This window comes from Roseivirga sp. E12 (genome assembly GCF_017592825.1).
Taxonomy (GTDB): Bacteria; Bacteroidota; Bacteroidia; order Cytophagales; family Cyclobacteriaceae; genus Roseivirga.
The window spans coordinates 346,030-403,700 of record NZ_JAGFMD010000001.1 but is presented as its reverse complement, the minus strand read 5'-3'; the positions used below and the strand labels follow the sequence as shown (position 1 = coordinate 403,700).

Sequence of the window (57,671 nt, the reverse complement as noted above, 5' to 3'; positions counted from 1 at the left end):
CGTGCTGACTGATTAAATCATTCATTTTCGGTTCTAAAGAAACCAAGTCCGAATTGTCTACCAGCTTGGCATAGGTATAGAAGTTACCCCAACCAAATGACGTATCTAGCTCCCACTCTTCTGGAAGTGAACTGAATGAGCACAGGACATTGAATTTAAAGTGACTGTTTTCGGGAACATTCTCAAATACACCTGTCACCAGGTAATCGACTTCCATGTTCTTGAACCTTAATACCTGACCTACTGCTTCTGCATCCCCAAAGAATCGCTTTGCGAAAGACTGTGAAATGACCAGCTCGTTAGGATTTTGTAAGGAACGCGAATTCTGTCCTTCAAGCCAGTTGAGTTTGAAAATGTCAAGTGCATCATGATCGGCAAAAAATGCCTTTGGCATGTTGAAGGTATTGGCTTTCCCCTCACTCGAAAAATGTGTAAAAGCGAAGGATTGAAACATTTTATCGGAACCAATAACCCTAGTTACATACTCAAATTCGGGGATTTCTCTCTTAAGCAATGGTGTTATACCAGGAAAGATTGAAGCCACACCATCGTCTGGATCTTCACCATCGGCTATTCGGTATATCCTATAGATATCTTCAGCTTCTTCATGATAGGCATCATAGCTTTTTTCAAAACTGACATACTTAAAGATCAAGAGGCAAGCAACCATTGAAAGCGCCAGCCCCACCACATTGACGATGGTAAACACTTTGTTTTTATTGAGTTGCCTAAAAGCGAAACGAATGTTCGAGATGACCATGATTTTGAGTTTTAAGTTTAATCTTGTCTGAGTGATTTTACTGGGTTGGACTGCGCGGTTTTCATACTCTGCCCAAAAATGATCGTTGCTGCCACAAACAGTACAACCATTACTGGCAACAAGAAGAACGCTGTACCAATGTCCGTTTGATACTCATAACCTGCCAACCAAAGTCGAGCACCTAAGAATATCAATGGTAAGCCAATGACACTTGCCAGAAGGATAAGTAGGAAGAACTCTTTTGACAGCATATGCAAAATATTGGTTATCGATGCACCTAACACCTTCCTAATACCTATTTCCTTGGTCTTCTGGATTGCCGTATAACCCGCTAGACCGAATAGGCCCAAACAAGCAATTGCAATGGCCAGCAAAGAGAAAATGTTGAAGATTTTACCAAACTGCTGATCTGCCTTGTACTGATTATCGAACCGAGCATCCATGAAGTTATATTCAAAGATGTCATTAGGGAAAAACTCATCAAATGTTTGTGAGATGTATTCGATAGTCTCTGGAAGGTTCGAATCATCAATACGGATGTGGTAGGTGTCATCACCCCCATTATAAAATGGAGAAACCATTAATGGTTCAATAGAAGACTTTAACGAGCGATGATGGAAATCAGCAGTTACTCCTATTATTTCCCAGTCGCGACCAAAGAAGGTCAGTTTCTTATTAACAGCGTCCTGAGCACTCTCAAAGCCTAACAGTTGAGATGCCTTTTCATTCAAAATCACTCCTTTGATAAGGCTGAATTCTCTGTGATGATCACTTGGTATAAAATTTCGACCAGCTATGATTTCAATCTTGTATACATCCAGAAAACCAAAGTTTGCATTGATTCTATTTAGCATAGTTCCCTCACCTTCAGGGCTAGTTCTCACATTAAAGGTCCGCGGCAAACGACTACCTAAAACAGACGCTGAAGTACCTACTTTTTCAATTCGTGAATTTTGTTCAAGCTTGTTCGAGAACTGTTGAATTCTTTCGACAAACGTGGTATCCATATTAGTTAACGCAGGGCCCTCTACTGTCAAGACGCGTTCCATGTTCACACCTAAGTCTTGATTTCGCATGAAAGTCGTTTGTTGATACACCAGAACTGTCCCGGCTATTAATGCAATTGAAAGGGCAAACTGAAATACTACGAGTGTCTTTCTTAAAAGCTGGCCTTTGGAGCTTTTAGCAAACTGACCCTTGAGAGATTGTGAAGGATTAAAAGCAGCAAGAATAAAAGCTGGATAAACACCTGAAAGAAAAGATCCTAGAAGCAGCGTACCAAACAACCAAAGGAATACCGGAGTACCATAAAGCTGTGAAGACAAAAAATCAATAAGGCCTAATTCTCTCTCTACAAGCAAATTGAAGGAATTTTGAAAAACTTGAACCAGAGTTATTGCCAAAATGAAAGCAAGAAAATTCAGCGTGAGGGACTCCATTAAGAACTGGATAACCAACTGTTTTTTGGTTGCCCCCACTACCTTTCTTACCCCTACCTCTTTGGCACGTTGCAATGACTTAGAAGTGGTAAGATTGATATAGTTAATCCAGGCCATTATCAAGATAAAAGCGGCAATCAGAATTAGAATCCAAACCATGCTACCATCTGAAGTCTGATGGTTCTCATACTCATAGTCTGAATATAGATATACATCCTCCAAGGGCTGCAGGTGAAACTTCTCGTAAGTCCCCGTAACCTGATTCCCTTTGAAATACTTGTTACTGAAGTCTTCAAACTTTTGAACCAAAGACGCTGGGTCAGCACGCTCATCTAGTTGCACATAATGGAAGTAATCTGATCCAAGCCAGCCAAACTCAGCCTGTGGAGAAAAATCGAAAGTAGTAGCTCTCGATAAGATGACTTCATATTGAAGGCTGGAGTTAGGAGGTGCATCTTCCAGAATACCCACTAATTCGTATTCCATCCTGCTGGAACCCATTCTAATGATCTCTCCTATATACTTATCCCAATTGCCTTCATCTGATTGAAATAGACGTTTTGCTACGTCTTCAGAGACTACCATTTTACGCTTCTGATCGAACACTTCTTTGGGATTGCCTGCAATCACATTAAATGAAAACATCTCGAAGAAGCTAGGCTCTACCAAGATGCTAAAAGGTATTTTTACTGGATTCTGATTATGCTCAATTACATTTTGACCGAAAGTGCTGAGCGTGAAATAGTCGACTACTTCAGGGTAATCTTCAAACATTTGCTTGCCTACCGCTGAGTAAGTAATCTGACCCCTCTGAATCAAACGCTCGCCTTCAAATCGTTCGTTCATTACGCGATAGACGTTAGAAGAATTCTTATGAAACCGGTCGAAGTTAAGTTCGAAAAATGCGTACTGAAGTATGAATACCGAGGCTGCAATACCAGCAGCAAGGCCGAAAATATTAATCAGAGAAAACAGTCTGTTTTTCTTGAGCGATCTGAGAGTAGTTTTTATATAGTTTTTATACATGTTTAGTTGTTTTTAGAGTTTTTGATGACCTTTTAATTTTCTATTCTTAATACATCTGAAGGATTCTTGATGATGATTGACCGTAGTGTTGTTTTAAAATAGTTCTTGAGCATTGTTCCTAATTTCTTCTGTCCTTTTTAATGTTCCGTTGATTATTATTCATATCTAAGGTGATCTACAGGGTTAGATTTAGCTGTTTGGTAAATCTTCAATCCTATGGTGCAGAAGCAGATAAAAGCTATGGCCAATAATGACAACCCGATCATCCACCAGCTTATCTGAACTTTAAAGGCAAAATCCGTCAACCACTCGCTCATAAAAAAGTAGACCAATGGCGCACTGAGTAAAAAGGCCAATCCCATTAAACTCACATACTCATTTGAAAGTAAGCTGACTAACCTCCATAATTCGGCACCAAGTACTTTCCTGATGCTTAATTCGCGTCTTCTATATTCTGTTATGAGTTGAACCAAACCATAAACTCCCAATGCTCCGATGAATAGTCCTAAGAAGGTGAAAAGGAGAAACAGGTTACCAAACCTTTGGTCTGAGCTGTACTGATTATCAAACTCTACATCTACAAAGCTGTAATCAAATGGCCATTGAGGATAAACCTGGTTCCAGGAAGCTCTAATGTTTTCTATCGTTCTGGAGAAGTCTGTCGAATTGAACTTGATGGCAATTTTCTGATAGAAATTTGGAGCAATGACCATGGCAATTGGTCGAATAGATTGTTTTAAGGAATTAAAATGAAAGTCGTCAACCACTCCTATTACGAAACCAGGAGTTGTCCCATCTCCCCCAAAGTCAAAGGTTTTGCCGATAGCCTCTGTAGCCGACCAACCCAGCTCTTCACATAGGGTTTTATTAATGATTACTCGTTCTTCAGTATCAGTAACAATTTCTCTCGAGAAATCTCTGCCTGCAATCAACTCAATATCATAGGTTTTTAGATAGTCATAGTCTACACCAATGGTCGCGAAAGACTTACTACCCTCCATTCCCTCAAACTTTGAGATTATCCCAAAAATGCTTTCCCCCGGGGACAGTTCGGCAAGGGTTGAAGATTGGACATCTGAAAACTCCTCTAAACTCTGCCTAAACACATCATATGAATCATGAATATTATCATTGCCATATGTAGGTAATAGTAGTATTTGCTCGGTATCAAGCCCCAACTCCTGTTGCTGCATGAACTGAACCTGAGAAAAAACGATGATCGTACTGGATATCAGCGCTATTGAAATTGAGAATTGAAGAAAAATGACAACTTTCCTAAATACAAACTTTTGTTTGCCAGAGGATTGCTCTCTAAACAAGTGTGCTGGCTGTGAAGATGAAAGTCGAATCGCAGGATAAATCCCTGAGAGTAATCCTATAGACAAGACCAACAGTATGCTTTCCAACAAGTAGTTCTGATAAAAGAGAGAGAAAGCTTCCTCAGGCAAACCTAGCAACTGAACCAATGATCCTTGTAGAGTTTGCAAGAGCGTAATAGCAAGAACAAAAGACAGAAGACTAAGCAATACGGAATGGATTAAGAACTGCATGATTAGCTGATTTCTAGAGGCACCTAATGTCTTTCTTAAAGCCATCTCTTTACCTCTCTTCATAGACTGTGCTGTCGATAAATTGATGTAATTGATCATGGCTAGGAGCAAAATTATGATTCCGGCACTTGCCAGAATATAGAGGTTGTCTATATCACCTGAAACTCCTAGTTCTCCGAACATTGGGTTCAGGTGAATGTCCGACAAGCTTTGTAAGTAAAGCCCCATATTGGTGCCATATAGTTCATAGTACTCAGGGTTTGAATGCTTTTTGGATGCATCAGTGATCAATTCTCCCAGAGCCTCAACATCTACATTCTCCTCTAATTGAAAATAGGTATGCACATAATGAGCATACCATTCATTGAATTGGTAGGTACGTAGGGGTGTATTGTAGTGATTAGCAACGGAGGCAATGGATGCTAAATGAGAAAAGCTAAAATGAGAGTTCTTAGGAGGATCTTCCACTACTCCATCGATCTTATATGACATTCTGTTATCAACCTCGATCAACTCACCAATCAATTCACTTGTCTTGCCAAAAAGTCTAAGCGCAGAAGACTCCGTTAAGACGATGGTATTAGGTTCTTGTAGCACATTCTGCTTATCACCTTCTAAAAGCCTGAAAGAGAAAACCTCAAAGAATGATGAGTCCGTAAAATAGAAGTGTTCCTCATAAATGCTTTTATCTTCATGAGCGACCAAGGAAGGAAATTGTCTTAACCGGACAAAAGATTTAATCCCAGCATAATTATCCTTCAAAATAGGCCCCATTACTCCAGCACTTGTAGCACTAGATGGCACACCAGTATCAAGTCGACCTAGGTTCAAACGATATATTTGATCCTTATTCTCGTGAAATCTATCAAAACTATACTCGAATGTCACGTATTGGAAAATTACCAATACAGCGGCCATCCCAATGGCCAAGCCTATTGTGTTGATGAAAGAAAAATGCTTATTCTTTCCTATCGATCTGACTGTGGTATTGAAATAGTTTTTGAGCATGGCTATGATTATTCGCTGCGTAAAATTTCTGCTGGATTTGTTTTAACCGATTTAATGGAATGAAATAAAACCGTGAGTAATGAGATTCCGAATAAGACTAATACCGAGAAAATGAATATCTCTATTGACACGTTCACATGGTAAGCAAATGCCTCGAGCCACTGAGTAGTCAATTGATAAGAGATGGGTACCGAAATCAAAGCGGCCACAAGAATTAGCAACAGTGTCTGTCGGTTTAGTAACAAAGCAATTTGATTGAAATCTGCACCTAGGACCTTCCTGATACTGATTTCTTTCATACGATTAGCAAGGTTTATTCCCGTCATACCAAATAAACCTATGCTGGCAATTAGAATTCCAAGGGTTGTAGAAGCGTCAATAATCCGTTGCCAACGTTGGCTATCCTTGTATCGTGAAGCCAAATAGGCATCCATAAACCTTACTTCCTTTAATGGTTCACCTGTGATATTTTCGTATGCTTCTTTGATGCTTTCGACTCCTTCTGATGTCATTCCAGCTTCTAGTTTCACAAAAAGAGTGGAAAGCACTTCAGGCTTAGCCAATCGGAAAGAGATTGGGTATATAGCTGTCTGTAGCGATTCAAAATGAAAGTCCTTAACAACTCCCGCTATTCGATCTTTATAGAGTCTAAACCTAGCAGAGTCACTTACAATTAGATTGAAATAAGTTTCATTAACGTAGTCCTTACCCTCTTCCAACTCATGGCGTTCAGGCGCAGGAAATCCTTCTTTGTCAATAAAGGTAATATCAAGCGTCCTCATAAACTCCTCACCTACGCGAACACGTCTAATTCTATGTTCAATCCCATCTACTACCATAGTGCCAAAACTGCCACCCCCAGTGAAAATGCCACTACTGGTTCCTGCTTCTTTGACTGAAGCATATTTAGAGAGTTCCTGCTTCACCAGTTCTGCCTGCCCCCAAAGACCTCCAACTATAGCCATTTGTTCCTTGTCAAAGCCTAAGTCCTTATCATTGATATACTTGAATTGCTTCTGCATGACAATACTGAAGGAAATAAATACCAGACAGAGTGTAAACTGAAAGATCATCATGCCCTTAATAAGTCCCGGACTCACGCGACTTGTAGATTGACCTTTTAAGCCTGACAAAACCTTAAACCTGGCAAGAATTTGAGCTGGATATCCTCCTGCCACAAAGGATATAAACAGGCCAAAGAAGAGTCCATAAGTCAGAAGTAAAATGTTTTCTTCGATCGTAGGCAGTAATGACTTGCCAGCCATTTCGTTGAAGGTTGGAAGAAAAGTCTGCATCAGGGTAAAACCACCTATCACCGCCAGTAGTGTGAGTGTGAGTGCTTCCAAATAAAACTGAATTTTCAGCTGTGGAATATTAGCCCCCACTACCTTTCTGATAGCAATTTCTACTCTTCTACCTGCTGAAGAAGCTATACTTATGGACAAGTAATTAATACTAGCAATGATCAAGATGACCAAAGAGATTGCAATGAGTATGTAAGAGTATAGCGGAGATGAGCTCTTATTATAACTTAAGGTCGGATCTAAATAAACCTCGGAAACGTTCTTTAAGTCGAACTCAATGATCGGATTATCTTCTGCAAGTTTGAGGTTTTGGCGTGACAGGGATAAATACCGCTCATCTTTTTGGTCTAAGAATATATTTCTAATTTTTGAGTTTATGTCATCTACATGTGCATTGTCCTTCAGCTTGAAGAATGCCGAGATGGCATAGTAATTCCAATCGTCTTGATGATTTTTATAATAATAAGAATTTTCAACTGGGGCTATAATATTCAAATCCAGCATTGTGTTATGCGGCAATTCTATAACCCCCTTCACTTTGTAAATCTTGTTTGGATCACCAAGCACTATCAGGTCTTGACCTAACACTTCAATGGAACCAAAATGCTTAATGGCAAACTCCTTAGTGATAACAACATCGCTGATCGTTTCTAAAGCGACTTCCGAATCGCCTTTCAAAAACGGGTATGAAAAATTATCAAAGAAATTGCGATCAACATAGTGCACCATTTCTCCTGACTCTTCCCCATCTCTTATGGTCGTAAGGCTTTGATATTCAATCCGAGTGATGCTCTCAATTTCTGGTATACTACTCTCTATGAGCTTAAGGAATGGCAAGTTGGTGGTAGACTCCCTTTGAATTCCGGCCAAAGGTTCAGTGTCCCAAAAACCTGCTTCTAGCTTCGGATTATCAACTTTGTATGATACAGAGTGAAACAAAAAGAGGTTATCCCCATTTTTATGAAAGTTATCATAGCTGAATTCGTCTTGAACAAATAAATAGACCAGAAAGCATAACATTAATGCAATAGACAGTCCAATGAAGTTGATAAATGAGTAAAGTTTGTTCTTTACGTGAATTCGAAAAGCAGTCCTGAAATAGTTTCTAAACATAATCTTTATTCTTCTTTTAGGTGGTCAACAGGATTTTCAATCAATGATTTATATGATACTACCCACAATACAGCTATCAGTACAGCGACAGTAATGACTATAGGAATGGAAAGCTTGAAAAGAGACAAATCTATTCTATTGGCAAATTTTGAAAGCCACTTACCAAGGAAGACATAACTCAGAGGGAAGGCTATAATTGCCGCAAGGAGAAACCTCTTGATGTTCCCTTTTGCAACTTCTATGTACAGCGACTTAAGATTGGCTCCCAATACTTTTCTTATACTCAAAGCCTTCATTTGTTTAATAAGGTCGAGGACGGTTAACGCACATATTCCCATTAGACTAAGAACAATGGCAATTACAGAAAAGCCACCCAAGAGCTGTGTTGCTTGCTTTTCTTTTACAAACTGTTGATTATAGAAGTCATCCAAAAAGAAAGAATGGAAGATATTTCCTGGAAAGACTTCCTGAAACTGACTTTTAACAGAAGACATGAGCTGAGTTATGTTTTGCCCCTCAAAGGCAATGGAATAATAACCCCGACTCTCACTATCAAGAACAAAGCTGATAGGGATTTGAGATTCGGCTGGTGAGAGCTGATAGTAGTCTTCAACCACACCTACCACAGTACGGATATACTCATTCTCTGGACTGGTGATTCTTTTGCCCAATACTTCATTGGTATCTACACTACCAAATAAGGCCTTAACGGCTGACAGGTTAAGAACAGCAGCGTGATCATCAGAACTAATCTGCTCTGAAAAATTGCGCCCCGCTACAAGTTTATTACCATACAAAGGCAAAAAGGCATCATCGACCTGATGTTCGTAAACAGGAATGTTAGCCGATAAAGGTGCGTCAAATTCCCTAATCTCATAGGCCGATGGCCTGCTACCCGGTATAGCATATGAAGAGGCCACAGCTTTGACCCCGGGAATTGCCAGCCATTTGCTCTTAATTAGGCTTGGGTTAGAAGCAAATAAATCGTAGTCAAAATCCCTTGGTTCTTGTACCACATATATTCCAGAAGTTTTAATGCCTCTATCTATTCCATGAATGTAATTTGATTGTGACCAGATTGTATAAACCGCCAAGATCAGGCAGATTGATACTACCCATTGAAAAGTGACCATCCCCTTCCTCAGTGAACCGATTCCAGTGAGACTAACAGAGGTTGACCCTTTCAAAGCTTCAACTACTTTGGTTCTTTTTAGAATGCCTAATGGACCCAAAACACTGATGCCTGAGCCTATTGCGACTATAAGGATAATCGTGAGGTAAAAGTGACTGTCTGGTTGATGGCTTGAAGGAATACCGGAAATGGTGTTTATAGCGGGCTGAACCAACTGCCAAACACATAAGGCACAAAGCAGCGCTAGTCCATTTACAATTAAAGCATCAAAAAACTGTCTGTAAAACAGGTATTTATTATTCGCTCCAAAAGTCTTCTGAATACCGACAGTTTTAACTCTTTCTAGAGTTCCGGCAACGGAAAAGTTTACGAAATTGATCCAGGCAAGCATCACTATGATGAAACCTACCATTAAGAGCCCATAGACTTGAGTTGTATATCTGCCTAAGAAATTACCTTCTTCGAAATCAGACTTTAAATGTATATCCTCTATCGACTGAAGGAACAGTTCTTCTCTCAAGTGTAATCCTGCTCGTTTGGGTTTAAATCCATCAATGATTCCTTTTATTTGATCATCAATGAGAGTCTTAGCTACTCCTTCCTCCAATAGCACATATGTTTTCATTCTCCCCCAATCCCATGAATCATGATGATCCGTTGACCGATGTCTGGCACCTATGCTTTCAAATGATTTGATCAGATCAAAGTCTAAGTGAGAATTGTGGTCCCATTTTCTATAGACACCAAGAATAAGGTACTCATGTCCATCATCTTCAATCCACGACTTGCCTACTGGGTTTACATCTCCAAATATGGACGCTGCCAGTTCATCCGAAATCAAACCAGTGAACGGTTCATCGAGCCTGAGATAATCTCCCTCAATTAACTCCAAATCAAACAGGTTAAAGAAACCGGCAGATGCGTTCAGAACTTTTAAGTCATCTCTTAGCAGCTCATTGTCGTTATTGAACTTTATGAGCGTGCCCCCTCTAGAACTATACATAAGAGGTTCAACCGACTCAATACCAGCAATATTGTTTTCCAATACAGACGTTAACGCTGGATAGTTATCAGGTCGAATGCTCACCAAATCGTCATTGATATAACGCGACATAACGACCCTATATAGTCGATCGCTCTTTGTATGAAACTTGTCGAAGCTGTTCTCATATTCGACATAGTAAAAGATGCTCACAAAGGCCGCCAGGCCTAGACCAAGTCCAAGTAAGTTGACGAAAGAAAGCCACTTGTGCTTGAAAGCGGTACGGATACTTAAAGTGAACAAATGTCTAAGCATATCGCATGGACTAAGTCCAATACTATACCAATTATGCTACAGCCCTATATATCAACCACTTATAGATTATTTTAAAGCATTTATCAAGAATTTCGTATCAAATTGACACGAGCACTTGTATCAGTTTGACACAATAAATACCTTAAGGGATAATTTGGCAATTGAATTACTGAAATGTCTAAAGCTGATGCTAAAATTCTCGTTCTCGATGATGATCAGGGTGTACTCTATACAGCTAAAATGATCCTCAAACAGCATTTTGAAACTGTAATTACCGAGAAGGACCCACTAAAGCTTGACTTTCTACTAAATCAGCACAAGTACGATGTGATTGTACTTGACATGAACTTCTCCTACGGACTAACCAGCGGAAAAGAAGGAATCAAGCTACTTAAGAGAATTCTACAAAAAGATCCTGATGCCCACGTTTTGATGAACACAGCTTATGGCGAGGTAGACATTGCTGTGGAGGCCATGAAAGAAGGCGCTGTTGACTTTTTGGTTAAGCCATGGCAGAAAGAAAAATTACTCGCGACTGTTCAATCCATTTTTACGCTTAGCCAGACAAAGAAAGAGGTTAAGGAATTAAAGACGAGTCAAAAGATTGTCGTAAGAGATCAGCAACGCGAGTTTGACGATATCATCAGCATCAGTCCTACTATGAAACCCGTCTTTGATGCCATCGATAAGGTAGCCGTTACAGATGCCAACGTTTTGATACTAGGTGAAAATGGTACAGGCAAAGAACTCATTGCCAGAGCTATTCACAATAGATCACCACGCGTTGACGAGAATTTTATTAAAGTAGACTTAGGAGCCATTTCCGAATCACTTTTCGAATCGGAGTTATTCGGTCATGCTAAAGGTGCCTTTACCGATGCCAAAGAAGATAGACCAGGAAGGTTTGAAATGGCAAATGATGGTACTCTTTTCTTGGATGAAATAGGCAACTTATCCTTGTCTATGCAGGCCAAACTATTAACGGCAATTCAATTCAAGCAGGTTTCTCGTGTTGGGTCGAATAAGATAACACCTCTGGATACCCGTCTTATCTGTGCTACCAATATGCCGCTGTATGATATGATCGTAGAGAATGAGTTTAGGCAAGATCTTTTGTATCGAATCAATACTGTAGAAATTAAGCTTCCTCCATTAAGAGAGCGAACAGAAGATATTGAACCTATTGCTCAGCACTTTTTGAAAATGTATGGCAAGAAGTATCGCAAAGACAAGATGCGCCTCAACGAGACCACATTGAATAAACTAAGGCGCTATTCTTGGCCGGGCAATGTTCGTGAACTACAACATGCCATAGAACGTGCAGTGATTATGGCCAATTCGCACCTTTTGGCACCAGAAGATTTTCTACTCATCGAGAGACCAACTCAGAATGTGATTGCCAGTGATAATTACAATATTGAAGAGATGGAAAAACAAGCCATTCAAAATGCTGTAAGAAACGCTGAAGGTAACCTCACTAAAGCCGCTCAGGCTCTGGGACTTGGCAGAAGCACCCTTTATCGCAAGATGTCTAAATACGGATTGTAGTCTAAGATTTTATGAAACTATTTGCTAGATTAGTCTTAACTAACTCAATCTCTCAACCTGGATGAAAAGCCTCACTGCCTTCCTTATCCTCATGCTGTGGATTCAACCCCTCTTGGGTCAAGAATCCATCGATGACGTAGCCAACTTAATTCGTGAAAGCCAAATGAAAGATGAAACCACTGACTGGGTTCATTTTGGTACGTTTGACTATACCTTGAAAGGGGTCAATAATAAAACGACCAGTTATCTACGCGTGGAAGGAAATACTACTGTGCGAATGTACTTATTGGCTAAGACTGACTGCTATATGTTCTTTGATGTGAGAGATCAAAAAGAAGCATATGTTTTTGGCTCAAATGATGATATTAGCTTAGAAACTGAGTTGATGGGCTATAAAGCAGCCACATCTATTTATACCACCCCAGATCAATTCATGATGAATATTAATTATGGGCTGCGATGGGGTTGTCAAAAAATGATAGACACCCAGTTTCGCCTTCTTGTCTTTTATGTCAATAAAAATGCTGATGATTAATGGAGTATAAATACTTCCGCTGGAATGTAATCATTAGAATCTCCCTTATCATTCTGTTCGGCTATGGGGCCGTCTACGTTATTACGCAAACACACTTTTGGCTTGTCTCTTTTTGGTTAATCCTCGGACTCATCATCACGTTAGTCAACCTAATTCGGTATGTAGAGCGGTCCAGGCGTGAATTAGCGAACTTTTTGCTCGCCATTAAACAACAGGACTTCAGTAATACCTATCACCACAAAAATGAGCAAGACCTTAATTATGCTTTTCATGAGATCAACCAAGTGCTAAAGACCCTCCGAAATGAAAAGGCCTCTAACCTACTCTATCTCCAAACCATTGTTGAGCACGTTCGCGTGGCTTTAGTCTGCTTTGATGATCAAATGCGTGTTCAGCTCGTCAATCATGCGGCTCAAGATTTATTTAACAAAAGTTTAATCACTACCATTCGATCTTTGGAACACATCTCCGGAGAGCTCTTAGACACTATTAAGAATATTACTAACGGGGAGCGGGAATTGGTAAAACTAAGTCTGAACGGCAAATTGATGAACCTCTCCATTCAAGCCACAGAATTTAAACTTCAAGGTGAAGCCTTTAAGCTAATTTCCTTTCAAGACATTAAGAGTGAATTAGAGGCCAATGAAATCGAATCATGGCAGAAGCTTATCAGAGTACTGACTCACGAAATTAAGAATTCGGTTATCCCCATTTCCACGCTCTCAGATGTGATTCTGCAAATGATCAAAGATGAATCTGGTAACCCTGACTTGTCGAAATTAGACGATGAAGGCATAGAAGATTTAGTCGGTGGACTCGAAACCATTGAGTCGAGAAGCAAAGGCTTAGCAAACTTTGTGAAGACTTATGATCAACTAACCAAAGTTCCGAAGCCAGATATTCAATCTGTGAAGGTTGAGAGCTTGATAGGGCGACTTACCAATCTATTCAAAGCGGATATCGATCAGCATGCCATACGCTTGGAGGTAAACCTTCAAGAAGGATTAGAAATCAATATTGATTCTGATCTGATAGATCAAGTTTTGATCAACTTGTTCAAAAATGCGATAGAAGCTCTTCAGCAAGTCAAAAACCCTGTCATTAGAATAGAGGCCCAAAGTGATTCTGAAGAAACGACCATCATGATTTCTGATAATGGTCCCGGTATACCAGATGAAATTGCAGAAAACATATTCGTACCCTTCTATACCACAAAAGTCTCGGGTTCGGGTATTGGCCTTTCCCTCTCCCGTCAAATCATGCGCTTACACAAAGGAAGCCTAGAAGTTAGATCTTCAAACAATCGGGGAACTACATTCTTTCTTAAATTTTAGGGCCTAGTTCGGATCTATGTTCGGACCGTAGATAACACCGTTCGGATTATTGAGCACATCGAATTGCATTATTCGTCTTGATGCTCCAGATGTCAAATCGTACTCATTCACAGAATTATTTTGCCAATCGCAGAGATAAAGTGCATTGTCTCTACCGAAAAGAAAGCCTTCCACTCTTTGCATTCCTGTAACAAGGTTACTTTTAAAATTGCCAGTTGCTAAATCAAACTCTTTGACCTGCCCCACTGACCAGTCAACCACAAAAAGCCCATTGCGACTTTCATCCACCCAGACGTTAACGGGACCCTGTAAAAGGCCTTCTCCAATTTTTGCCAGTTCATTTCCCTGGCTATCATATTTAACAATAGATGGAGTGCCAAATAGCGCTAGGTAATAATTTCCATTACTGTCCCAAGCATGGCCCATTGCCCTGTCTACTCCCGTCACAAACTCATCAACAAAAGCACCGGTCTCATAATTGAAGCGGGCGACATTGTTAATATCATTAGTCCATTGGCTCACATATATGAGATTATCAGGACCTATGGAGGTTTTTGTTGGCGCCCCAAGAACATAGCCATTGGTAAAATCTCTGATAAAGGCTCCTGTTGCACCATCGTATAATTTCAAAGCTGTATTATTAAGGCCAGTGACTAAGAAATCACCAGCATCATTAATGATCATCTCCTGTGTATTTCCCAATCCACCAATTGCGGGTGATACAAAATCCCCGATGAGCTCACCCGTCACTTCATCAATGACCACAACTGAATTTCCTCTGCTATTGCTTATGTAGAGGTCTCTAAGCTCTGTTGTTGTCAAAGTCAGTGACTGATTGGCAATGGAAAACTTGCTGTCTTCCTCACTGGATTTGTGTATAGCTGCCACAGCAATACTGTAGCTTATTGCGTTTCTGATATTATCACCATTTATATCCTTCAATAAAGGATCAAGTGTCAATTTTACGTCACCCTGCTTAGCGGTAACTATTTGAACTCTGTCATCTGCAATGAAAAAGCTAGTGACTCCTACATTAGATTGTTCCACCTCTGGTACCAACAACACCCTAAATTCTTTTACATGCTGAATAGACTGAGAAAAATTAAAGAACAGTCGAATGTCAGAGGCATTGTCTCTGTTGTTTATATCGAAATGCTCAATAGCATTAGGAGCGAATATCACAGGTACTTCATCATTACCATCAGAGGATTCGCATGAGGTAAAAACAAAGACTACAACGAGTGAAAGGTAAACTAACTTGGTATTCATGATAATCTTTTTCCTAAGAACGCAGATACTGAATTAGGAAACCACTTACATAAATTGCTAGTGTGTTTAATAAGCCTGTGGGTAGAATTAAAGGATAAAATCACATGTTTATGTGACACTTCTGCTGTCACTCATCAGTAGGTTGACTCATAAAACATTGGGTAATGCAGGGAATTAAAAGGCGTGATTAGCAAAGAGTAACAGGTCTTTTCAGCTAATCCCATATGTCTGAATAGTAGAATATGTTAAGTTTGGCCTCAGAATTGAACAGGTTTAAATAAAAAGTGCTGAATGCCACTCAAAACAAGATTTAAGAATAATCTCATGAATAAATCAAAACTGATTACGCTCTTGGTCGCCATGTTCCTATCGGCTTCACTATGGGCGGCAAATCCATATAAATACACTGTTGACCTTACGAAGATCGTAGATGACAAGGTCTATGTAGAGCTGTCGACTCCTAAAATCAAGCAAAAGGAAATCACCTTCTATCTTCCCAAGATCATTCCTGGTACTTATGCCATTGCGGATTACGGAAGAATGATTTCGGAACTCAAGGCATATGATAAGAAAGGGCGTGAAATATCAGTCGAGCGCCTAGACGACAACTCATGGAAAATTAAGAATGCCAAGAAACTCAGAAAGATCACATACTGGGTTGAAGACACTTATGATACCCAAAAAGAAGGCCCAAGTATTTTTCAGCCTGCAGGTACTAATATTGAGGCAGATAAGAATATTATTGTCAACCCAAGTGGATTCTTTGGCTATTTCGAGGGTATGAAAAAAGAGCCTTTTGAGCTCAATTTCATCAGAGAAAAGGATTTCTATGGTGCAACTGGTCTCAAGGCAGATATTGTGGGCTCTATGGCTACAATTTCCCTTAGCAAAGAGAATAATAGTAGTGATGAAGACAAGTTCGTAGACAGATTCAATGTTGAGGACTACGATCGTTTGGTAGACTCACCTTTGATGTATAGCAAGGTTGATACGGCCATTGTGAGAGTGGCTAACACAGAAGTGCTAGTAGCCAGTTATTCACCCAACAATAAAGTAACGGCCAAGGAAATAGCGGAGAGCATTAGCGAGGTACTGGATGCGCAGAGCAAGTTTCTAGGCGGTGAACTACCCGTAGATAAATATGCATTCATCTTCTACTTTACCGATCAGCCAGTTCAATCATTTGGTGCACTAGAGCATTCTTATAGCTCATTTTACTTTATGCCTGAAAGCACTATCGGGCCGATGAACCAACAGTTAAGAGACTTTGCGGCACATGAGTTCTTTCACATTGTAACACCATTAAATATCCACTCGGAAGAAATTGGAAGCTTTGACTTCAATGATCCAAAAATGTCTAGGCATTTGTGGATGTATGAAGGAATGACCGAGTACTTTGCGGGTAGTGTTCAAGTGAAATATGGCCTTGTATCTCCTCAGGAATACTTAGGGATGCTAAGTCAAAAAATGGTGATTGCCGGACAGTTTAAAGACACTCTAGCTTTTACCGATTTGAGTCTTGGTGCCCTAGACCAATATGCCGATCAATACTATAATGTTTACCAAAAGGGAGCCCTTTTGGGTGCTGCTTTAGACATTAAGCTTAGGAAGCTTTCTGATGGTGCCTATGGTGTGCAGAACATGATGGCTGACCTTTCTAAGAAATATGGTAAAGATGTGTCGTTTAAGGATGAGCAACTTTTTGATGAAATTGTTGGCCTCACCTACCCTGAAATTGGAGAGTTTCTAAATACATATGTAGCAGGCAATACTCCTCTTGATTACAAAGAAGTATTTGATCAGGTAGGTGTGGATGTCGTGCTTGATGGTACTACTAAGCAGTACAGCATTGTTCTGAATCAGTCCAATATTAGGGTAATTCAGCATGATGGCAAGCCTTACCTTTCTATTGGGAACGATCAGGCTATGGACGACATGGGCCGGGCATTGAAATTGCAAAACGGAGATATCCTTATTAAAATGAATGGCGAAGAGTTTCCACCTTTGGGGCCAGAAATCAACACCTTCATTACCGATCAATTTTCAAAAATCCCTCAGCTAGAAACATTCACGTTCACAGTCATAAGAGACATTGATGGGGAGAAGAAGGAAATTGTTTTGAGTGCGCCTAACCAACAAGTAGATGTTCCTACTCCGCTTTCACTCGCTTTTAATCTAGGCGCTTCGCCTGAGCAGTTGAAGCTTAGAAGATATTGGTTAGAAATTGCAGCTAACTAAGCAATAGAGAATCATCAAAAAGGGTTGAATTAACGTTCAGCCCTTTTTTATTTCCTTGTATTCGCAAGCTTAGCATATCCTTTTCAGATAAAAAGAAGTTTAATAGTGCATGATTAAGCGGTTCGCTCTAACCCTGCTATTAAGTCTTGTCATTTCACCAATCCATTCCTTCGCTCAGAATGCGAACATGATAGATGACCTGCTTTCTGACTACAAAAGTGTTATCAGAAACCAGAGACAGGAAGGATTACAAATTGACTACAAAGCATACATCAATTCTCTTTTCAATATTTCAGACATTGAAGAGCAAAAGACTCGTTTTCAAAGTATTGACAAGGGATTAAAGTCAATTGACACTACCAGTTTATCGCAGACACAACTGTTTGATTATAGGTTTCTGAACTTTGAAGTATCCGTTCAGCTTGAAAAAATCAGGCTAATTGAACTGACTAAAGGGATTGAGCTTAGAAATCAGGATAAGGTATTTGACTACAGTCATGGTTATGAATGGTACGAATATCTGATTAAAAAATGGACAGGCACAACCCTAACTATAGAGCAAATCTATAATCTGGGTTTGACTGAAGTAGACCGAGTCAAGGCTGAAATCAGCGCCCTGAACCTGAAACAAGCTGCACCCAAATCAAATTTCACCAACAATGAATCAGCCATAGAAAAACTGATCGCAAGGAGACTCCAAAAGGTTGAAAATCAGTTTGACAAGCTACTTCCAAGATTCTCAAGGATGCCTTCGTTAAGTGTATCAAAAGGAAGGAACAGAGCTTTGGCGCAAACACCCGCTTACTATTCTAACAACACCTTCTACTACAACCTTTTTGACAAACCTTTCAACCTCTCAGATATCGACTTCCTGCTTATCCATGAAGGTATTCCAGGGCATCATTACCAAAGAAACTATCACCAGCAACTGGATATCCCCGAGCATGTAGCACTGTCCTCTTCTATGGGCTTTGTGGAAGGTTGGGCCGCTTATACTGAAAACTTAGGCTGGGAACTCGGACTATATGAAACACCCTATGAAGAGCTCAGTAAATGGAATTGGGACCTGATACGCTCAGCTCGAGTAGTAATGGATGTAGGCTTAAATTACCATGGCTGGTCCGATGACAAGGCGCTTTCCTTTTGGAAAGAACATATTAAAGATCAAGATGACATAGCGCTTAGAGAGATCAATAGAATGAAGAGATGGCCAGCTCAAGTGCTTACCTATAAGCTGGGAGATGTTGAAATAAGGAGGGCACTTGATTTAGTCAGAGCAAGCCAGCTCAGCAACTTCGATTATTTGAAGTTTCACACCCACCTTCTGTCCAAAGGACCAATTCCGGTTCATTTAATTTCTATCTTAATGAAGGATATCATATGAAAAAGTACTTCGTCATAACCTTAATATTTCTTTCACTGGCTCATATAGAAGCTCAAGAAGCGAAAGTGGTGAAAGACCTGTCCTATTACTCTGAAGAGTCATTAGATGCAGAAAAGCAAATGCTTGATTTGTATTTATCCGCTGAGAAGGACGCGCCTATCCTACTTTGGATTCATGGCGGTGCTTGGGCCTTTGGTGACAAGAAGGATGAGGCATCTTTGGCAAAGCTATTGTCCAATCAGGGTATTTCAGTTGCAGTAATCAACTACCGTTTAAGTCCGGCCATTTGGGCAGATCCAAAGTTCAATACAGGAATCAGGCACCCAGAACATATAAAGGATGTTGCAAGTGCATTCAAGTGGGTATATGACAATGCAGGAAAGTACAATTTTGATAAGAATCGAATCTTTGTTTCTGGTTACTCATCAGGAGGACATCTATCTGCCTTATTGGCCACCGATCCAAAATACTTAGAAGTTGAGGGACTAGGTCTTGATAATATCAAAGGAGTAATTCCCATTGCCGGAGCATATGACATACCGGCCTATTACGATACACATTTAAAGTTTAATGGTATCGACTTAGCCGAGAACCATGTCAAAGGTGTATTTGGTGATACACGAGAAGAACTTTACGAAGCTTCTCCCACCACACACCTCAAAAATCTCAAAACACCAATGCTATTGATTTCAGAAAGTCAAAGCTATCAGTATACCAGAATACTAGAGGAAGCGATGAAAAAGATGTCTGGAATTGACTTTGAAGTATTGCATGCGCATGAGTTCAATCACAAGGAATTCTATCAGCATTTGTCAAGTACCGTCCCAAACAAATACCAACGAGCCATTATCGAGTTCATTAATGGAAAATCGCTCTCAAAACTCAAGTAATCACATGGTGGTTATCAGGTGAATTGTTAAATTAAAGCTCAACCTTATTAAACATGAGTTCGACATCTAACAACGCCTCTCGAAGAAAATTCCTCAAAAACCTCGGCTTTGCCGGAGCTGCATTCTCAATAGTACCCCGTCATGTACTAGGCAAGGGTTTTACTGCTCCTTCCGACACCCTGTACCTAGGTGGGATCGGAGCTGGAGGTAAGGGCTATTCTGACTTGGCCGAATGTGCCAAGAGTGCAAGTGTGAAAATCGTCTCCATATGCGATGTTGATGACAGGCAGTCCGTCCGTGCCAGAAGGGATCACAAGGATGCCAAATATTACAAGGATTACCGTGAAATGCTGGATAAAGAAACTGGGCTCGATGCGGTTACCATATCTACACCAGACCACATGCACGCTATTCAAGCCATGAATGCGATGGAACGTGGAAAGCATGTTTATGTTCAAAAGCCTCTTACACACGATATTGCCGAGGCAAGACAGTTGACGGAGGCGGCTGAAAAATATAAAGTGGTCACCCAAATGGGTAATCAAGGAGCTTCAGGAGATGGAGTTCGGAAGATGAAAGAATATTATGATGCCGGATTGATTGGCGAAGTCCAAAGCGTACAGTGTTGGACAAACCGAGCCATTTGGCCAATGGCCCTTGAAACCCCTACCGTTAAAGACCCTACTCCAAAGGAATTGGATTGGGATTTATGGTTAGGAACTGCCGAAAAGCGAGATTATAACGATGCTTATTTACCCTTCGACTGGAGAGGTTGGTCAGACTTCGGGACAGGCGCATTAGGAGATATGGCTTGCCATATTATGGACCCAGTCTACAGAATTCTGCCAATACTATACCCTGATCGTGTAGAATGCAGCGTGGCAGACGCATTCAAAGCCAATTTTGAGACAAAAAGTTATCCTAAGAGTTTCCCTACTGCCAGTAAGATTCACCTAAGGTATCCAAGAACAGATGGCAATGGCACTATTAAAGTCTCGTGGATGGATGGTGGTCTCATGCCAGAAAGACCTGAAGAGTTAGGCGATGATGAAGCCTTTGGAAATTGGGATGGTGGTGTGCTCTTTATCGGTACTAAAGGAAAACTTCTGGCCGATTGTTATGGCGCAAACCCAAGGTTGCTGCCGTTGTCACTAAATGAGCAAGTCTCAGTCAAAGAGACTGTCGCGAGAGTTCCAGAAGGGCACTATCTGCAATGGGTGAATGCATGTATTGCAGGGTATGGAAATGCCTATACAAGTTCCTCCTTCGACTATGCAGGTCCATTTACGGAAAGTCTGCTTATCGGAAACCTTGCCTTGAAAGCCTATTTTGAAGTAGATCCAAAAGCGAAAAATCAAGGCTTCTGGGGGGGCACAAAATACCATGGTAGAAAGCGCTTGCACTGGGATGCCGCGAATATGAAGGTAACCAACTTTGATGAAGCCAATAAGTACGTTAAAAGAGAGTATCGTACTGGTTGGTAAATTTGAAATCATCCACTGTGATTAAGCGAATTTTTATTGAATAAAAAGACCTTCAAATGATCTTCTCATTTGTCAACAGTGATAGGACAATTAGCGGTTTAATAACTTTCTGTAATAATTTTTAATGTCATTATGGAACTGATCGTATCCCCCAGGATATTCTTTTTCTAAAACCCTTATTGAGTCTGCCTCCTTAGCAACCCAGTTGATAATTGAGACGAACATGTCAACATCTTTAAAATACAGGAAGTTGATAATTGACCATGCAATGTCGTATTCATTTCTCCTACTCTTTTCCCAATCCTCATAAGATTTATCGAAGAATTTCTTCAGGTTACTTTTGGACTTAATTACACCATATGCATCTCTCACTCTAAAAGGGCTAATCCTCCCTGAAGTACCATCACTCGTAAAAATGATTGCACCAAAAAATTCGGCCAACCCTTCATTCAACCATACTGGAGGCCTGGCTACTTTTTTACTCAATAGAGCATGACTCAATTCATGGGAATAGACACTCAAAAAGCGATCAGAACCATTTTCTTTAAAAACAACCAATTCATCGGTTCTAGGATTAAAATATCCAGCGAGACTATGAGCGTTGTTAATCCCGACATTGTCTTTTGAATAGCCAACAAAATCCGACTGCCGCCCAAAAAATCTAGCCTTTATATTACCTGATATTGAGTCACCGAATAGCTCGTTATAAAAATCAATTTGAAACCTCAAACTCTCACTTATATGAGTTCGTTCTTCATTATTCAGTTTCGTCTTGTAAAGTGCTATTTCCAGTTGTTGACCAAAAGTGAAATGGCCCAACGCAGATAATACAAAGACTAAAAGCACTTTCGATACAATATGGCCTTCGTTTAGAGTTTTACAGTCAATCATCAAGGTCCTAATCTAATAAGATTCAAAAATAAAAATTACTAATTCTGGCCAATCAAAAAATTATCTATTTAGGACCTACTACTTCCCGTTGGTGCAAAAACAGAAAGCACATTGGTGACTTTTTTCTATCTTCCACTTCATTCAACCTTAAACCATGAAAAAGCTTATCACTCTTTCATTGATGCTTTTTGTATCAGTGACTTTTGCGCAAGAAGTACGACAACTCAATCCACATAGTTGGCCAGAATCAGATAAAGACACTACCTACTACACTGTCGGTGGTGAACGCCATGGTGTTAGCTTTTTCAATCAATTTCAGCATGCTGAAGTGGAATACACTCCTGGTGCGACCCTTAATTTTGACAAGTATCACACGGTAGATGTCATGTACCATTGGTACAAAAAATGGGCAGAGCAATACCCAGATATTGTGGACTTGTATCAGGTAGCTACCAGTTACGAAGGTCGTCCCATCCTACAGATGACTCTCACAAATAAGAAAACCGGTAAAGACACTGACAAGCCTGCCGCTTACTTTGAAGGGGGGCGTCATAGTGGAGAAATTACTGCAAGTGAATCTATTCTTTGGTTAACGCAACATCTATTGACCAACTATGGAAAGGACAAGGCCATTACCGACCTGATCGATACCAAGGCTATTTATTTACGACCCCAGAATAACCCTGATGGTAGTAACCTCTATTTGCACACAGCCCAGCGTAACCGAAGCACAGTTAGACCTCATGACAATGACCGCGATGGCCTATTGGACGAAGATGATGAGGAAGATCTTGATGGAGATGGCATTATGTATCAGATCCGTAGAAAGGCTAAGGAAGGAGAAAAAGGAACACATATCATCGATCCTCGTGACCCAAAAGGACGTTTGATGAAACGTGTTCAAGAGGGTGGAAATTACTTTGTCTATTCTGAAGGAATAGACAATGATGGTGACGGTCGATTTAATGAAGATGGTATAGGCGGACTTGATTTACACCGAAACTATCCTGAAAACTGGAGACCTGATACAGGACTCGATGAAACCGGCAGAGGCTATACCCAATATGGTGCGGGCGCCTACCCTACCTCTGAGCCCGAGTCTCGATCTATTGTTCTATGGATGCTGACTCACCCTAATATCTCCGTAGCAAACTCGATGGACACAAGAGTTCCCATGCATTTGCGCCCACCATCAACTTCTAAGAGTACAGACAGAATGTACCCTGAAGATTTAGACTTGTATGAGAAATATGACAGTATCGGCTTAAGTATCACAGGCTATCCTTGGGCTGGTGATGTCTATGAAACTTATGCCACACGATACAAAGTAAATCGCACAACAGGCGATCCATTGAAGCCAAGCCCACTATTTGGACATGGTCCGGACTTCGGTTACTTCTACTACGGTGCTATTTGGTATGGTGATGAATTGTGGAATAATGGTGCCATGAAGGATTACGACAACGATGGCATTTATGACAACTATGATGGTCTACGGTGGGATGATGAGGAGAATGAAGGAAGAGGGTTTAGAGAATGGGAACCATTTACTCACCCTACATTAGGCGAGGTTGAAATAGGCGGATTTCACCCTAAGTTCTTCAGTCAGAACGGCCCTCCTTGGCAATTGGAGAATTGGGCTAAGAAACAAGCACTCTTCAACCTGGCCATGGCTTTAGAGCTTCCACAGATTACACTTGATGGTGTAGATGTTCAGAAGAAGAATCGAAACACATATACTGTTAAGGTGAGTTTTACGAATACAGGTCAGTTACCCACAGCCTTAAGACAAGCTCAGCTGGTGAAGATTGTGAGAGAGGACAGGGTACAACTACAGTTTGCTAGTGACCTGACCAAAGGCGGAAAAGATGCGCAAGTGCAAGTGCTAACACCTACCCTTTTCGATAAAACACAATACATGGACCGCACGCTACCTGGACAAACGCAAGTGGCTACATTCGAGATCAAATTGAACAAAATAGACGGGGCCAAAGCCAAGCTGAAGATTTTATCTACCCGAGGTGGATATATTGAGCAAGAAGTAGTCATTGGTAACCCAAAGGAAGACAAATAAGCATTTACAATAGATTGATAAGCCCGTACTCCATGAGTATGGGCTTTTTTATGTGCTTCTAACTAATCATCAGAGTAGTCATCACCGTAATACTTGCTTGTAATTCGGGTATGGAAAGTTTCGGCTTTTATAGGTTCATATTTGGGTGTTCCGCAGCAGGGAAGAACTTCCAGTACCTCTTCCTCCCACACGTAAACAGCCATAGGCACACTAATTCGTGGTTTTTGATATAATCCCTTGGAAGTTGGTTTAGATACACGATGCGTTGTCGAAGGCAATCTGTCATTCGTGATTCTTTGCATATAATCACCCGTATTAAGAATTATACTTCCTTTAGGCGGATTCAGACGGATCCACTTCATGTTCTTACGATTCAACACCTGTAGGCCTTCAACTGCTGAGGAAGGAAGGATCGTGAATAAATCGACATCTTCATGCCCCAACATTCTTCCCGCACCTGAAGCATCATCTTCATGAGTTACAGGCGGATAGTAGTTGAGTCTAAAGCCAAAATTGGTGTTTGTAAGTTTCTCGTCATAAGCGTGCGGATCGCAGCCCAAATAGCTCAAAATACTCTGCATGATCGGCAAAATCAGTCTTTCATGCTCCAAGCAAAGCGACCTAAAGAATGGTTCGTAACTCGGCTTAGGCCAAAAGTCAGACACTTTATAATTTGGATTCCTATTACCTGGAATATCAAAGGCACGCCTGCAAAAAACCCACCCTTCTACAAGGTCTGGATGGATAATCGTTGTTTCCTTAATTGGAAAGTAGCCTTGGTTTACCGAACCATGTCTCTGAGCCTCAAACGGCATGCGTTCTTCCAGGCTAAGGTCTTCAAATATTTCTCTGGTCTTTTCTTCAGCTTCATCATACAGACTTGTATCAACTCCGTGCCCAGTTAGAACCACAAAGCCTATCCCCTCCATTGCTCTACCTAGTTTTTCAGCAAAAGCCTTTTTTCCTGCTTCACCACCTTCAAAAAACTCAGTCAAGTCACAGGTTTCAATCACATAATCATTGTCAAACTGGTCCTCAGATTCATTTTCTGCCAAGTTATAGGTCTGATCTTTTTCTACTTGCTCGTACTTTTTGAACTCTTGATTGACGGCTTCAATTCCGTGCTCTTTTGAAGGTTTACTCATGAGAATATGGATGAATAGATGTAACTAACTAGTATAAATAACAATATGGCAGGAATTACCCATTTGATCAACAAGAAGTAGATGGAGGGTATTTTTCCCTCTGATTTCTCACCAAAGACCTGTAAAAGAGCCTTTCTTCTTTTCACAAACCAGGCTAGGCCAATAATAGAAATCACACTACCGAAAGTTTGCATTCCTGAACCAAAGATTAGGTCCAGATGCCCAATTAATGCGGGGTTGAGTGCGCTCGGTATGATTAGTACAGCTTCAATGATACCCAGTAACCAAATGATTTGGTTTTTGGACATTTTAACTTTACGTTGTTCCCGTAAGGCATTGGCGAATACTTCTAATGCAGCAATATTCGACAGGAAGGCGATGCCTGTCAATGCTAGCAAGAAGAGACTGCCTGACCATCTACCCATAGGCATTTGACTAAACAACTCGGGAAGGGTGTTGAAGAGTAGACTAGGCCCAGATGTCATATCTAGATTAAAAACCAGGATAGCCGGTATAATAAACAAAGAGGCAAGAATAGCCGCTCCCATGTCTCCTATTCCTGTAGAGATGGCTACGCTCACAATGTCTTGATCCTTTTTCATATAGCTACCATATAAGAGCAGAAAGGTTCCTCCCAAACCCAAGGAAAAAAAGGTTTGTCCCAGACCTGCAAAGACTACATCTATGGTAATAGCCGAAATATCAGGCATCATAAAAACGCGAAGTTTTTCTCCTACCCCATCTAAATTGAGTGTTTGAAAAGTCAGGTAAACAATTACAACCAGAAAGAAAGGTACCAGCACTTTACTGACACGTTCGATGCCCCGTTTCAAACCTAAACGGATGACGATCAAACTCAGGAGGAGAATTACGAAGGTAATTGCTAGCTGAAGGACTCCATTGCCAAGTTGCTCTTGATAAAAGACGTTAGTCTCTGGAGAGAAGCCTTCAGCAACGGAGAAGTAGGTGCTGAATGCGACATTACCAATGACCACTAGATAGTAAGAATCTGCGACAAGAACAGTCAGTAAGAGCAAGTAACCAATCCACTTCCCTATTCGGCCACCAAAGATGCCTGAGAATGTTCCTAACGGGCCTTTCCTTGTTTCTCTACCCAAAGCTAACTCACTGACCAAAGCCGGTACAGCAAACAGAAGCGTGAATATCAGATAGATAAATAAGAAGGCGCTTCCGCCATTTTGACCCATCATATATGGAAAACGCCAAACGTTGCCAAGGCCAACGGATACACCCACCATAGTGAGAATGGCTGCTAATTTAGAAGTAAAACGGGGCGTATTATTCAAAGAGAAGGCGTTGAGCTTGACTGATCATATGATCTAATTTAGTCAAAACACAACGCCTAAAACAGTCTAATCTGAAATCGTATTATACATGAATATTATTTAATATGTTAATATTTTATATTTATTATTTATTCATATTTACATATCTATAATTATTTATTATTTCATGTATCAAAATACTCTCGAAATATTGAATCCAAAATGAATATCCCCGTTAAAGAAATCTCCATTCGTCTCTGTAATAAACGCCCTTTCTGCCATTGATCGGGCATTTGTAAAGTTAATATGGAATACGTGCCCTCCGGTCTCTATCTCAATCCCTACTCCTAGCGCATCCTTGAAATTGCTATTCAACTCGTCCGTGAGTCTGTAGAAGTACTCTGCATTTAAAGCAATCCGTGAAGACAACTTCATTCTTCCTCCAAAGCCCAGCGCTATAATATCATTCTCCTGATTCTCTAAAACCTTGTTCCTATGTACAAAAGTTGGTGATAATTGAACGGAAAACTTATCGTTCAATTTTCTTGCGATGAGAATCTGTTGTGTGTAAGAGACTTTAGACGCGAAGTCATCATCCGCAAAGTCGAAATTATCGGCTGTTCTAATAGCGATACTACTTAATCCCGTTATGGTAAAGGGGCTATTCACTTTACCAGTAGATTGCTTCATGAGGTTATACTTTATGAACCCGTCATAAACCTTTTCAAGTGAGTTTCTACCAATTCCAGCAGTTATATTATCAGTCAGCCCATATTCCAATGAGAATCGAACATTAGCCGCATCGAGGCCAAAGAACTCTTTAATTCCACTGTTTATTCTTCCAAACCTATGCGAAATAAGGAATTCAAGTTCTGCCGTCTTTCTGGTTACCACCGTATGACCGTTAATCAGTCGTTGACCTTTGAAGGTAGCTGTGGCAAAGTTGGTCTCCTCCCCTTGCTCTTCATTCAACAAATCCAACAAATCATTCTGCGCCCTAAGGCTCAAACTGGCTAAACATAATAGTGTTAAAAATATGCTTATTCTTTTCATACGAGTTTACTTATAAGGTTCAAATTCAAAAGTGGCCGTTACCTCTACCTCATCAGCGATGTTTCTTACCACCACCTTAGGAATCTTGATTTCATGATCTTTTACTTTAACCTTAAAGACAAGATCACCAGACAACTTCCCTCCTGAAACTTTCAAGGTAGCTTTGGTATTTAAAGGTTTAGTAACTCCGTGTACCGAGAGATCACCCTTAACGTCCACCACATAAGTTCCATCAATCATGGCCTTCAGTTCTTGAGGAACTTCAAAAGTACCTTTGAAAGTAGACTTCGGATGTTTATCAGACTCCATGTAGTTCTCGTTGAAGTGCTCTTGCATTAGCTTCTTTTCGAACTCAAAGGCTTTAATTAACATATCCACTGCCACTTGACCTTTTGCCAAGTCCACAATACTCAGCACTTTATTGTTATGCGCTTCAATATCTTCGAGTGGAGCATGTGAGAAAAATTTGATATGACCTGTTCTAGTTAGGTATCTGTCTTGCCCCTGTACCACCAATGTGGTCAGTAGTAAAGCCAGTGTAAAAAGTGTTTTTATAGTTTTCATTGTCTTAGATTTCAATTACTAGTTCGTTTCTATGATTATAGAGCGGTTAAGCAGTACATCCAGCAACATGCCAATGCACTCCGCTTTTATTGTTACTGTTGAGTTTGCGTTTATTTTGGACAACTCGTCTTCATCTATGTCAGACTCCAGAGTACACTTGATTACTCCAAAGCCTTCCGTCTTTAGACTAATCACCGGTTTACTGCCTTCCATTACCTCGACATTGTCTACCTCTCCAGTCACTTGAACAATTTTGTTTAAGTACTTAGTATTAGCGGTGGCTTCGTTGCTGTCAAACTCATTATAGAAGGCTACTGCTTCCACCTGATAGTCAACATCCAACTTCCTCATGGAAGGTGCTGTCTTTAAAAAATTGGCCCAAACAAAGTATGCTGCGATAGCACCGATGATTGCCGCTGCGATTAAAAGTTTCTTCTTTTTCATGATTTCTTAGTTTCCTGGTGCTCCATCGTTGACCCAGCATACAATGTTGGCAATCTCTTCATTGGATAGTGATCTACCGCTTGATGACGGAGGCATTGTTCTAGAGCTTGTTCTTGACTGAATTCTAGAAGCTCTTCCAATAATGGTAGCGTCATTTCTGAAGTCAGGCGAAATACTACCATTATGGCATCCTGAGACCGCACAATTTGTCTGTACTAAGGATCTGATTGATGCAAAAACCACTGTAGAGCCTACCTGAGCTTGTAGCTCAACCTCACATCCATTAGCGTCTCTTACGGTTACCATATAGGAGCCCGGAGCAATTCCAGTGAAGTTATCAGAGGCCTGGAAAGTACCATCATCTAACTTATACTCGTAAGGCTGAACACCATCAGTAGCAGTAAGCTGTATCGTTCCCCCTGGGACATTACAATCGCTCTCAGTGGTAGCCACAGTTGCATTGACACCATCTTGGTTTCTTACCTGTAGCTGTATTTCTGCTGTACAACCTAAGTCGCTATCTGTCGCAACAACAGTATATACCCCTGCGGCTAGATTTTCAAAAACTGGTGAGGTCTGGCTTCCTGCAGAAGCTATTTGATACGTATAATTACCAGAACCTCCGGTTGCTGCAACTGTAAATCCTCCATCACTTTGACCGCAATTAGAAGCTACTTCGCTAGTCGCCTCTATGGTTAGGACATTCGTACAATCCGTTGTGTCTGGAAGTGGTTCTTTTTCTGATGTACACGCCCAAGTCGAAAAAATTATCAAGGACAAAATCAGAATTGATTTGATCTGTTTCATTAATAGAGAGTTTTTATTGGTCATTAGCCTTTACAGATCTCAGTTTAAAAAGGCTGCGTGTATTATTCAACAACCTTCAATGAGTATCTATTTGTGTTATTTGAACACAAAATTATGCTCAGTTGAGACACGCGACTAGCACTAATCCGGTGAATACATGAACATATCCGACAACCATTTGGCAGAAAACTTCTATCTCAGCAACTCCGAAGGGCTTGTTCCAAACTCCCTTTTGAAGATTTTGGAGAAATAAGAGGGGTTAGAGAATCCTGATCTGAATGCTATTTCAGAGACATTTAGGGTATTAGCAAAAAGTAGTTCTTTTGCCCGGTGCAATCGAACTGATGAGATCAATTGATTTGGTGATTTGTTGGTAATGGCTTTAAGTTTTCTTTGCACTTGACGTTCGCTTACGCCAATTTCTCTGCAAAGCATTTCTACGCCAAAGAACTCATCGCTTAAGTTCTTTTCTATCACTTGCAAGACGTTTTCGAGAAATGAATCATTCTTGAGGGGTGTACGCTGATTGCTATCGAAGGTCTCACGCTCTGCTTCGAAGTGATCTGTTACTTTGAATAACGAAAGCAGATCTCCAGTAGTAGGCTCTGTAATAGTCTTATGCTCCAATAGGTTGAGTCCTGCTCCCGACAACAGAAATTTAACAGGTTTCGTTACTAAAATCTGGTTCGGCTCACTGGGTCTTAAAATAGCATCAATCAGTGATTGCGTCTGATCATTGATGAAATGAACCTCATCAGATGGGCTCTCTTTAATGTGAATTCCAATAGAAAGCTGATAATTTAAACGATGCAAGGTCTCAATCAGGTCTAGGCCACAGTGCGCTGCTTTACTAGGTCCTTCAAAAATAGCCGTGAACGTTTCTCGGTTATACTGTACAATTTGTCCCCTGTACTGGATAACAAGGCTTCTGATGCTTTCTTGGGGGTTCGTACTGGCTCTCGTAGAAGGTATGATCTTAGCTGCCAACAAGGTAAAGAGTCGTTCTTCATAAACTGCTTCTGACTTAACGTTAGTAATAAATGCCTTCATTTCATCCAATACCGAAGAGGTATCACCTACCCAAAATAAATGATCACTCCCCTCCAATTCAACGAATTTGGCACCCTTGATACGATCAGCAATAAATCGACCTTCCTCTATCTTAACATCGATATCATGCTTTCGCTGCATGATTAAAGTGGGGACCTTAATAGAGCCTAAGATATTAATGATATCAACCTCAGTATTCATTTTGGTCAACACCATTGCGGCACTAGGGCTAGCTCCTGAACGAAAATAGTTAGCCAACCAGTCCATAAAGATGTCATCATTGGCTTTGGTGGGCGCTAGAGATTCTAGGTTCATTTTACCACTACCCCAGCTATTTTCGATCATATCATAAACAGCTTGGCGCTCTTCATCAGTAGGTGCCCAAGGGTATTCTGGAGCAAACCTGCGTTTTGCAAAAATGCCGAACGATATCAAGGAGATCACTCGATTAGGGTAAGTCGCTGCAAATAAAGCTGATACACACCCTCCTTCTGAATGACCGAATAGAACGGCTTTCTCAGAACCGATGTCGTCCATAACTGCACGTATGTCATCCATTCTTTCTTCTAGAGTAGACAATTCAACCACTCTGTCGGAAAGGCCAGTCCCTCGTTTATCAAAAAGAACAACTCGGCAGATCTTCCCCAGCTCTTGTAAGAAATTAACTAACTCTGGACAAGCCCACATCCAATCAATATTCGACACCCATCCTGGTATATACACTAGGTCTATTGGGCCAGAGCCAAAAACTTGATAGGCAATATTGATCCGGCCGCTTTTAGTATACTTAGTATTGGGTTTTACGGACATGCAGAACTCACTTATAGAATCATATATAAATTGTTCAAAAAAACGTTATTCGCAAAACGTAAGAAATGATGTTTTAGGTAATCTATAAGGCAATAAAAGCTCTGTTACACAACATGCTTTCTCCTATTGTAGTTATTCAATCCAATAAATGAATTGGACCTTAAAAAACGACTAGAAGATATTTCCAAAGAAAATCCATGCCATCCATCCGGAGGCTATTAGCTTGATAACAACACCAACCACAAACCCCACAAACGCACCAAATGCAGCTCTCAAGGCTTCCTTGTTTGTTGCTTTACCTGTACTCATCTCACCGAGAAAAGCACCTATAAATGGACCCAAAATTATCCCCAAAGGGCCAAAGAAAAGTCCGACAATGAGGCCAATAGTACTCCCCCAAACTCCTCTTTTGGTTCCACCAAACTTTTTAGTACCATAGACAGGAACTACATAATCTAAAGCTGTGACCCCTGCCGCAATCAAACCCCACAGCCATAGTGTATCAGAGTCGAATGGAGATTTCTCCGTCCATTCGAGAAGCAGTAAACCGATGAAACTAACTGGAGGGCCTGGTATTATGGGTAGGAAGCATCCAAGGATGCCGACAATCATACATATAGACCCTAAAATGATGAGAATAATATCCATTCAATATTGCTTTTGACCGAGATTAAAGATGCCTAAATTTCACTGATTTAAAAATATGGATCTGAGAAAACAACTTCTTAAAGAGCATTCAAAAGAGAATACTGCAAAAATCGTCTCTTATATAGAAGGCCACCCTGCTTTGGTAGAAGAATTGATGGATATTTTCTTAAACGAAACATATAGATTGATTCAGCGATCTGCATGGGTTGTGGGAGACCTTGGCAGATCCAAACCTGAATGGATAAGGCCCTATATTCCACAAATGATTGAAAACCTAAAGAAGCCTGATATACATGTCGCTGCAAGGCGTAATACTATGCGCTACCTGCAAGAGGTTGAGATAGATGAAGACGACTGGGGTGAATTACTGGATATCGCCTTAAAACTACTCTCAAAAAACGATGAGACTATTGCAGTGAAGGTTTTCTCAATGACTGTAGCCTACAACATTGTTAAACATATTCCTGAGTTGAAAGGTGAGTTGGCCATATTAATTGAGGACCAGCTACCCTATGGAACGGCAGGCTTTAAAAGCAGAGGGCAGAAAATCCTTTCTGCCCTCAACAAATAGTCTTTTACTTTTCTGCCTTATACTTATCCTTAATCTTTTGAGGGAAGTACTTTTTAAGTTTTTTGACCTTTGGAATGGCCACTTGGATGATGTAAGGGTTGCCCGGATTCAACTCGTAATAGTCCTGGTGATAATCTTCGGCCATCCAAAATTTATCATAGGCCTCTACTGTTGTCGCTATCTTTTCACTGAATTTACCAGATTCTTCCAATGACCTAATAATGGACTCTGCCGCATTCTTTTGCTCACTGTTGTGATAAAAAACCACAGCTCGATACTGAGCACCTCTATCAGGGCCTTGGCCATTGACTTGAGTAGGATAATGACTTATGAAGAAGATATCCAACAGTTCTTGATAGCTAATTACATTGGGGTCATATATGATTTGAATTGCTTCGGCATGCGTAGTCCTGCCATAACTAACTTGACTATAGGTTGGATTATCTTCTTTTCCACCTGTATAGCCTGAGTACACATCCTTAACTCCCTTAACTCTTTCAAAAACAGCTTCAGTACACCAGAAACATCCCCCAGCGAACGTGGCAATGCCATCCCCATCCTGTAAATCACTTGGTAAAGCAAGCTTTGTCTGCGCTTCCTGAGCACAAGAGCTCACCGAAAGGTTAAAAACAATTGAAATAAGTACTGAATATAATCCCTGCATTTCTTTCTCTTTTACTTTTCAGCTACCCTAACGGACTGTACAGCTTAAAAGTTTTTAGAGATGGTCAGCCAAGATGCTTTTAAGGTCAGCCGGGGAATAATTAACTGACTTTAACGTCTTGTTATCCCCTTTTCGATAGACTAAAAAGTGCCCATCTGACTCCTCCACATAACTTTCGGTACCATCTTTTTGCATATAGTGCGCCTGAGTCGCTTCCGCTTCTTCCATGGTCTTGCAAGTCTTACTCATGTTAGAACGTTGTACCTCGTCAAACAAGGTCTTGAACTTACCTCCAAGACCGAACTCAAGAATAGCACCGGACAAAACGTACTGAATATCTGCGAGGGCATCTGCAACCTCTACAAGGTCATTATCAGCAATGGCCTCTTCCAATTCTTTCAACTCTTCAGCAATCAGAGAGACTCTAAGTTTGCACCTGTCTTCTGATGGAATCTGAGGCGATTCTAATATTGGGTGTTTAAATGTTTTGTGAAATCCTGCTACGCTATTAAGTGCTTTTGGTTCTTCCATGGGTTAAATAAAAATGGCCTGATAAATCAGGCCAATGTTAATCAAATATTTTCTTCTCCTGAATTTAGTTCTCAGGTTTTTTGAGCTTTGGAGGTTCTTGGCCCTCTGGTACAAAAATCAGTGCAGCCGAATTCAAACAATAACGCTTGCCAGTGGGCTCCGGACCATCGTCAAAAACATGACCTAAGTGAGAACCACTTTTGCTATCCACTACTTCCCACCTAACCATACCAAAAGTTGTGTCCTTCACTAGCTTGATAGCATCATCATCAATAGGTTTCCAAAAACTTGGCCACCCAGAATATGAATTATACTTCGTTTCTGAAGTAAATACTGGCTGAAGTGAAGCTGCACTATAATAAGTCCCTTTCTCATAGAACTTATTCAGCTTCCCGCTAAAGGCTCGCTCTGTACCCTGCTCTCTCAGAATATGATACTGTTCTGGGGTTAACCTCTTCTTCCATTCCTCCTCAGACAATTCTATTTCGTACTTTTTTGATTGATCCTTTTTCTGGTCCTGGGTTACTCTATCTTGTCCCTTTAAGGCAAAAAAGCTAGTCACTAGAATGACGATAAGACCTGATAACAAAATTACTTTAGACTTCATATTGATAATTTTAAACTGCTAACCTTATATACGAAGAAAAGGTTTGTATCAGATTCAGATATCAGGAAAATTGTCTATTAAGGGAAGTCTTGCTGACAATTTCGTTAGACTGCGCTGCTATTGGTGCAGGCTTAACACCTTCGAAGTGAAATGTCGGAAGCTTTGCTTTCTTCCAAGGCATAACCATACTACGCGCAGTTTTTGACAGTTTATCTACTCCTAAGAGAAACTTGGTATGCATTGGCTTATCATTCTCAAAAAGTACTACAGAGACAGCACCTTCAGCAAGGACTCGTTTGAAATCATCATAAACAAGCTTCTGATCGGCTTTGGCATATTTGTTAATAGGATCGAATGATACCATAGTGTCAATCAATTCATCAGCAAATGGCAATTTTCCATTGTCGGCCAGAACCAACACAGTCTTGTCTTTTAATTCTGCCGAGATCGCCCTAAGCTTGTTCAACTCAAATTCTACGTGAATATATTGTTGATACTTAGTCTCGAAAACTAGGTTGTGAATAGCATCAATATCAGTAGAAGAAACCGTTACAAAATACTTACCACTCTTATTGTATTTCCCTCTTAATGAAGTAATCTGTTCTAGACTTAGTACATCCAAAGACCTTGGTTTAGCTTCTTCCGTGGACTTTGTCAAAGAATTGAAATCATATCTTTTTTCGAAATCATCTATCAAGGTCTGACTAATTCTCTTGAGGTAATTCTCAGTCCTGTTCTTTGCGACAATAGCAGTCTCCCTCTTTAAGTAAAAGATATTATCAAATATTGGATAAATGTATGTTTGGTGCTCGGTGACAAGCGCTTGACTGAGCTTGACCTTCACTTGGATTCCAGGATGGAAAAACAACTCACCTCTACCAATGCGTTCGTTTACATTCTCCAATTCTTGTTCAGAAAGGAAACGTAACTTTCGACCGGTAAACGGACAATTTAGATAGGAATAGTAGTCAGTGTCTTGTTGCATGAATGCCTTAATCGATATAGGTACAGTTAAGTAGTCAATAACCCTACCAATTCATCAAAGCTTAAAATTAACTGTTGACATGCATAAAAACGAATTTCACATTCTCTTTTTGAGAAATTCGTCCCATTTCTAAACAGTCTTTTTGAGATTAATGTCTAGTCTGAGACCTTCATCTTCTTGTGAATGGCCATCAGCGAACTTGCAAATACTAACTCTTTGCTTACGTCACTTACGTTATCCACATACTTTCTAATACGCTTGCTTGTTTTCAGAGATCTCTGTTGAATGCTCTCTTCAGCATACCTCAACAACTTCCCTCCGATTTCCTTTGTCTTTTTCATAGGTGTTTTATCTAACGTAATAATAACATCTTCTGGTACATAGATGTTCACCAGAAGATACTCTCTATCCAATATTTATTCCAACGGAAAATTATATTTACGGTTGGTATATCCTGTACAATATTAAACAATCAACTCGCGGCTCACCCTACTTTTTGAGGTGACGAAAATGTCAATATTTTTCGCTTCTCTTTGAACTGATTGATTATGCGATGCACTTCTGGGTTATCAGGATATTCTTTAATCATATCTCTAAGATCTTCTAGAGAGCTCCCATCAAAGTCATTATCAAAAAAACCAAAGCCCTTGTAAACTCCTTCCTCTATCAGTACCACACTCTTCTCTCCAATAGTCCTGCCTTCACCAAAGACACAATAAGTCTCTTTGCCATCGTCCAGAGAAGCTATGGCTATTTTAAAACGAACCTTCAGCTCTTCTTGGTCAGAGTCTTTAAAAGAATATCCAAAGTATTTCATCATTGAGGCTGGAAGACTGCACAGCTCAGGATCCAAATTGTGCTCCTTTACAAATTGGATTAAGAAAGTTCTTGCTTTGTCAAACGAAGTAAAGGATTTGACAGGTATATGCCCCCTTTGCACCTTACCAATTGATAGCCGTTGAAAACCTCTCACATCTTCATAATGATATAGACCATACTTTGCCGAAGGATATTTTTGGGCCTTGTTGAAAGGTGGGAACAGTCGTTTAATCTCAAAGGATTCAAACAGAAAGGCAACCATTTCATCACCGCACAATTCATAAGAGACATCATAAATTTGATCTTTCAAGCCCTGCTTATAGACCACATCTGTTGCTGAAAAGTGGTTTCTGATCCGTGCTTTTATGCTATTTGCTTTGCCCACATACAGCACTTTCCCATGTTCATCATGGAAATAGTATACTCCAGTTAACTCTGGTAATTCTTCGAAGATCTTTTTAGGAAGGTTAGGTGGTAAATCTGCTTCCTTAGAGTTTCTTTTTAGGAAGGACTCGATTTGCCCCGTGTCATTTTGAATCAAAAGATCCATTAGTTCCACTGTTGCCCTTGCGTCCCCCATCGCCCTATGCCTTGCGCCATTTTCAATTCCGAAATGATCACTTAATCTTCCGAGGCTATATGATTTCAATCCAGGAAAAATCTTTCGGCTTAACCTGACCGTACAGAGCTTGTTCAAGTTAAGGTTAGCACCTAGTTCTTGGAATTCCTTCTTTATAAAAGAGTAATCAAAGTTGACATTGTGTGCTACGAAAATATTCCCCTCCAACAATTGATGAACTTCTTTGGCCACCTCATAAAACTTAGGAGCATCATAAACCATCTCATTGGAAATACCGGTGAGCGAAGTGATCCCGATTGGGATTCCACATTCTGGGTTGATCAAGGATTGAAACTCATCTACGACTCTCTTACCATCATGAATGAGTATAGCAATCTCCGTAATCTTTCCATAAGCGGCAGCACTTCCGGTGGTTTCTATGTCGACAATTGCGTACATCGAATGAAATTTAGGTAAGATTTTTTGCTTTCACTATTTTGTAAAAACATGAGTGACACTTTAATAAAAAAGTCTTCCGGAGAACTAGTTCCATTCTCTACAGAAAAGCTTGAGCGATCACTTTTTCGTTCCGGTGCTAGTCCCGAACTCATTAAAAAAATCACTAGCTCAGTTCTCGAATTACCTACAATAAACCTCAGTACCAAGGAGGTTTATAAACATGCATTTCAATTACTTAGAAAATCGTCATTCCAACTCGCTGCACGCTACAAGTTGCAAAAAGCCATTCTGGAACTCGGGCCTTCAGGCTACCCATTTGAAGAGTATGTTTCCCACCTCTTTGCCTTCCAAGGCTTAGACACTAGTGTAGGCATAACGATGAATGGCAAACGAGTTACACATGAGGTAGATGTGTGGGCCAAGAACCATGAGGTTCAGTACATAGTGGAATGCAAACATCATAGCAACCAGAATTACAAGTCTGATATTAAGGTTATACTCTATGTACATTCTAGATTCAATGATGTTGTCTCCCAACTCAAAAGACGTCAGCCTGCCGAATTGAATTATAGATGCTGGATAGTAACGAACACCAAGTTCACCACAGATGCGGTGTCCTATGCCTCCGGTGAGAATATAGAATTAATGGCATGGAATTACCCAAGTAAAGGTAGCCTGAGGGAAAGAATTGACATTTCCGGCTTATATCCGATCACTTGTCTCTGCTCATTGACCAAGTCAGAAAAACAGCACTTGCTCGATCAGAAAATTGTTCTCTGCAAAGAAATTATAGACAACCCAAGCCTTCTTAAGTTCATTCGGTCTAACAAGACACGCAAAGTGATCGAGGAATGTAAGTCTCTAGTTCAAGGATAGCTCTATTTATCTCGGAGTCCTTTAATGATGAAACTAAACAGCACAACGAGAATACAACCTAAGGCATTATACCACAAAAAGCCCATGGTAAATACTCCTGCAATGCCTTCGACATTCAAGTAATGAATAACAATAATGGCTATTTGACTCATTATTGCACCAATAAAGACTGCATTCGACTTAATGGATTTAAAGAAAAATGCTACAATGAAAATGCCCAGTACCGTAGGGTAAAAGAGAGATCCAATAAGATTTACTGCTTGAATCAGATTCTCAAATAACGATAATGTAGAAGCTACTATGATAGCCAGAATACCCCAAGCTAGAGTGAATAACTTCGAAGACTTCAGATAATGTAGGTCATCTCCATCTTGTTTGACTCGTCTCTTATAGAAATCAATGGTGGTTGTCCCCCCTAATGCATTCAATTCTGAAGAGGTAGATGACATGGCTGCAGAGAAGATAACAGCAAACAACAGGCCTACAATGCCCACAGGTAGCACATTCATCACGAATGTCATGAAAATGTAGTCCTTATCGTTGATTTCAGCCCCAGGCACCGCCTCCTCTATTATGGCTTTGGCTTCATTTCTTATTTCATCCGATTGTGCCTGAATGCTATTAACTAAAGCTTGTGCCTGCTCAATTTCCTGAGGATCATCAGTCTTCATGGCAGCATTTAGCTGATTTACTGCATCTAGTTTTTCATCAAATATTGAAGTGTACTCAGACTCCAGTCCCCTGAAATCATCAGCATAATCTGTCGAATACACCTGCTCCTTTACCGTATCATTAAAGAAAACTGGCGGTTGATTGTATTGGTAATAGACAAACACCATTACCCCGATAAACAAAATAATGAACTGCATTGGCACTTTTAGCAAGCCATTCATCATCAAACCTAAACGGCTTTCTGACAACGATTTACCAGAAAGGTATCGCTGTACTTGAGACTGGTCTGTACCAAAATATGACAGAAACAGAAAAACAGCCCCAGTCATTCCTGACCAAAAGCTATATCTATTCTTTAAATCGAAACTGAAGTCAACAACATTGAGTTTCCCCATTTTACCAGCCACATTAAGCGCATCGCCAAAACCAACGCCTGTAGGTAAAGAGGTAATGACTAAAATACCCGCTATAATCATTCCACCCATCATCACAGCCATCTGCGTTTTTTGGGTTTGAGTAACGGCCTTTGTGCCTCCAGAAACGGTATAAATGATCACTAAAACACCGATGAGGACATTGGTAATCTTTAGGTCCCAGCCTAAAAGTGACGACAGAATAATAGATGGAGCATAGATTGTAATACCTGCACCTAAACCTCTTTGTATCAAGAATATAAAGGCAGCCAACATTCTCGTTTTCATATCAAAACGAGTCTCTAAGTATTCGTATGCGGTATAGACCTTGAGCTTGTAATAGATTGGTAGAAAGAATACGGCAATGATGATCATCGCGATGGGCAGACCAAAATAAAATTGGATAAAGCCCATTCCGTCATTGAAAGCCTGACCGGGAGTAGACAAGAATGTGATTGCACTCGCTTGTGTAGCCATGATAGATAGGCCGATAGCCCACCATTTTACATCGCTCCCTCCACGGAGATAACCGTCCATATCTTTGGTATCGCGAGATTTCCAAACACCATAGGCTACAATTGAGATAAGCGTACCAAAGAGTACAATCCAATCAATATTACTCATGAATAATGTTGTGTAAAGAGATAGAACAAGAGGATTAAAACGCCTAGAACTGCCATCACGAGCCAGTACATTTTAGACCACGAATCAAAAAATGGAGGCTTATCTTCTTTCACCTCATCTGTACTTTTGGTCATTTCTTATTGTTTTCCACTGAGTTCAAGGTAGTACTTTTTGGCTTTTCCTTACCTAAAGAAATCATATTGGTGAAAATCCTAAAGGCACCAGATACTCCAGCGGGGAGTTCTCTAAACCACGAGTACCCAGTATAGACGAAGTATCCTTCTCCATATTCGGCAACAAGAAGCCCGCCATTTTTTGGTGATTCTCCTGGGTCGTTACTCGAGAGTATGGGTGTATATTTTGAATCCCACTGATTTGGGAAGTATAAACCTCTTTCTTGTACCCATCCTTCAAAGTCCTTCTGGGTAATCTTGTTCGGGCCATTAATGATTGGATGATCCGGTGCCAGAATCGTTACGTTGGCTTCTTCTACAGTTACGCGATCCCTTGAGATACGAAATGGATATGGCCCGATTTCCGGTTGATCTCTCATAGAAGTGTTATACTGGGTGATCACAGTACCTCCGCCCTTTACATATTCCATCAGACGTGGTTGTACCACACTCATACGCTCTACCGTATTGTATGCTCTCACGCCTACAATAACTGTTTCAAATGCTTCTAGGCTCTCTGCTGTGATATTATTAGGGTCTAGGATTGTAACAGTATAACCCACCTGCTCCAAACTTTCAGGAATGGCATCTCCTGAACCCATGATATATCCTATGTATTGACTCGTTCTGTTAATATCTACCCTAGCCACTTTGGTGTTGCTCTTAGGAAAGATGGTTTGAACAGGAATGTGATCGTACTCAATGGTTTTCAAACCTCGATCATAAGTCTTTCCATTATATGATGCGTTTACACCAATGTATGCTTCCTCGGGGTTTGTTGGAGGCAAAACACTGAAAGCGACTGAAAGCTCTTGATTCTTTTGCTTTAGGTCATAGTCAACCGATGCAGGGTTTGACTTCCAACCTGACGGCAAGTCAAGGCTCACAACACCTTTAACGTCTGATCTACCAGCCTTCACTACCACATTGATGGTCTTTGGCTCATTATCAGGAAAGATCAACACACTTTCCTTAATCTCGGCCATTACCGGAGGAGTGATTGCAAATGGTCTATACACCTCTCCCTTAACACGATCGCTTCTCTTATGAATAATATCCGTAGTGTATTCATAAGGCTTTCCGTCAATTTCTAATTCAAATGTGGCAGTAATAGCTCCTAGGTTCTCAGCTAGCCCAATCATTTCTTGCTCATCTACTCGATACATTCCCAGGGAAGCCTCTTTTGCTAACCAGTAAGGTTGAGAGTAAGCCATGTCATCAAGAATCTTGATAGAATCGTTCTCAATCAACCTGACATTATTCTTTAGTGTTTTGCCAACATCTATGCGCTTACCAACGGATGGTAGTCTAATTGCTCTGAGGTTTGTAGATATATTCGATCGGTTAATAGCCTCGAAATATATGGGTACTAATTCACCAGGCACAGCACTATAAGTCCTAGCTGCGACTTCAAGATAAAGGCCCATGGCCGACTTGATAACTACATCTAGTTCTTTCAATTTCACATTCTTCCAGTACTCATCTTCGAGGTTAAGCAAAGCCTCTCTAGCTTGTAACAAAGTGGGAACAATTGCCTCAGGATTTTCTAAGTTATAGTCTTTATTGGCCCTTGAGATCAATGTAGCCACCTTTTCTCCACCTTTTACTCTATTCCAGGTTTGATCAATATCTGCGAAGACATCTCCCTTTGGTAGAGCCCCTTTCCAACTCATTAAGAATTCTTTGTTTTCACCTCGGGCACCCATTCTTCCAAAGCCTTGGGACTTATGCTCACTGCTACTGAGTGCAGCTATCTCACCATAAGACTTGCCTAGGAGGGCATTATACTCCCCAAGATCGACAGTGTAATATCCTTCTTGACCTTCGTGATTAGCACCACCTCTACCGAAGTTATAGGTGTTCCAGTAAAGCCCTTTGGGTTGCCATGGCTCTACATATTTCAATTGCTCTGGGTACTTGGTTGGATCATTTGCTATTTCGAAAGCCTCCATAGCAAGCAATGCTGATGCGGTATGATGGCCATGCATTCCTGGCCTTCCTCGAGTTGTATCAAACCGAGCAATCATTATATCAGGTCTGAACCTTCTCACATTCCAAACTACATCTGCTAAGGCATCGTCTCTATCCCAAGTATTAAAGGTTTCATCAGGGTCTTTAGAAAACCCGAAATCATTGGTCCTAGTGAAGAATTGCTCGCTACCGTCCTTTCTACGAGCCGCTAGAAGTTCCTGAGTTCTAATGATACCCAAGTACTCCCTTATCTCAGTACCAATTAAATTTTGTCCACCATCTCCCCTTGTCATGGCCATATAGCCTGTGCGGAGTTTCCTCTCCAAAGACATATAGCCTATGAGTCGTGTGTTTTCATCATCTGGATGGGCAGCAACATAAAGTACAGATCCTAAGACCTCTAGTTTGTTTAACGCTTGTTTAATCTCTGCGGCATTCAGCTTTTCTGGTGCTTGAGCAATTGCCGAGTTTCCTAAAGTGAATAATGCTAGAAATAGGAAAACATTGAATTGTAGTTTCATAAGGCTCGTTGGACTAATGGATTTGTCTACGGATGCGAATATAGGAAGTTGTGAATACCTACATATGGACACTTTTGTAAACGGTATAAATGAAAGAGGTCGCTACTCCTAGCGACCTCCAGATCAAAACTCAAAACAACAATATTTTCATCTTCTTATAAGAACAGCATTACAGAAATCCGTTGGCTTGTTTGCAGCGAATGTATCGACAACCGAATATGTCAAATACAAGTCTCCAAATTCGTTTCTGCCTGTTCCTTCCACGATATACCCTCCTATTATTTGTCTAGGAATGGTGACTCTGTCCCCTCTTACCTCAGCAAATACTTCAATATCCACTGCGTAAAAATTTCTTATATAGATCACATTACTATAATCATCCGAATCCCTTACAATCCTCATGTCATAATAAGTGAGCTGATCGTAAGTCTCGCTGTACTCTTCTGCCTCGAATCGACCGAGATAATTATCACGATCATCGTAAGGCACTTCAACTAGCGTAATATCACAACTCGACAATAGCGCTAATACAGATACTATGAGTAAACCTTTTTTCATTTTGACCTCCTTTTGGTTGATGTTACCAGCTACATTTCCAAAATGATGCCAAAAAAATCTTGTGCGGACTCTACAACAAAAAAATCGCTAATAAAACACTGTTAACCAGCTTTTTAATAACGATTTACAAATTATACTTAGGATCCTTCTTAGACCAAAACTCTCTTCGAGTCGACTATTTCTTCCAATCTTTTAAGCCTTTCATTTGCTCTTCATAAGGAATACCTTGCTCTATCCATGATGGAGCTGGTTCGCCTTTCAGGTAATGACCGAACCATTTTAATATGCGCATTTGGTAGTCAGAGCTATTATTTTCAGACCTAAGTCCATGCCCCTCTTTTGCGTATACTAGCAACACGAATTGTTTTCTTGCACGTCTTGCAGCATTATAATATTCTATACCCTGGCGCCAGTCAACATTCTTATCGTTGTCTCCTACCTCGAAGAGCAATGGTGTATTTAACTTTTCAACATTAAAGACGGATGAGTTTCTAACATAGCTATCAACGTCTTCATAGATCGGCACAATCATTCGCTCTTGACTCACTTCAAAATGTGCGTTCTCTGGTGCACCACCAAAGGCCCATGCAATCATACCTGCCATACTGGTTAAGTTTGTTAGACCGGCACCGGCTACACTTGCAGCAAAGATATCCGTCTGTGTAACGGCATACCCAGCCTGATAACCTCCCCAAGAGTGCCCTACAAGCCCAACCTTCTTTTCATCCACTAAACCTTTGTCTACAACTACCTTTACTGCAGCCTCCATGGTTCTTACAGAAGAAATACCTGGGTCTCCAGCATCAAATACAATATCTGGTCTTAGAACAAAATATCCCTGTTGTGTAAAGACGGTATGGCTGTAATAATTGGTCTGTGAGGGTGAGCTATATCCATGAATACCATCGGACAGCAACTCATAGATATAGGTGATCATTGGATACTTTTTACCCGGCTCATAATTAGCTGGATAGAATAATGCTCCTTGAAGTTTCTTCCCATTGGCATTGGTGTACTCGATCAATTCTGACTTACCCCATGCAAAGTCCTTTTGGAATGGGTTAGTCTCTGATACTTGAACCGCATCATTGAAGTTGGAAGTAACGAAATAGTCTGGCGAATCACTGAAGGTTTCAACACTGTAGGCATATTTCTCAGCATCTTCTGCTTTGTTCAATCTACCCACCCTAGAATCTTCCCAAATTAGTCTACTGACTTCTTTTCCAGGAATCACTTTCGCATAACCAGATTTCTTTGACCAATTACCAAAGACACTTAAGTACATCTCCTCTTTCTGATCTATATAATCTTCAAAGCCGACATAACTGAATCGATGCCTTACTTGCTCTGCCTCACCATTTGTAATTCTTCTATGGTTCTTGCCATTCACCTGAAGTTGCCAAACATCATATTTGGAATGCACAAAGAATGAGTTGCCACTCTTCTCCCAGGCAATAATTCCATAAGGTCTCTTTTCTGGAGTTGGGTGGTCGTCATCATAATTTAGAAAGCTGGCTTCACCATTTGTAAGGCGTTGATGAGACATATCCTTAGTGTTATAGACATAATAATCGTCCCCCTTAACGTAAGCGATGAATTTTCCATTCGGATCAACCGATGAAACTGTATTTGTTTTGGACAAAGCTTTTGTCTTGGTACCGGTAGATATATCCACTATGTAAATATCAGAACTACCCCTGCCGAACATTGCGTCTTTCTCATAAGGAGTAGCATCAAACCCAAGCATATTATTGACCCCAGTCTGAAGTCTAACACTTTCGACTAACTCATCTTCCAATTGCACAAACTTATTCTCATCAATATGCCAAACAGAAAGAAACTGATTATCCCTTCTTCTTGATGCTGACAACTCTTGTTCTGGAATTACTTTGACATCCTTACTGTGCCAAATCTGAAGCGCAGGTGCTTCATCGGTCAAGTCTTGGTAAGACTCTTTGTCTTTGTCCCCATCCTTTTCTTCCTTCTTCGGCTTTTGCTCCCAGAGCTTCAGTACAAGAAATATCTGTTTACCATTGTCAGACCAAACCAAAGAGCGACTTGTAATTATCTTATGATGTTCTGGAAAGCCCTCAATGCTGGCTTGATCAAGCACCGAAAAACTCACTTTTTTCGAAAACACATTTCTCCAAGCCAACACATGTTGGCTTTCTCCTTCATATCCTTCGTCTTCAAAACTTCTGAAAACAGTTAGGTCATCCGCATCTTCTCTCCAACGAATTCCTGAGTAAACTGCCTCTTTACTATCCAATACCTTCAAAACACCCGTTTCCGGATTGAATAATTGAATGCCATTTCCAGCTTTTCCGTCTGCATCAATCACCATAGCAATCAGACTGCTATCGTCTTTCCATCTGAACTCCGCTACATTTCCGAAACTGTATTCTTTTGCATTAGATAAGTTTCGGATAACCAAGTCACTCCCCTTGCTCTTCTTTCCTTTTGTAGCAAAGCGTTTCATTGCCAAATAATCGCTGTTATCGGAAAAGCTAAATGAATTCACATCTTTAAGCGTGAGGCTATCACCATTTAAGAGGCTCATTAGTCTGAAATCACTTCTTAGTGGTTTCTTACTTTTCTCTCGTGCTTTAGCCGTAGGGTTGATAAAGTAACCTAACCATTTGCTATCAGCGGTAAACTGTGCTCTACTGCCTTCTGCCAATACCTTCACGCTATTATCCTTTAGATTGTGAAGCCTGATTTCGTTCTCCTTATTATTCCTTCTAATATCATAGAAGAACCAATTACCATCATTGGAGAAGGTACTTCGGAAACCTAGGTTTTCCCACTGGGCATAGTCTTTGACTTCTACGGTTTTCTTGGCATTACCCTGAGCCAAAGCGATGTTCACTGTGAACAGTAAACAACATAGCGTGGTAAATACAGATTTGAGACTTTGTGTGACCTTTAAAAAATGGTGCATATGCGTTGAGTTTTTGTTTGATGGTTAAATTACCATCAAAATCTCACACAACACAAATACTTCAAAAGGTAAACAGAATGGATTTAAGCTATATTAGTATAGACAGCTTGAACATCGTCATCGTCTTCTAACTTGTCGAGCATCTTCTCGATTTCTTCTAGTTGTTCATCTGAAAACTCTGTTGGTGTAGTAGGGAATCGCTTCAGGTTAGCGCTTTTTACATCTACAGACAGCCCCTCAAGAGCCTCTTGAAGAGATCCAAAATTAGTATAGTCGCCATACACATAGATAGAAGTGACATCCTCTCCATTTTCATCTTCTTCGGTGTGTTCTTCAATTTCTTCTAAACCAGCATCGATCAACTCAAACTCTAGCTCTTCCAAATCCATGCTCTCGGTTTTCTCAAATTCGAAAACGGCCTTACGGTTGAACATAAACTCTAAAGACCCAGTAGGCACCAAGGCTCCTTCGGCTTTATTGAAATAAGAACGAACATTGGCAACCGTTCTATTCTGGTTATCTGTAGCGCATTCCACAAAAACTAGCACCCCATGAGGACCTTTCCCCTCATAGTTCATTTCTACGAAAGCCTCGACATCTTTGCTTGTAGCGCGCTTAATGGCACCATCGATGTTGTCTTTGGGCATGTTTTGCGCTTTTGCATTTTGAATTGCAGTACGCAAAGCGGCATTCATATCCGGGTCGGGTCCACCTTCTTTGGCCGCCATAGTAATGGCCTTACCAAGTTTTGGGAAAACGCGAGACATCATACCCCAACGTTTCATCTTTCTACCCTTGCGAAATTCAAATGCTCTACCCATAGTAATCGTTAATTCTTAATTGAATGATCAAAATTAAAAAGTCCTGAAAATTCAGAGCGGTTATTTGTCTTCTTTTTTTGTTCTGGGATCCACAAAGGTCTGATCTACCATAGGTCCAGTTTTAATACCGCCAAGAAGATGCAGGTGGATGTGAAAAACAGATTGGCCAGAATCTTCATTGGTATTAATGACCAGTCTATAGCCTGTTTCTGCAATTCCATATTTCTTGGCCAAATCTCTCGCTACTTTATACATCTTTCCTATCAGGTGTAAATCTTCATCCTTGAGGTCGGTTATAGTCGGTATTCTCTTCTTCGGTACAATTAGATAATGAACCGGGGTCTGTCTTCTCAACGGCACAAACGCGATGATCTCATCATCCTTATACACTACTTCTGCTGGAAGCTCACCATCCCAGATCTTCTCGAATGGCGATTTAACAGCTAGCTTTTCCTTCTTTCTCTGAGTATATGCCTCTGACTGTGCAAATGCCTGATAGCTCAATACCATCAGCAGCGTGATTAATATCCTTTTCATAGAGAGGGTCAAACGGTTGATTGATAGATAAGTTAAAAGAAAGCCCCGACTTGTCGGGGCTTCTTAATCAACAAACCTGAATTTCAAGCACTAGATAATAGTACTCAATCCTAATTTTATATTGGCCTGTGCGCAAGATTCTTCGCCATCGGCAATACAATTGGCTATAAAATCACCAACCCTGTCAGTACCGTAGCCTTCTTCCTTTGCCAAATCTTCAGTAACCATTCCGTTTCTAAGGGAAGCATTCACTGATTGTCTAATCTCTATAGCTTCATCTACTAAACCTAAATGATCTAGCATCATTGCAGCAGATAAAATAGTCGCCAAAGGGTTCGCTATGTTCTGACCAGCAGCTTGAGGATATGAACCATGAATTGGTTCGAACATAGCTGTCTTTTCTCCTACGGAAGCGGAAGGCAACAAACCTAAAGACCCTCCTATTACGCTGGCTTCATCAGAAATAATATCGCCAAACATGTTTTCGGTTAGGATGACATCAAAGTGCTTTGGGTTTTGGATCATCTGCATCGCAGCATTATCCACAAACATGCAGTCTAGGGTTATCGATGGATACTCTTTTGCTATTTCATTTACTCTTTCGCGCCACAGTCTAGAAGTCTCTAGAACATTGGCTTTATCCACTAGGGTAACCTTCTTCGAACGATGCTCTGCAGCCTGAAAGGCTAAATGGGCAATTCGATCTATCTCATAGTTAGAGTATGTACAATGGTCATAAGCGCCATCTTTGGTACGCCCTTTCTCCCCAAAATAGATTCCTCCTGTCAACTCTCGATACACCACCATATCCACACCAAGGATCTTTTCAGTCTTTAGTGGTGACATGTGTATTAGACTATCATAAGCAGTTACAGGTCTGATGTTTGCAAAAAGTCCAAGACTCTTTCTAAGCTTAAGCAAACCTTGTTCAGGCCTCACTTTGGCCGAAGGATCATTGTCATATTTTGGGTCACCGATGGCTCCAAAAAGAAAAGCATCCGACTGCTCACAAATTCTTAATGTCTCGTCTGGCAATGGTTCTCCAGTTTTGTCGATCGCTACGGCACCAACATCACCATACTCATACTCGAAGGTGTGTCCGAATCTTTCAGCGACAGCATCTAAGACCTTTCTTGCCTCAGCTACTACTTCTGGACCTATACCGTCCCCAGGTAGCATTCCTATTTTTTTCCTAACTCCCATTATACCACTAATGAAGAAGCTTCATAAGCCTCGATTTCTGATTTCATATTGATTAGGTAATCTATGTCATCATACCCATTGATAAGGCATTCTTTCTTATATACATTGACCTTGAAGGTCTCTTTCTGATCTTGATAGCTTATTTGCTGATTAACCAGATCTATTGTTATTTCCGTTTCTGGGTTTTCTTGTATTGCATCCAGCAGCCCTAACAAATATTCATCGCTGACTTGTACAGGAAGAATACCGTTGTTTAGCGCATTGCCTTTGAATATATCTGCGAAAAAACTCGATACAACTACTTTAAAACCATAGTCTGCCAAGGCCCAAGCCGCGTGCTCTCTAGAAGAACCACAACCAAAATTTCTCCCTGCAACTAATATCCTACCACTGAAAGTATTGTCATTCAAAACAAAGTCAGTCTTTGGATTTCCATTTTGTTCGTATCGCCAATCACGAAATAGATTATCACCAAAGCCATCTCTGGAAGTTGCCTTCAGGAAACGAGCTGGTATAATCTGGTCAGTGTCAATATCTTCTATAGGCATTGGAACAGCTCTGGATACCACTTTTTCAAACTTTTCCATCTTAGTTCAGGTGTTTAGTAATGTCCACAATTTTGCCCTCAATAGCTGTCACTGCAGCTACCAATGGACTCGCCAATAACGTTCTCGCTCCAGGGCCCTGTCTACCTTCGAAGTTTCTGTTTGAAGTAGAAACACAATATTCACCGGCAGGTACTTTGTCCTCATTCATTCCCAGACAAGCAGAGCAGCCAGGCTCTCGTAATTCAAAACCAGCTGCTGACAGCACCTCGTGCAATCCTTCTGCAATGGCTTGTTGTTCGACCTGCTTGGATCCAGGAACGATCATGGCTGTTACATTTTCAGCCTTCTTCTTTCCCTTCACATAATCAGCCACAATTCTTAAATCCTCGATTCTTGAATTGGTACAACTACCAATGAAAACATGATTGATCGGTTTACCGAGCAATGATTCTCCAGGCTTAAAGCCCATATAATCGAGCGATTTATTAAAACTGTCCTGACTACCATTACCCATAGACAATGGCACCTCTTTGGTTATCTTAATCCCCATACCTGGATTGGTGCCATAAGTAATCATAGGCTCTATATCATTAGCATGGAATGTGTATTCTTTATCAAAACTTGCACCTGAATCACTATGCAAAGTTTTCCAGTAGGAAACGGCTTCTTCAAAAGCTTCTCCTTTAGGAGCAAACTCACGGCCTTTGATATAATTGAATGTAGTATCATCCGGAGCAATCATTCCTCCTCTGGCTCCCATTTCAATACTCATATTGCAAATGGTCATTCGCGCTTCCATTGAAAGCGATTGAATAGTTGAACCTGCATATTCGATAAAGTATCCTGTACCTCCGGCTGCGGTAAGCTGAGCAATGATATAAAGGATGATATCTTTTGCTAAAACGCCTTTTTTCAATTCGCCATCCACGGTAATACGCATTGTCTTAGGTCTGCTTTGCAGCAGGCATTGGCTCGCCATCACCTGTGCTACTTGACTGGTGCCAATACCAAAGGCTATTGCACCAAATGCACCATGTGTTGACGTATGGCTATCGCCACAAACCATGGTTCGACCTGGAAGTGTAATCCCTAACTCAGGTCCAATGACATGTACAATCCCCTGAAAAGGATGACCTAGCCCGTATAATTCCACATCATGCTTGGCACAATTGGCCAAGAGAGTGTCTACCTGGTGCTTAGATAATGCCTCTTTAATGGGCAAATGCTGATCTTTTGTAGGAATGTTATGGTCTGGTGTTGCCACCATCTTCTCTTTTCTGAAAAGTGACAGACCTCTTTTCTCTAATTCTGAAAAAGCTTGCGGGCTGGTGACCTCATGAATCAAGTGCCGATCGATGTATAGTACATCAATATCTCCTTCGAGGCTTTTGACCACATGGGCATCCCATACCTTGTCAAATAATGTCTTTCCCATTGCTATACTGCTACTTTATGTCTTAGTGAAGCAATCTCATGCAGGTCATCATCCGAAACTTCCTTTTTTGCGTCTGCTACTTCCAAGAAGCTCTTATAGACAATGTCTAGTTCGTCACGGGTAAGCTCATAACCGATATTCTTCATTCTATAGGCCAAAGCCGCTCTCCCGCTTCTAGCGGTCAAAACAATGGATGAATGATCTACGCCTACCTCTTTTGGATCTATAATCTCGTAAGTTTCTCTCTTCTTGATTACCCCATCTTGATGAATTCCTGAGGAATGGGCGAAAGCATTTGCACCAACAATTGCTTTGTTAGGTTGTACTGGTACACGCATGGTGTCCGATACATATCTCGAAAGCTCATTGAGTTGTTTTGTATCAACTCCTGTAGTCATATTGAGGTAAGGATGCTGCTTTAAAACCATCACCACTTCTTCTAGAGCCGTATTTCCAGCTCTTTCCCCTATTCCATTGATAGTACACTCTACTTGCGTGGCGCCATTCATAACACCAGCAATTGAGTTAGCGGTAGCCATTCCCAAGTCATTATGACAATGTGTCGAAAGTGTCACATTATGAACTCCCTTTACATTTTCTTTCAAGAACCTAATCTTCGCTCCATACTCATCGGGTAAACAGTACCCTGTTGTATCAGGAATATTCAGTACAGTAGCTCCCGCTTTTATTGCCTGCTCACAAATGTGCGCTAAGAACGCATTATCGGTTCTTCCTGCATCTTCAGCATAGAATTCTACATCCTCAACATAGCTCTTCGCCAGCGAAACAGCGGCAATGGCTCTTTCAACAATTTTTTCTGGAGTAGAATTGAGCTTGAACTTTATATGAGATTCCGAAGTACCGATTCCTGTATGGATTCTCGGTCTAACTGCATTTTTCAATGATTCGGCAGCCGTGATAATATCTTTTTCCACAGCTCGGCTCAGACCGCAAACAGTTGCATTCTTAACAACTCTGGCAATGGCATCTACAGATTCGAAATCACCCGGACTCGATATTGGGAACCCAGCTTCAATTACATCAACACCTAAAGCTTCGAGGCGCTTAGCCACCTCCACTTTCTCTGACGTATTCAATTTACAACCCGGTACTTGTTCACCATCTCGAAGAGTGGTGTCGAAGATTTGTATTTTTTGATTTGACATCGTTTATTTGATCAGTCTTCAGTCTTTCTATAATCGCTTTTTACAGAATAATTGAATTTAAACCCGTGACATTTCGATGCCATAGTAGAAGTCCATTTATCTACTATTTCAAAATGCTAGGTTTTAAATTGTAATTATTTAAAAATCAGACACTTAAATAGTTTCTATTTACAATGGCAAGTCATAAAAGCGATCCACTTTTCGATCTTATAAAATCTCTCAATCAGTCAGAGAAAAGACACTTTCGATTGTTCGTAAATCGAAGTGGCAATACGGAGGGTGTCAAGTTTATCAAACTCTTTGATGCTATGGAAGGGAGTAAAAATTATGATGACAAAAAGATTTTGGCCAAAGTACCAAGTATAAAAAAGGCCCAGTTTTCGAATCAAAAAGCACATCTCTACAAACAGATTTTGGCCAGTTTACGCCATTACCATATCGGCCAAAACATAGATATTCAACTCAGAGAAAACATGGATCACGCAAAGGTGCTCTATAACAAGGGCTTTTATAAACAGGCCCTAAAAATGCTGGGCAAGACAAAGACTTTGGCCCAGGAAACAAAGCACTTTACGATTGCCTTGGAGGTTTTAGAGTTCGAAAAGCTTATTGAATCGGAATATATCACTCGAAGTATTGAGAATCGGGCCGAAGAATTGACATTGGAAGTGAATGAAACGACAAACAAGATTACCAGTGCTCACGACCTATCCAACTTGTCACTTAATTTATATAGCCTCTTTCTAAAAAATGGCTACGCGAGAACTGAAAGTGAATTTGAGCATGTTCGGTCCTATTTTGAGCATAGCCTTCCAAAGATCGATCTTGAAGCCCTAAGCTTCTATGAAAAGCTGTACTATCATCAAGCACATGTCTGGTTTAACAAGATTGTACAGAACTTCCCTAATGCTTACAAGCATGCCAAAGCCTGGGTAGAATTATTCAAGGCAGATAGCGCTATGGCGCAGAAGCAGCCAGTGCTTTTTATCAAGGGTTATCGCAATCTATTAGCTGCTCTATTTCAATTACAGTATTACTCTCAATTCTGCCAAGTTCTAGACGAGGTTGAAGCCTTAAGTCAAAATGAACAGATAGTTAAAGATTTGAACTCTGAGATACTGATATTCAAGTTTTTATATATCTCAAAAATCAATAAACACTTCATGGAAGGTCAGTTCGAAAGAGGCATTGAACTGATCCCTGAGATTCTTGATAAGCTGAAACGTTACGAGGGTAAAATTGACCCCGAAAGAGTGCTGATGTTCTACTATAAATTTGCCTCACTTTACTTTGGAAATGACAACTATCGCAAGGCCATTTTCTACCTTAATCAAATCATCTATTTCAAGGACGTAAAGCTTAGAGAAGACATTCATTGCTTCGCTAGAATTCTTAACCTGATCGCACATTTTGAAGATGGTCAAGACTTTCAGTTGGAGTATCAAATCAAGTCCACTTTTCAGTTTATTGGAAAAATGAATGATCAGCAAGCAGTGCAAAAAGAGATCATTCAATTCTTAAGAAAAACGGGAAAGATTAGGCCAGATGAGCTGAAGGGAGAATTCATTAGGCTTTATGACGGGCTGGAGTTGCTCAATAACAATCTATATGAGCGCAGACCTTTCTTATACCTTGATATACTCTCCTACCTCAAAAGCAGAATTGAAAACAGGCCTGTAAAAGAGGTTGTTAGAGAAAAATTCAAAACCCTGAAATAAGTAATTAGTTTGATGTAATCGTAGTAGTTACGACCACAGATGCCATGATGGTGATCATAATGGCTGCCTGTATTTCACGAATACTTTTATTAATAGCTCCGCTGATCTTTACGTCCTGCGTCACTTCTTTAATCTTCTTTTTGACTTTCTTGTAGTCTTCCTTGTCTCTGAAAGCCTCTCTTGTAAGGTCAGACACGTCAATCAAACTCAGCAACATAATATCACGAGGTTCGGACTTAGCACCATAAAGCATTACTGCCTTTATACGCTCTCTCACTTTGTTTTCAGGAGTCATGTCACTGGCCGGATACTTGTTGTTCGGGATGATCCAAAGAATTTTATGCTCTTCTTTCTTAAGAATCCCCTTATTGATCAATCGTTGTAAAACATCCTGCTTCAGCTCATTAGCCTGCTTTGCTAATCCATTGATAACATCCTTGACCTTTTTAGACTTTGCCTTCTCCTCTATATATTCAAGCGCTTTATTCAAGGCAATTTCAGTGACGGCTGAGCTATCATTTACTTTGACATACTCACCAGAAATACTCACTTTCTCGCGAAGTGCCAACTCTAACAAAATGGCACCGGCAAATCCATAATGGAGATGAGTAGAATCAATTACAAACTGACCTTTACTATCATCTAAGGCTATTAACAGATATTCTTCAAGTAAATCGAGGCTCATTCTTCTGGCTTTGTTGGTACAAATAAATTTGGATGCCAACCGTTTATAAAAGTCGCACTTTTTTCGTTCTGGTTCAATGCAAAGCCTAGACAATGACTAATTACTTACTGAACTAATCATTGGTTCTAATTCAAGTCTTCATTCAAATACCTATTTTCTCATTGTTAAGAAAATAGCCCTCTGACTTTGTCCGATTATTTTGCAAATTAGGGCCATTAAGAATTCCTCAATAGATCTATGAAAAATCTCGACAGACGTAAATTCCTCAAGAAGACATCACTAACCGCAGCAGCTATCGCTACGGCTACCGCCTTTGACAGCTGTGCTCAAGATGCACCCGAAAGGGCCTCGAATGCCCAATATATGGGTGGGTTTGGTGCTCCGAAACTAGAAACTGTTCGAATAGCATTGATAGGTGTTGGAGCGCGAGGAAGCGGACATGCTAGAAATCTGGCCATGCTTGAGGGTACGGAGATCGTAGCCATCAGTGACCTCTATGAGGACTGGGCAAACCGATCAAAAACTGCTTGTGAAGAGATTGGCACTGGCCAAAGACATCAAAATATCGCACTCTATACCCAAGATGAAAACCATTGGAAGGTGATGCTCGATGAAGTGAAACCTGATGCTGTATTTATCAGTACAAATTGGAGTAATCATGCCCCAATGGCCATCGAAGCTATGAAAAAGGGAGCTCATGCCTTTGTAGAGGTTCCTATCGCACTGACGATTGAGGAAATGTGGGCAATTGTAGATACTTCTGAAACGACAAAGAAGCATTGTATGATGATGGAAAACGTCAACTACGGAAGAGATGAGTTGATGTATCTGAATATGTGTCGTCAAGGGCTTGTAGGTGATCTGCTCCATGCAGAGGCATCCTACATCCACGAGCTTAGATTTCAAATGGAGGAGCAAGAACGAGGCACCGGCTCATGGAGAACGCATCACTATGCAAAAAGAAATGGAAACCTCTATCCTACACATGGACTAGGTCCAGTGGCCCAATACATGAACATTGCCCGAACGGACGATACTTTCAAAAAGCTCGTATCCTTCTCTACACCTGCCTTGGGCAGACAAGACTATGCAAAGAAGAACTACGCTGCTGATCATAAATGGAATCAGCTTGACTATCAAGGTGGGGATCTCAATACTTCCATCATCAAAACAAACCTTGGTCGTACCATCATGGTACAGTGGGACGAGACCAGCCCAAGACCTTATTCCAGATTAAACCTCGTACAAGGCACTAAAGGAACATTAGCAGGTTTCCCTACCCGTGTAGCCTTAGAAGGCGGTGTTGAGGGAGTCACGGACAGTCATCACCAATGGGCCCAGGGGAAAGACTTACAGGCGTTATATGATAAATATGACCACCCATTGTACAAAAGACTATCTGAGTCTGCTAAAGGTAGTGGACATGGTGGTATGGATGGTATAATGCGCTATCGTATTGTAGAATGCCTTCGAAATGGTTGGCCAATGGACCAAAACGTTTATGAAGGATGCTTCTGGAGTGCAGTATCACCTTTAAGTGAAGCCTCTGTAGCCCAAGACGGAATGCCTCAGGAGTTTCCTGACTTTACCCGAGGTGGCTGGAGTGAAACAGCACCATTAGATATTATTAGTTAAATGTGAAGCGAAAAAGCCGAATAGCAAAACGTAATCACCTTTCAATCATTTTCCCGATAATAACTGTTGTGGGAATAGGTATCACACTTGTCCTTTCTTCAGCCTATGATGAAAATTGGTTTTACAACTGGGACGGTATTCGAAAGGAAATCAAAGACAGTATAAAAGCTGTAGAGTATAATTGGGTTACCGAAAGAGCTTTTTCATCTGAAGAGACCAAAACAGTCCAAATTCATCAGCAATTCTGGATCATGAATAATGCTAGTGAAAAGGAACTTCTGAAACTTACCGAATATCCTAATGGGACAGTAAAGACTATTGCATATGAGGGGTTGATTAGAAGAAAGGGATTCGAAACCAAAGCGGACCTATTAATTAAAGCAATCAACGACAATGACCATTCTGTCTACCTCCAAGTCGGCTGCGAAGCAATTCCAATGAGTATTGGACGATATCTAGTTGAATTTATTTTGCAAATCGATGATCGAAGCCCTCCTTTTGCTGGAGAAAGGCCAAACTTTGGATTGACCAGAGCTGACGAAAAAAGAGTACTTGCCGAATACAAAAAGAAACACTATTCTCGATAGACTAATACTCTTAAAATCAACTGTGGTCACCTTCAAACAAAACTGTCAAATGATATAGCTAAAAAGGTCTGAATGCTCATTGAGATACTGAGCACTAAAGTTCTTTGCGTTTAGTCTATCCATCAAAGGTTGAAAATCATCTTTGGATTGATGCTCTATACCCACCAATGCCGGACCTTTTTCTCTAGAAGTCTTTTTGGTATACTCGAAGTGGACGATATCGTCATTAGGGCCCAATACATCAGTAAGAAATTCCTTTAGTGCTCCTGCACGTTGAGGAAAACGTATGATAAAGAAGTGCTTCAGCCCGTTATAGAGCAATGCTCTTTCTCGAATTTCCTCTGTCCTGGAAATATCGTTATTGCTTCCTGATAGAACGCAAACAACATTTTTACCAACAATCTGCTCTCTAAACTGCTCCAAGGCGGCCAAGCTTAAGGCACCTGCCGGTTCGACTACAATGGCATCTCTGTTATAGAGATCGAGCATAGTTGAGCAAATTAAACCTTCAGGAACTGTGACAACTTCATCCAGCAACTGTCGGCATATTTCAAATGTCTTTTCTCCTACTCGGTGAACTGCCGCGCCATCAACGAACTTATCGATTTTATTCAGCGTCAGGTTCTTACCTGCAGCAATGGATTGCTTCATCGCAGGAGCTCCTTCGGGCTCCACTCCAATGATCTTTGTCAGTGGACTTAGTTGTCTAAAGACGGCCGAGACACCAGCCGATAGCCCACCTCCTCCAATGGGTAAAAAGAGATAATGAATCGGTCGCTTCGTGTCCTTTAGAATCTCCAACCCCACCGTTCCTTGCCCTTCAATAACTTCCTTACTGTCAAATGGATGGATAAAATTACTTTGATGATTACTCGAATATTCTATTGCTTGATGATAGGCATCGTCAAAAGTGTCACCACTCAGTACTACTTTCACATATCCCTTACCAAAAAGCCTCACCTGTTCTACCTTTTGCTTGGGCGTTGGAGCTGGCATAAAAATAGTCGCTTGAATCTTCAGCTTGTTGCAGGAATAAGCAACACCTTGGGCATGATTCCCAGCACTTGCGCAAATCACACCCCTTGCCTTTTGTGCTTCGCTAAGCTGACTAATCTTATTATGTGCTCCTCTTATTTTATAAGACCTAACGACTTGCAGGTCTTCTCTTTTGAAAAGGATGTTTGCCCCATACTTTTCAGAGAAAGTAAGATTGTCTAGCAGTGGAGTGTGAACAGCAACGTGCTTTATTCTGTTTGATGCTTCTTCTACATCGACTAAAGAAGGTATATAAGTAGTTGCCTGCATTTGA

The 57,671-nt window shown here is 40.7% G+C and carries 46 protein-coding genes (1 of these 46 running past the window's edge); 13 read left to right on the top strand and 33 right to left on the bottom strand.

Annotated features, from left to right (window positions below):
- The 5 genes from J4E76_RS01760 to J4E76_RS01740 form a co-directional block, all read right to left on the bottom strand.
- Positions 1-760, bottom strand: partial view of an ABC transporter permease gene (locus J4E76_RS01760; RefSeq protein WP_208500804.1) — the beginning only. Its footprint begins 1,658 nt before the window's first position; the window shows 760 of its 2,418 coding nt (coding positions 1-760); the start codon lies at positions 758-760; its stop codon lies beyond the left edge, outside the window.
- A 17-nt stretch (positions 761-777) separates the two neighbouring features.
- A complete protein-coding gene (locus tag J4E76_RS01755; protein ID WP_208500803.1) occupies positions 778-3,225 on the bottom strand; it encodes an ABC transporter permease in 2,448 nt (815 codons plus the stop codon).
- Between the two features lie 155 nt (positions 3,226-3,380).
- Positions 3,381-5,783, bottom strand: a complete 2,403-nt coding sequence (locus J4E76_RS01750; protein WP_208500802.1) for an ABC transporter permease — start codon at positions 5,781-5,783, stop codon at positions 3,381-3,383.
- 8 nt (positions 5,784-5,791) lie between these two features.
- Positions 5,792-8,200 (bottom strand): ABC transporter permease, encoded by a 2,409-nt coding sequence (locus tag J4E76_RS01745; protein ID WP_208500801.1) that lies wholly within the window; start codon positions 8,198-8,200, stop codon positions 5,792-5,794.
- A gap of 5 nt (positions 8,201-8,205) precedes the next feature.
- Positions 8,206-10,629: an ABC transporter permease gene (locus tag J4E76_RS01740; protein ID WP_208500800.1), complete on the bottom strand. Its 2,424-nt coding sequence runs from the start codon at positions 10,627-10,629 to the stop codon at positions 8,206-8,208.
- A gap of 174 nt (positions 10,630-10,803) precedes the next feature.
- Here J4E76_RS01740 and J4E76_RS01735 point away from each other — a divergent pair, with 174 nt between their 5' ends.
- The 3 genes from J4E76_RS01735 to J4E76_RS01725 all read left to right on the top strand — a co-directional run bounded on the left by J4E76_RS01735 (position 10,804) and on the right by J4E76_RS01725 (position 14,046).
- On the top strand, positions 10,804-12,177 hold the full coding sequence (locus J4E76_RS01735; RefSeq protein ID WP_208500798.1) for a sigma-54 dependent transcriptional regulator: 1,374 nt from the start codon (positions 10,804-10,806) through the stop codon (positions 12,175-12,177).
- A gap of 61 nt (positions 12,178-12,238) precedes the next feature.
- The gene (locus J4E76_RS01730) at positions 12,239-12,712 is read left to right on the top strand and encodes a hypothetical protein (RefSeq protein ID WP_208500796.1); all 474 of its coding nucleotides are present in this window, start codon (positions 12,239-12,241) and stop codon (positions 12,710-12,712) included.
- The gene (locus J4E76_RS01725; RefSeq protein ID WP_208500794.1) at positions 12,712-14,046 is read left to right on the top strand and encodes a PAS domain-containing sensor histidine kinase; all 1,335 of its coding nucleotides are present in this window, start codon (positions 12,712-12,714) and stop codon (positions 14,044-14,046) included. The genes J4E76_RS01730 and J4E76_RS01725 overlap by 1 nt, the downstream gene beginning before the upstream one ends.
- 3 nt (positions 14,047-14,049) lie before the next feature.
- Here the strand turns inward: J4E76_RS01725 and J4E76_RS01720 are convergent, their stop codons facing one another.
- Positions 14,050-15,315: a hypothetical protein gene (locus tag J4E76_RS01720; protein ID WP_208500793.1), complete on the bottom strand. Its 1,266-nt coding sequence runs from the start codon at positions 15,313-15,315 to the stop codon at positions 14,050-14,052.
- Positions 15,316-15,639: 324 nt separating this feature from the next.
- On the opposite strand from J4E76_RS01720, the gene J4E76_RS01715 reads away from it, so the two are divergent.
- From J4E76_RS01715 to J4E76_RS01700, 4 genes are all read left to right on the top strand, one after another.
- Positions 15,640-17,553, top strand: a complete 1,914-nt coding sequence (locus J4E76_RS01715) for a peptidase M61 (protein WP_208500792.1) — start codon at positions 15,640-15,642, stop codon at positions 17,551-17,553.
- A gap of 109 nt (positions 17,554-17,662) precedes the next feature.
- Entirely contained in the window at positions 17,663-18,937 is a 1,275-nt protein-coding gene (locus J4E76_RS01710) for a DUF885 domain-containing protein (protein WP_208500791.1), read from the top strand.
- Positions 18,934-19,827: an alpha/beta hydrolase gene (locus tag J4E76_RS01705; protein ID WP_208500790.1), complete on the top strand. Its 894-nt coding sequence runs from the start codon at positions 18,934-18,936 to the stop codon at positions 19,825-19,827. The genes J4E76_RS01710 and J4E76_RS01705 overlap by 4 nt, the downstream gene beginning before the upstream one ends.
- 53 nt (positions 19,828-19,880) lie before the next feature.
- Entirely contained in the window at positions 19,881-21,311 is a 1,431-nt protein-coding gene (locus J4E76_RS01700) for a Gfo/Idh/MocA family protein (RefSeq protein WP_208500789.1), read from the top strand.
- A gap of 90 nt (positions 21,312-21,401) precedes the next feature.
- Here J4E76_RS01700 and J4E76_RS01695 read toward each other — a convergent pair whose 3' ends face one another.
- The gene (locus tag J4E76_RS01695) at positions 21,402-22,202 is read right to left on the bottom strand and encodes a DUF1570 domain-containing protein (RefSeq protein WP_208500788.1); all 801 of its coding nucleotides are present in this window, start codon (positions 22,200-22,202) and stop codon (positions 21,402-21,404) included.
- A 154-nt stretch (positions 22,203-22,356) separates the two neighbouring features.
- Here J4E76_RS01695 and J4E76_RS01690 point away from each other — a divergent pair, with 154 nt between their 5' ends.
- Positions 22,357-24,276, top strand: a complete 1,920-nt coding sequence (locus J4E76_RS01690; RefSeq protein WP_208500786.1) for a M14 family metallopeptidase — start codon at positions 22,357-22,359, stop codon at positions 24,274-24,276.
- Positions 24,277-24,338: 62 nt separating this feature from the next.
- Here J4E76_RS01690 and J4E76_RS01685 read toward each other — a convergent pair whose 3' ends face one another.
- The 8 genes from J4E76_RS01685 to J4E76_RS01650 form a co-directional block, all read right to left on the bottom strand.
- Positions 24,339-25,421 (bottom strand): isopenicillin N synthase family oxygenase, encoded by a 1,083-nt coding sequence (locus J4E76_RS01685; protein ID WP_208500784.1) that lies wholly within the window; start codon positions 25,419-25,421, stop codon positions 24,339-24,341.
- Entirely contained in the window at positions 25,418-26,728 is a 1,311-nt protein-coding gene (locus tag J4E76_RS01680) for a sodium-dependent transporter (protein ID WP_208500782.1), read from the bottom strand. Before J4E76_RS01680 ends, J4E76_RS01685 begins: the two co-directional genes overlap by 4 nt.
- Positions 26,729-26,899: 171 nt before the next feature.
- Positions 26,900-27,760, bottom strand: a complete 861-nt coding sequence (locus tag J4E76_RS01675; protein WP_208500780.1) for a DUF5777 family beta-barrel protein — start codon at positions 27,758-27,760, stop codon at positions 26,900-26,902.
- Between the two features lie 6 nt (positions 27,761-27,766).
- Positions 27,767-28,324 (bottom strand): YceI family protein, encoded by a 558-nt coding sequence (locus J4E76_RS01670; protein WP_208500778.1) that lies wholly within the window; start codon positions 28,322-28,324, stop codon positions 27,767-27,769.
- An 18-nt stretch (positions 28,325-28,342) separates the two neighbouring features.
- A complete protein-coding gene (locus tag J4E76_RS01665) occupies positions 28,343-28,768 on the bottom strand; it encodes a hypothetical protein (protein WP_208500776.1) in 426 nt (141 codons plus the stop codon).
- Positions 28,769-28,774: 6 nt separating this feature from the next.
- Positions 28,775-29,575 carry a hypothetical protein gene (locus tag J4E76_RS01660; RefSeq protein ID WP_208500774.1) on the bottom strand — a complete coding sequence of 267 codons (801 nt, stop codon included), beginning with the start codon at positions 29,573-29,575 and terminating at the stop codon, positions 28,775-28,777.
- Between the two features lie 192 nt (positions 29,576-29,767).
- Entirely contained in the window at positions 29,768-31,435 is a 1,668-nt protein-coding gene (locus J4E76_RS01655; RefSeq protein ID WP_208500773.1) for an alpha/beta fold hydrolase, read from the bottom strand.
- Positions 31,436-31,606: 171 nt separating this feature from the next.
- On the bottom strand, positions 31,607-32,083 hold the full coding sequence (locus tag J4E76_RS01650; protein ID WP_208500772.1) for a DUF456 domain-containing protein: 477 nt from the start codon (positions 32,081-32,083) through the stop codon (positions 31,607-31,609).
- A gap of 55 nt (positions 32,084-32,138) precedes the next feature.
- Here J4E76_RS01650 and J4E76_RS01645 point away from each other — a divergent pair, with 55 nt between their 5' ends.
- Complete coding sequence (locus J4E76_RS01645; RefSeq protein WP_208500771.1) at positions 32,139-32,654, top strand: hypothetical protein; 516 nt, start codon at positions 32,139-32,141, stop codon at positions 32,652-32,654.
- Positions 32,655-32,658: 4 nt separating this feature from the next.
- On the opposite strand, the gene msrA is transcribed toward J4E76_RS01645, so the two are convergent.
- From msrA to J4E76_RS01615, 6 genes are all read right to left on the bottom strand, one after another.
- The gene (msrA, locus tag J4E76_RS01640; RefSeq protein ID WP_208500770.1) at positions 32,659-33,318 is read right to left on the bottom strand and encodes a peptide-methionine (S)-S-oxide reductase MsrA; all 660 of its coding nucleotides are present in this window, start codon (positions 33,316-33,318) and stop codon (positions 32,659-32,661) included.
- A gap of 54 nt (positions 33,319-33,372) precedes the next feature.
- Complete coding sequence (locus J4E76_RS01635) at positions 33,373-33,849, bottom strand: nucleoside triphosphate pyrophosphohydrolase family protein (RefSeq protein WP_208500768.1); 477 nt, start codon at positions 33,847-33,849, stop codon at positions 33,373-33,375.
- Between the two features lie 64 nt (positions 33,850-33,913).
- Positions 33,914-34,456: a peptide-methionine (R)-S-oxide reductase MsrB gene (msrB, locus tag J4E76_RS01630; protein WP_208500767.1), complete on the bottom strand. Its 543-nt coding sequence runs from the start codon at positions 34,454-34,456 to the stop codon at positions 33,914-33,916.
- 61 nt (positions 34,457-34,517) lie between these two features.
- Entirely contained in the window at positions 34,518-35,441 is a 924-nt protein-coding gene (locus J4E76_RS01625; protein ID WP_208500766.1) for a hypothetical protein, read from the bottom strand.
- 155 nt (positions 35,442-35,596) lie between these two features.
- Positions 35,597-35,782 carry a hypothetical protein gene (locus J4E76_RS01620; RefSeq protein WP_208500765.1) on the bottom strand — a complete coding sequence of 62 codons (186 nt, stop codon included), beginning with the start codon at positions 35,780-35,782 and terminating at the stop codon, positions 35,597-35,599.
- A gap of 143 nt (positions 35,783-35,925) precedes the next feature.
- On the bottom strand, positions 35,926-37,278 hold the full coding sequence (locus J4E76_RS01615; protein ID WP_208500764.1) for an exonuclease domain-containing protein: 1,353 nt from the start codon (positions 37,276-37,278) through the stop codon (positions 35,926-35,928).
- A 48-nt stretch (positions 37,279-37,326) separates the two neighbouring features.
- Here J4E76_RS01615 and J4E76_RS01610 point away from each other — a divergent pair, with 48 nt between their 5' ends.
- The gene (locus tag J4E76_RS01610) at positions 37,327-38,154 is read left to right on the top strand and encodes a restriction endonuclease (protein ID WP_208500763.1); all 828 of its coding nucleotides are present in this window, start codon (positions 37,327-37,329) and stop codon (positions 38,152-38,154) included.
- Positions 38,155-38,156: 2 nt separating this feature from the next.
- Here the strand turns inward: J4E76_RS01610 and J4E76_RS01605 are convergent, their stop codons facing one another.
- The 10 genes from J4E76_RS01605 to J4E76_RS01560 all read right to left on the bottom strand — a co-directional run bounded on the left by J4E76_RS01605 (position 38,157) and on the right by J4E76_RS01560 (position 51,737).
- A complete protein-coding gene (locus J4E76_RS01605; RefSeq protein ID WP_208500761.1) occupies positions 38,157-39,863 on the bottom strand; it encodes a sodium:solute symporter in 1,707 nt (568 codons plus the stop codon).
- 130 nt (positions 39,864-39,993) lie between these two features.
- Positions 39,994-42,528, bottom strand: a complete 2,535-nt coding sequence (locus tag J4E76_RS01600) for a PIG-L family deacetylase (protein WP_208500759.1) — start codon at positions 42,526-42,528, stop codon at positions 39,994-39,996.
- A 147-nt stretch (positions 42,529-42,675) separates the two neighbouring features.
- On the bottom strand, positions 42,676-43,086 hold the full coding sequence (locus J4E76_RS01595) for a hypothetical protein (protein WP_208500757.1): 411 nt from the start codon (positions 43,084-43,086) through the stop codon (positions 42,676-42,678).
- A 175-nt stretch (positions 43,087-43,261) separates the two neighbouring features.
- Positions 43,262-46,027, bottom strand: coding sequence for a prolyl oligopeptidase family serine peptidase (locus J4E76_RS01590; RefSeq protein WP_208500756.1), 2,766 nt, complete (start codon positions 46,025-46,027; stop codon positions 43,262-43,264).
- A gap of 83 nt (positions 46,028-46,110) precedes the next feature.
- Entirely contained in the window at positions 46,111-46,848 is a 738-nt protein-coding gene (locus J4E76_RS01585) for a YebC/PmpR family DNA-binding transcriptional regulator (RefSeq protein WP_208500754.1), read from the bottom strand.
- Between the two features lie 60 nt (positions 46,849-46,908).
- Complete coding sequence (locus tag J4E76_RS01580; RefSeq protein ID WP_208500752.1) at positions 46,909-47,385, bottom strand: histidine triad nucleotide-binding protein; 477 nt, start codon at positions 47,383-47,385, stop codon at positions 46,909-46,911.
- A 90-nt stretch (positions 47,386-47,475) separates the two neighbouring features.
- Positions 47,476-48,588 (bottom strand): 3-isopropylmalate dehydrogenase, encoded by a 1,113-nt coding sequence (gene leuB / locus J4E76_RS01575; protein ID WP_208500751.1) that lies wholly within the window; start codon positions 48,586-48,588, stop codon positions 47,476-47,478.
- Positions 48,588-49,175 carry a 3-isopropylmalate dehydratase small subunit gene (gene leuD, locus J4E76_RS01570; protein WP_208500749.1) on the bottom strand — a complete coding sequence of 196 codons (588 nt, stop codon included), beginning with the start codon at positions 49,173-49,175 and terminating at the stop codon, positions 48,588-48,590. The genes leuB and leuD overlap by 1 nt, the downstream gene beginning before the upstream one ends.
- 1 nt (position 49,176) lies before the next feature.
- A complete protein-coding gene (gene leuC / locus J4E76_RS01565; RefSeq protein ID WP_208500747.1) occupies positions 49,177-50,571 on the bottom strand; it encodes a 3-isopropylmalate dehydratase large subunit in 1,395 nt (464 codons plus the stop codon).
- Between the two features lie 2 nt (positions 50,572-50,573).
- Positions 50,574-51,737, bottom strand: coding sequence for a 2-isopropylmalate synthase (locus J4E76_RS01560; RefSeq protein ID WP_208500746.1), 1,164 nt, complete (start codon positions 51,735-51,737; stop codon positions 50,574-50,576).
- A gap of 173 nt (positions 51,738-51,910) precedes the next feature.
- On the opposite strand from J4E76_RS01560, the gene J4E76_RS01555 reads away from it, so the two are divergent.
- On the top strand, positions 51,911-53,455 hold the full coding sequence (locus J4E76_RS01555) for a hypothetical protein (RefSeq protein WP_208500744.1): 1,545 nt from the start codon (positions 51,911-51,913) through the stop codon (positions 53,453-53,455).
- Positions 53,456-53,459: 4 nt separating this feature from the next.
- Here J4E76_RS01555 and J4E76_RS01550 read toward each other — a convergent pair whose 3' ends face one another.
- Positions 53,460-54,140 (bottom strand): GPP34 family phosphoprotein, encoded by a 681-nt coding sequence (locus tag J4E76_RS01550; RefSeq protein WP_208500743.1) that lies wholly within the window; start codon positions 54,138-54,140, stop codon positions 53,460-53,462.
- Positions 54,141-54,377: 237 nt separating this feature from the next.
- Here J4E76_RS01550 and J4E76_RS01545 point away from each other — a divergent pair, with 237 nt between their 5' ends.
- Together J4E76_RS01545 and J4E76_RS01540 are read left to right on the top strand one after the other, a co-directional pair.
- Positions 54,378-55,775 carry a Gfo/Idh/MocA family protein gene (locus J4E76_RS01545; RefSeq protein ID WP_208500742.1) on the top strand — a complete coding sequence of 466 codons (1,398 nt, stop codon included), beginning with the start codon at positions 54,378-54,380 and terminating at the stop codon, positions 55,773-55,775.
- A gap of 2 nt (positions 55,776-55,777) precedes the next feature.
- Positions 55,778-56,362: a hypothetical protein gene (locus J4E76_RS01540; protein WP_208500741.1), complete on the top strand. Its 585-nt coding sequence runs from the start codon at positions 55,778-55,780 to the stop codon at positions 56,360-56,362.
- A gap of 45 nt (positions 56,363-56,407) precedes the next feature.
- On the opposite strand, the gene ilvA is transcribed toward J4E76_RS01540, so the two are convergent.
- Positions 56,408-57,667, bottom strand: coding sequence for a threonine ammonia-lyase (gene ilvA / locus J4E76_RS01535; RefSeq protein ID WP_208500740.1), 1,260 nt, complete (start codon positions 57,665-57,667; stop codon positions 56,408-56,410).
- Positions 57,668-57,671: the final 4 nt, after the last annotated feature.

Excerpts from the sequence above, each read along its gene's own strand:
- J4E76_RS01755 (WP_208500803.1), bottom strand. The coding sequence starts at position 3,225 with ATGTATAAAAACTATATAAAAACTACTCTCAGATCGCTCAAGAAAAAC.
- J4E76_RS01750 (WP_208500802.1), bottom strand. The coding sequence starts at position 5,783 with ATGCTCAAAAACTATTTCAATACCACAGTCAGATCGATAGGAAAGAAT.
- J4E76_RS01745 (WP_208500801.1), bottom strand. The coding sequence starts at position 8,200 with ATGTTTAGAAACTATTTCAGGACTGCTTTTCGAATTCACGTAAAGAAC.
- J4E76_RS01740 (WP_208500800.1), bottom strand. The coding sequence starts at position 10,629 with ATGCTTAGACATTTGTTCACTTTAAGTATCCGTACCGCTTTCAAGCAC.
- J4E76_RS01735 (WP_208500798.1), top strand. The coding sequence starts at position 10,804 with ATGTCTAAAGCTGATGCTAAAATTCTCGTTCTCGATGATGATCAGGGT.
- J4E76_RS01730 (WP_208500796.1), top strand. The coding sequence starts at position 12,239 with ATGAAAAGCCTCACTGCCTTCCTTATCCTCATGCTGTGGATTCAACCC.
- J4E76_RS01725 (WP_208500794.1), top strand. The coding sequence starts at position 12,712 with ATGGAGTATAAATACTTCCGCTGGAATGTAATCATTAGAATCTCCCTT.
- J4E76_RS01720 (WP_208500793.1), bottom strand. The coding sequence starts at position 15,315 with ATGAATACCAAGTTAGTTTACCTTTCACTCGTTGTAGTCTTTGTTTTT.
- J4E76_RS01715 (WP_208500792.1), top strand. The coding sequence starts at position 15,640 with ATGAATAAATCAAAACTGATTACGCTCTTGGTCGCCATGTTCCTATCG.
- J4E76_RS01710 (WP_208500791.1), top strand. The coding sequence starts at position 17,663 with ATGATTAAGCGGTTCGCTCTAACCCTGCTATTAAGTCTTGTCATTTCA.
- J4E76_RS01705 (WP_208500790.1), top strand. The coding sequence starts at position 18,934 with ATGAAAAAGTACTTCGTCATAACCTTAATATTTCTTTCACTGGCTCAT.
- J4E76_RS01700 (WP_208500789.1), top strand. The coding sequence starts at position 19,881 with ATGAGTTCGACATCTAACAACGCCTCTCGAAGAAAATTCCTCAAAAAC.
- J4E76_RS01695 (WP_208500788.1), bottom strand. The coding sequence starts at position 22,202 with ATGATTGACTGTAAAACTCTAAACGAAGGCCATATTGTATCGAAAGTG.
- J4E76_RS01690 (WP_208500786.1), top strand. The coding sequence starts at position 22,357 with ATGAAAAAGCTTATCACTCTTTCATTGATGCTTTTTGTATCAGTGACT.
- J4E76_RS01685 (WP_208500784.1), bottom strand. The coding sequence starts at position 25,421 with ATGAGTAAACCTTCAAAAGAGCACGGAATTGAAGCCGTCAATCAAGAG.
- J4E76_RS01675 (WP_208500780.1), bottom strand. The coding sequence starts at position 27,760 with ATGAAAAGAATAAGCATATTTTTAACACTATTATGTTTAGCCAGTTTG.
- J4E76_RS01670 (WP_208500778.1), bottom strand. The coding sequence starts at position 28,324 with ATGAAAACTATAAAAACACTTTTTACACTGGCTTTACTACTGACCACA.
- J4E76_RS01665 (WP_208500776.1), bottom strand. The coding sequence starts at position 28,768 with ATGAAAAAGAAGAAACTTTTAATCGCAGCGGCAATCATCGGTGCTATC.
- J4E76_RS01660 (WP_208500774.1), bottom strand. The coding sequence starts at position 29,575 with ATGAAACAGATCAAATCAATTCTGATTTTGTCCTTGATAATTTTTTCG.
- J4E76_RS01655 (WP_208500773.1), bottom strand. The coding sequence starts at position 31,435 with ATGTCCGTAAAACCCAATACTAAGTATACTAAAAGCGGCCGGATCAAT.
- J4E76_RS01650 (WP_208500772.1), bottom strand. The coding sequence starts at position 32,083 with ATGGATATTATTCTCATCATTTTAGGGTCTATATGTATGATTGTCGGC.
- J4E76_RS01645 (WP_208500771.1), top strand. The coding sequence starts at position 32,139 with ATGGATCTGAGAAAACAACTTCTTAAAGAGCATTCAAAAGAGAATACT.
- msrA (WP_208500770.1), bottom strand. The coding sequence starts at position 33,318 with ATGCAGGGATTATATTCAGTACTTATTTCAATTGTTTTTAACCTTTCG.
- J4E76_RS01635 (WP_208500768.1), bottom strand. The coding sequence starts at position 33,849 with ATGGAAGAACCAAAAGCACTTAATAGCGTAGCAGGATTTCACAAAACA.
- msrB (WP_208500767.1), bottom strand. The coding sequence starts at position 34,456 with ATGAAGTCTAAAGTAATTTTGTTATCAGGTCTTATCGTCATTCTAGTG.
- J4E76_RS01625 (WP_208500766.1), bottom strand. The coding sequence starts at position 35,441 with ATGCAACAAGACACTGACTACTATTCCTATCTAAATTGTCCGTTTACC.
- J4E76_RS01620 (WP_208500765.1), bottom strand. The coding sequence starts at position 35,782 with ATGAAAAAGACAAAGGAAATCGGAGGGAAGTTGTTGAGGTATGCTGAA.
- J4E76_RS01615 (WP_208500764.1), bottom strand. The coding sequence starts at position 37,278 with ATGTACGCAATTGTCGACATAGAAACCACCGGAAGTGCTGCCGCTTAT.
- J4E76_RS01610 (WP_208500763.1), top strand. The coding sequence starts at position 37,327 with ATGAGTGACACTTTAATAAAAAAGTCTTCCGGAGAACTAGTTCCATTC.
- J4E76_RS01605 (WP_208500761.1), bottom strand. The coding sequence starts at position 39,863 with ATGAGTAATATTGATTGGATTGTACTCTTTGGTACGCTTATCTCAATT.
- J4E76_RS01600 (WP_208500759.1), bottom strand. The coding sequence starts at position 42,528 with ATGAAACTACAATTCAATGTTTTCCTATTTCTAGCATTATTCACTTTA.
- J4E76_RS01595 (WP_208500757.1), bottom strand. The coding sequence starts at position 43,086 with ATGAAAAAAGGTTTACTCATAGTATCTGTATTAGCGCTATTGTCGAGT.
- J4E76_RS01590 (WP_208500756.1), bottom strand. The coding sequence starts at position 46,027 with ATGCACCATTTTTTAAAGGTCACACAAAGTCTCAAATCTGTATTTACC.
- J4E76_RS01585 (WP_208500754.1), bottom strand. The coding sequence starts at position 46,848 with ATGGGTAGAGCATTTGAATTTCGCAAGGGTAGAAAGATGAAACGTTGG.
- J4E76_RS01580 (WP_208500752.1), bottom strand. The coding sequence starts at position 47,385 with ATGAAAAGGATATTAATCACGCTGCTGATGGTATTGAGCTATCAGGCA.
- leuB (WP_208500751.1), bottom strand. The coding sequence starts at position 48,588 with ATGGGAGTTAGGAAAAAAATAGGAATGCTACCTGGGGACGGTATAGGT.
- leuD (WP_208500749.1), bottom strand. The coding sequence starts at position 49,175 with ATGGAAAAGTTTGAAAAAGTGGTATCCAGAGCTGTTCCAATGCCTATA.
- leuC (WP_208500747.1), bottom strand. The coding sequence starts at position 50,571 with ATGGGAAAGACATTATTTGACAAGGTATGGGATGCCCATGTGGTCAAA.
- J4E76_RS01560 (WP_208500746.1), bottom strand. The coding sequence starts at position 51,737 with ATGTCAAATCAAAAAATACAAATCTTCGACACCACTCTTCGAGATGGT.
- J4E76_RS01555 (WP_208500744.1), top strand. The coding sequence starts at position 51,911 with ATGGCAAGTCATAAAAGCGATCCACTTTTCGATCTTATAAAATCTCTC.
- J4E76_RS01550 (WP_208500743.1), bottom strand. The coding sequence starts at position 54,140 with ATGAGCCTCGATTTACTTGAAGAATATCTGTTAATAGCCTTAGATGAT.
- J4E76_RS01545 (WP_208500742.1), top strand. The coding sequence starts at position 54,378 with ATGAAAAATCTCGACAGACGTAAATTCCTCAAGAAGACATCACTAACC.
- ilvA (WP_208500740.1), bottom strand. The coding sequence starts at position 57,667 with ATGCAGGCAACTACTTATATACCTTCTTTAGTCGATGTAGAAGAAGCA.